The organism is Microcoleus sp. D3_18_C2 (assembly GCF_036702395.1).
Lineage (GTDB): Bacteria > Cyanobacteriota > Cyanobacteriia > Cyanobacteriales > Microcoleaceae > Microcoleus.
Genome location: NZ_JAUBTG010000015.1, coordinates 58,709 through 116,379 on the forward strand (window position 1 = coordinate 58,709; position 57,671 = coordinate 116,379).

At 45.8% G+C, this 57,671-nt stretch carries 41 protein-coding genes, 1 tRNA gene and 1 pseudogene (1 of these 43 cut by a window edge); 17 read left to right on the forward strand and 26 right to left on the reverse strand.

The window, feature by feature from the left end; translation table 11 throughout:
• Positions 1-362: 362 nt before the first annotated feature.
• Positions 363-860 (reverse strand): pentapeptide repeat-containing protein, encoded by a 498-nt coding sequence (locus tag QUA88_RS12165; RefSeq protein ID WP_333056374.1) that lies wholly within the window; start codon positions 858-860, stop codon positions 363-365.
• Between the two features lie 109 nt (positions 861-969).
• On the opposite strand from QUA88_RS12165, the gene QUA88_RS12170 reads away from it, so the two are divergent.
• Entirely contained in the window at positions 970-1,338 is a 369-nt protein-coding gene (locus QUA88_RS12170) for a phage holin family protein (RefSeq protein ID WP_333260230.1), read from the forward strand.
• A 4-nt stretch (positions 1,339-1,342) separates the two neighbouring features.
• Here QUA88_RS12170 and QUA88_RS12175 read toward each other — a convergent pair whose 3' ends face one another.
• Positions 1,343-2,284: a cobalamin biosynthesis protein gene (locus tag QUA88_RS12175; protein ID WP_333271883.1), complete on the reverse strand. Its 942-nt coding sequence runs from the start codon at positions 2,282-2,284 to the stop codon at positions 1,343-1,345.
• Positions 2,285-2,404: 120 nt separating this feature from the next.
• Here QUA88_RS12175 and QUA88_RS12180 point away from each other — a divergent pair, with 120 nt between their 5' ends.
• Positions 2,405-2,767, forward strand: coding sequence for a hypothetical protein (locus QUA88_RS12180; protein ID WP_333056380.1), 363 nt, complete (start codon positions 2,405-2,407; stop codon positions 2,765-2,767).
• 50 nt (positions 2,768-2,817) lie between these two features.
• Here the strand turns inward: QUA88_RS12180 and QUA88_RS12185 are convergent.
• Positions 2,818-3,015: pseudogene (locus QUA88_RS12185) on the reverse strand (TetR/AcrR family transcriptional regulator); the annotation flags it as partial.
• A gap of 75 nt (positions 3,016-3,090) precedes the next feature.
• Between QUA88_RS12185 and QUA88_RS12190 the strand changes: the two are divergent.
• Positions 3,091-3,453: a hypothetical protein gene (locus tag QUA88_RS12190; protein WP_333056382.1), complete on the forward strand. Its 363-nt coding sequence runs from the start codon at positions 3,091-3,093 to the stop codon at positions 3,451-3,453.
• A gap of 219 nt (positions 3,454-3,672) precedes the next feature.
• Here the strand turns inward: QUA88_RS12190 and QUA88_RS12195 are convergent, their stop codons facing one another.
• On the reverse strand, positions 3,673-4,290 hold the full coding sequence (locus QUA88_RS12195; RefSeq protein ID WP_333056383.1) for a helix-turn-helix domain-containing protein: 618 nt from the start codon (positions 4,288-4,290) through the stop codon (positions 3,673-3,675).
• Between the two features lie 311 nt (positions 4,291-4,601).
• On the opposite strand from QUA88_RS12195, the gene QUA88_RS12200 reads away from it, so the two are divergent.
• Both QUA88_RS12200 and QUA88_RS12205 read left to right on the forward strand, forming a co-directional pair.
• Complete coding sequence (locus QUA88_RS12200) at positions 4,602-6,197, forward strand: pitrilysin family protein (RefSeq protein WP_333056385.1); 1,596 nt, start codon at positions 4,602-4,604, stop codon at positions 6,195-6,197.
• A 308-nt stretch (positions 6,198-6,505) separates the two neighbouring features.
• On the forward strand, positions 6,506-7,987 hold the full coding sequence (locus QUA88_RS12205) for a pitrilysin family protein (RefSeq protein WP_333271888.1): 1,482 nt from the start codon (positions 6,506-6,508) through the stop codon (positions 7,985-7,987).
• An 80-nt stretch (positions 7,988-8,067) separates the two neighbouring features.
• Here the strand turns inward: QUA88_RS12205 and asnS are convergent, their stop codons facing one another.
• Both asnS and QUA88_RS12215 read right to left on the reverse strand, forming a co-directional pair.
• Positions 8,068-9,459: an asparagine--tRNA ligase gene (gene asnS / locus QUA88_RS12210; RefSeq protein ID WP_333207829.1), complete on the reverse strand. Its 1,392-nt coding sequence runs from the start codon at positions 9,457-9,459 to the stop codon at positions 8,068-8,070.
• A gap of 107 nt (positions 9,460-9,566) precedes the next feature.
• Positions 9,567-9,932 carry a DUF2203 domain-containing protein gene (locus QUA88_RS12215; protein ID WP_333056390.1) on the reverse strand — a complete coding sequence of 122 codons (366 nt, stop codon included), beginning with the start codon at positions 9,930-9,932 and terminating at the stop codon, positions 9,567-9,569.
• 118 nt (positions 9,933-10,050) lie between these two features.
• On the opposite strand from QUA88_RS12215, the gene QUA88_RS12220 reads away from it, so the two are divergent.
• Positions 10,051-10,326: a DUF6439 family protein gene (locus tag QUA88_RS12220; protein ID WP_333260201.1), complete on the forward strand. Its 276-nt coding sequence runs from the start codon at positions 10,051-10,053 to the stop codon at positions 10,324-10,326.
• Between the two features lie 246 nt (positions 10,327-10,572).
• Here QUA88_RS12220 and QUA88_RS12225 read toward each other — a convergent pair whose 3' ends face one another.
• The gene (locus QUA88_RS12225; protein WP_333056392.1) at positions 10,573-11,061 is read right to left on the reverse strand and encodes an anti-sigma regulatory factor; all 489 of its coding nucleotides are present in this window, start codon (positions 11,059-11,061) and stop codon (positions 10,573-10,575) included.
• A gap of 696 nt (positions 11,062-11,757) precedes the next feature.
• Here QUA88_RS12225 and QUA88_RS12230 point away from each other — a divergent pair.
• Both QUA88_RS12230 and QUA88_RS12235 read left to right on the forward strand, forming a co-directional pair.
• Positions 11,758-12,669, forward strand: coding sequence for an alpha/beta fold hydrolase (locus QUA88_RS12230; RefSeq protein ID WP_333056394.1), 912 nt, complete (start codon positions 11,758-11,760; stop codon positions 12,667-12,669).
• A 188-nt stretch (positions 12,670-12,857) separates the two neighbouring features.
• On the forward strand, positions 12,858-13,844 hold the full coding sequence (locus tag QUA88_RS12235; protein WP_333056395.1) for an aldo/keto reductase: 987 nt from the start codon (positions 12,858-12,860) through the stop codon (positions 13,842-13,844).
• 351 nt (positions 13,845-14,195) lie between these two features.
• Here the strand turns inward: QUA88_RS12235 and QUA88_RS12240 are convergent, their stop codons facing one another.
• Positions 14,196-14,336 (reverse strand): hypothetical protein, encoded by a 141-nt coding sequence (locus QUA88_RS12240; protein ID WP_333056396.1) that lies wholly within the window; start codon positions 14,334-14,336, stop codon positions 14,196-14,198.
• Positions 14,337-14,444: 108 nt separating this feature from the next.
• Positions 14,445-16,136, reverse strand: coding sequence for a transglutaminase domain-containing protein (locus QUA88_RS12245; protein WP_333056422.1), 1,692 nt, complete (start codon positions 16,134-16,136; stop codon positions 14,445-14,447).
• Between the two features lie 407 nt (positions 16,137-16,543).
• On the opposite strand from QUA88_RS12245, the gene QUA88_RS12250 reads away from it, so the two are divergent.
• The 4 genes from QUA88_RS12250 to QUA88_RS12265 all read left to right on the forward strand — a co-directional run bounded on the left by QUA88_RS12250 (position 16,544) and on the right by QUA88_RS12265 (position 26,347).
• A complete protein-coding gene (locus QUA88_RS12250; protein WP_333056397.1) occupies positions 16,544-17,410 on the forward strand; it encodes a DUF928 domain-containing protein in 867 nt (288 codons plus the stop codon).
• 244 nt (positions 17,411-17,654) lie between these two features.
• Complete coding sequence (locus QUA88_RS12255) at positions 17,655-17,777, forward strand: hypothetical protein (protein ID WP_333207822.1); 123 nt, start codon at positions 17,655-17,657, stop codon at positions 17,775-17,777.
• Positions 17,778-17,855: 78 nt separating this feature from the next.
• Positions 17,856-20,015: a ShlB/FhaC/HecB family hemolysin secretion/activation protein gene (locus QUA88_RS12260; RefSeq protein WP_333056399.1), complete on the forward strand. Its 2,160-nt coding sequence runs from the start codon at positions 17,856-17,858 to the stop codon at positions 20,013-20,015.
• A gap of 446 nt (positions 20,016-20,461) precedes the next feature.
• Entirely contained in the window at positions 20,462-26,347 is a 5,886-nt protein-coding gene (locus QUA88_RS12265) for a CHAT domain-containing protein (protein ID WP_333271894.1), read from the forward strand.
• Between the two features lie 110 nt (positions 26,348-26,457).
• Here the strand turns inward: QUA88_RS12265 and QUA88_RS12270 are convergent, their stop codons facing one another.
• Entirely contained in the window at positions 26,458-26,856 is a 399-nt protein-coding gene (locus QUA88_RS12270; RefSeq protein WP_333207818.1) for an alr0857 family protein, read from the reverse strand.
• A 160-nt stretch (positions 26,857-27,016) separates the two neighbouring features.
• Positions 27,017-27,532 carry an HNH endonuclease gene (locus QUA88_RS12275; protein WP_333056402.1) on the reverse strand — a complete coding sequence of 172 codons (516 nt, stop codon included), beginning with the start codon at positions 27,530-27,532 and terminating at the stop codon, positions 27,017-27,019.
• A gap of 572 nt (positions 27,533-28,104) precedes the next feature.
• On the opposite strand from QUA88_RS12275, the gene QUA88_RS12280 reads away from it, so the two are divergent.
• Both QUA88_RS12280 and QUA88_RS12285 read left to right on the forward strand, forming a co-directional pair.
• Positions 28,105-28,440: a ribbon-helix-helix domain-containing protein gene (locus QUA88_RS12280; RefSeq protein ID WP_039886507.1), complete on the forward strand. Its 336-nt coding sequence runs from the start codon at positions 28,105-28,107 to the stop codon at positions 28,438-28,440.
• A 381-nt stretch (positions 28,441-28,821) separates the two neighbouring features.
• Positions 28,822-30,222, forward strand: coding sequence for a D-alanyl-D-alanine carboxypeptidase (locus tag QUA88_RS12285; RefSeq protein ID WP_333056403.1), 1,401 nt, complete (start codon positions 28,822-28,824; stop codon positions 30,220-30,222).
• 282 nt (positions 30,223-30,504) lie between these two features.
• Here the strand turns inward: QUA88_RS12285 and QUA88_RS12290 are convergent, their stop codons facing one another.
• Positions 30,505-31,611 carry an N-acetylmuramoyl-L-alanine amidase-like domain-containing protein gene (locus QUA88_RS12290; RefSeq protein ID WP_333056404.1) on the reverse strand — a complete coding sequence of 369 codons (1,107 nt, stop codon included), beginning with the start codon at positions 31,609-31,611 and terminating at the stop codon, positions 30,505-30,507.
• Positions 31,612-31,790: 179 nt separating this feature from the next.
• On the opposite strand from QUA88_RS12290, the gene QUA88_RS12295 reads away from it, so the two are divergent.
• Complete coding sequence (locus tag QUA88_RS12295) at positions 31,791-33,068, forward strand: serine hydrolase (RefSeq protein WP_333056406.1); 1,278 nt, start codon at positions 31,791-31,793, stop codon at positions 33,066-33,068.
• Positions 33,069-33,657: 589 nt separating this feature from the next.
• Here QUA88_RS12295 and QUA88_RS12300 read toward each other — a convergent pair.
• Together QUA88_RS12300 and QUA88_RS12305 are read right to left on the reverse strand one after the other, a co-directional pair.
• A tRNA-Gln gene (locus tag QUA88_RS12300) sits at positions 33,658-33,729 on the reverse strand.
• A gap of 101 nt (positions 33,730-33,830) precedes the next feature.
• Positions 33,831-36,641: a GAF domain-containing protein gene (locus QUA88_RS12305; protein WP_333233690.1), complete on the reverse strand. Its 2,811-nt coding sequence runs from the start codon at positions 36,639-36,641 to the stop codon at positions 33,831-33,833.
• Between the two features lie 741 nt (positions 36,642-37,382).
• On the opposite strand from QUA88_RS12305, the gene QUA88_RS12310 reads away from it, so the two are divergent.
• Positions 37,383-37,769 (forward strand): response regulator, encoded by a 387-nt coding sequence (locus tag QUA88_RS12310; protein WP_015175702.1) that lies wholly within the window; start codon positions 37,383-37,385, stop codon positions 37,767-37,769.
• Positions 37,770-37,897: 128 nt separating this feature from the next.
• Here the strand turns inward: QUA88_RS12310 and cheB are convergent, their stop codons facing one another.
• From cheB to QUA88_RS12360, 10 genes are all read right to left on the reverse strand, one after another.
• Positions 37,898-38,983 (reverse strand): chemotaxis-specific protein-glutamate methyltransferase CheB, encoded by a 1,086-nt coding sequence (gene cheB, locus QUA88_RS12315; protein ID WP_333056423.1) that lies wholly within the window; start codon positions 38,981-38,983, stop codon positions 37,898-37,900.
• Positions 38,984-39,139: 156 nt separating this feature from the next.
• Entirely contained in the window at positions 39,140-41,635 is a 2,496-nt protein-coding gene (locus QUA88_RS12320; protein ID WP_333261448.1) for a hybrid sensor histidine kinase/response regulator, read from the reverse strand.
• Positions 41,636-41,768: 133 nt separating this feature from the next.
• Complete coding sequence (locus QUA88_RS12325) at positions 41,769-43,652, reverse strand: methyl-accepting chemotaxis protein (protein WP_333271900.1); 1,884 nt, start codon at positions 43,650-43,652, stop codon at positions 41,769-41,771.
• Positions 43,653-43,975: 323 nt separating this feature from the next.
• The gene (locus tag QUA88_RS12330) at positions 43,976-45,436 is read right to left on the reverse strand and encodes a methyl-accepting chemotaxis protein (protein WP_333207810.1); all 1,461 of its coding nucleotides are present in this window, start codon (positions 45,434-45,436) and stop codon (positions 43,976-43,978) included.
• Between the two features lie 445 nt (positions 45,437-45,881).
• Positions 45,882-47,009: a chemotaxis protein CheW gene (locus tag QUA88_RS12335; protein WP_333207809.1), complete on the reverse strand. Its 1,128-nt coding sequence runs from the start codon at positions 47,007-47,009 to the stop codon at positions 45,882-45,884.
• A 3-nt stretch (positions 47,010-47,012) separates the two neighbouring features.
• Positions 47,013-48,689, reverse strand: a complete 1,677-nt coding sequence (locus tag QUA88_RS12340; protein ID WP_333271903.1) for a CheR family methyltransferase — start codon at positions 48,687-48,689, stop codon at positions 47,013-47,015.
• A gap of 389 nt (positions 48,690-49,078) precedes the next feature.
• Positions 49,079-50,845 carry a R3H domain-containing nucleic acid-binding protein gene (locus tag QUA88_RS12345; RefSeq protein ID WP_333271906.1) on the reverse strand — a complete coding sequence of 589 codons (1,767 nt, stop codon included), beginning with the start codon at positions 50,843-50,845 and terminating at the stop codon, positions 49,079-49,081.
• A 170-nt stretch (positions 50,846-51,015) separates the two neighbouring features.
• Positions 51,016-52,167 (reverse strand): circadian clock protein LdpA, encoded by a 1,152-nt coding sequence (gene ldpA / locus QUA88_RS12350; protein ID WP_333056413.1) that lies wholly within the window; start codon positions 52,165-52,167, stop codon positions 51,016-51,018.
• Between the two features lie 423 nt (positions 52,168-52,590).
• Entirely contained in the window at positions 52,591-53,913 is a 1,323-nt protein-coding gene (locus QUA88_RS12355; RefSeq protein WP_333056414.1) for a four-carbon acid sugar kinase family protein, read from the reverse strand.
• 233 nt (positions 53,914-54,146) lie between these two features.
• Entirely contained in the window at positions 54,147-54,797 is a 651-nt protein-coding gene (locus QUA88_RS12360) for a hypothetical protein (RefSeq protein ID WP_333271909.1), read from the reverse strand.
• A gap of 96 nt (positions 54,798-54,893) precedes the next feature.
• On the opposite strand from QUA88_RS12360, the gene QUA88_RS12365 reads away from it, so the two are divergent.
• Complete coding sequence (locus QUA88_RS12365) at positions 54,894-56,063, forward strand: IscS subfamily cysteine desulfurase (RefSeq protein WP_333056416.1); 1,170 nt, start codon at positions 54,894-54,896, stop codon at positions 56,061-56,063.
• A 168-nt stretch (positions 56,064-56,231) separates the two neighbouring features.
• On the opposite strand, the gene QUA88_RS12370 is transcribed toward QUA88_RS12365, so the two are convergent.
• On the reverse strand, positions 56,232-57,236 hold the full coding sequence (locus QUA88_RS12370) for a glycosyltransferase family 2 protein (RefSeq protein ID WP_333056417.1): 1,005 nt from the start codon (positions 57,234-57,236) through the stop codon (positions 56,232-56,234).
• A gap of 59 nt (positions 57,237-57,295) precedes the next feature.
• On the reverse strand, positions 57,296-57,671 hold the 3' portion of the coding sequence (locus QUA88_RS12375; RefSeq protein WP_333233685.1) for a C40 family peptidase. Its footprint extends 362 nt past the window's final position; only the last 376 of its 738 coding nucleotides appear in the window; its start codon lies off the right edge, out of view; it ends in the stop codon at positions 57,296-57,298.

Sequence of the window (57,671 nt, forward strand, 5' to 3'; positions counted from 1 at the left end):
GGGTGGGTTCCACCAACCATAATCGCCCCAAACAAACAATCTCAAAAACCCGCCCCCACCCAACAAACAATCATCATGTACATTGGGGAATTTAATGCCAATATCAGGTTAATGTGAAGTATTCGTGGTGTAGGGGTGGGTTCCACCAACCATAATCGCCCCAAACAAACAATCTCAAAAACCCGCCCCCACCCAACAAACAATCATCATTTACATTGGGGAATTTAATGCCAATATCAGGTTAATGTGAAGTATTCGTGGTGTAGGGGCAGGTTCCACCAACCATAATCGCCCCAAACAAACAATTTCAAAAACCCGCCCCCACCCAACAAACAATCATCAGTAATTGACCGGAGATGATATCAGCGGCATCCCAAAGAATCGCGAGTAGAAATCCCAGTTTGGGAATTAATCCCGGTGGCCTTTGTGCACAATTCTTTAACTTGTGATCCGTCCATAATTGCATCAGTAAAGTCAGCGCCGGTAATATCAGCTCCCTCAAAAGTAGAACGCAGCAAAATTGTTTCTGCTAAAATTGCATCACTTAAATCGGCCTTAGTAAATTTAACTTGATCAATCATTGCATTAGTTAAATTTGCGCCGTGCAAATTCGCCTCAGTCATCACCGAAGCGCTCATAATTGCTCCCCGCAAATCGGCATTAGAAAAATTAGTCAAGTCCATATTAGCGTTAGAAAACTCAGCGGCCCGCAGCATTTGACCAGAAAAATCGCGTCTTGTCAGTTCGGCGTTGCTAAAGGACAAGGGCGGAGCGTAATATTTAGATTGAGCTTGGGCTGGCCGCGGCAGGATGAAGATAGTTAGCGCGAATAGGAATGCTGCTAGTTGCCGGAGTTTCATAATTCTGATATTCTCGCAAGGTGGGTATTTCGTAGTGTATCCCGAACTTTGGTCGATCGACTAAACAGTTACAATCTTAATAAATAGTGATGGAGATGGACAAAAAGATATGCTAAGTTTTTTCTTAACTTGGATAGTAGCAGCGGTTTCGCTGGTCATTACCGCTAACATTGTACCAGGTATGGCGGTGGTTAGCTTTCCGGCGGCGATGCTGGCTGCTGTTGTTATCGGATTGGTGAACGCAGTTGTCAAACCGATTATTACATTGCTGACGCTTCCTTTGACCATTATTACTTTAGGTTTGTTTTTATTCGTTGTCAATGCAATTTCGCTTTCCCTGGCTTCCTGGTTAGCGAGTGTGTTCAGTATCGGCTTTGTGGTTAACGGTTTTTGGCCGGCTTTGGTGGGTTCCATTGTGTTGTCATTCGTTTCTGGGTTAATCGGTCGATTTGTGAATGCCAATACTTTGGCTCAGTAATACATTATCCCAGATACTCGATCGGGCAAACTGCAACGGCTACTGTTACCGCAGAACCCGCCCTCACCCCTCCTTGTGAAAGGGGGGGATTTTTGCTGCGAAATATTTGTTTAGGGACTAAAAGCCTTTGCTGGGCGGGCAAGATGCCCACCCCACAAGCAGATTCACTGTTTGTGGAACAGGCATCTTGCCTGTTGTTGAGAATTGTGGAACAGGCATCTTGCCTGTTGTTGAGAATGGTACGGGCGGGCAAGATGCCCTCCCCACAAGCAGATTCAGTCTTTGTGGAACAGGCATCTTGCCTGTTGTTGAGAATTGTGGAACAGGCATCTTGCCTGTTCTTGAGAATGGTACAAGATATTAGTTCGATCGCACAAAGTGCCGCAGCTTCTGCTACGCTGGGCGTGCCGACTTCTTTGACTACAATATTTGAAGGATTGGGGACTTCTACGGAACTTAAAATGTCAGCCCCAAAGGTTTTTAACGGCCAATTTCGCGCTTGACAAAGCTCCAGCAAGCCGACTTCACCTGCTTTAGTATCTATTGTAGCAATACCTGCGATCGCACTTTCGGCTAAATGATAAGCACGGCATACTTGTTTAATCGCAGTTTCGATTAATTCTCGCCCTGTTCCGCCTTCACAACCTATCCCTACCCACAACACTCTCGGATGCCACTGAACCTTTGGCAAAACAGATTCCGGCGAAAATCTTCTCTGGGTGAAACTAATCCAAATTCGGGCTTTGATAGTTGATAGATTTTCCCCATCCCAATACAAAGAATGTTTTTCTGGCAGACTGTTTTGCCACAACGTAGAACCCACTTCTTGAATTACTTCGACAGTTTCCCCTCTAGCAAGAGCCGCCGCCACTCCAGTCCAGTCACCTTCGCCCCGCCTCCAACCGCTGGGAATCTCTAGCATATCTAAAGTAAATTCATCGTTCATTATTCAGTTATCTATTCTGTAGTTTCACTGCGACCGCAATCTTAAAAAAAACTTAACACTCTGTTTAGTGAAAATTTTGGTATAATTGTAGCACAAACTACAAAAAACCCAAGATTTAAGATGGTAGAACTAAATCAGTTACTGTTAGAGTTTGAAAGCAACCTCAAATGGGAAGGAGTGACAAAAGAATGGATAGACCGCCGGGAAAGTTGGGTTAGCGATGTGGCAGCATCAGTTAACCTGACATATCTAGCAGAATTGCTAGTTGAATTGGAATCTAACTTGCAGTGGGAATCGGTGGATATTCAGTGGCAACAGCGTCGAGACCGTTGGGTAGAAGAATGTCTGGCAGCATCGATTGTTCAAGAAGTATCAAGTTTATTGCTGGAACTTGAAACCAATACCAATTGGGAAGCGGTTACCGATGAATGGCAGCAGAATCGCGAGAAATGGGTACAGCAAATGCACAAGTTTAAGGAGTAGTTTCGAGGATTTAGAGCCTGTAGATATGCGTTTTCAGACTCTAACATTTCCTAATGACTAATCACTAATTCTTCATCTTTCTGCCAAACTCCATTCAGAAAAATATCAGCGAGTCCTTCAGCCATTTCCTGCATTTGCTGCCGAGAAGCATTCGGCTTCATAATCGTATTTTGACTGAAGGGCGCCACTGCAAACATTCTCAAAAATACCTGAGCCGTTTCCCAAAAAGCCTCAGCCACATCGCTCACTATAAAAAACCAAGAGTCTAAATCAATAAAATTTGTACAAAAATAGCACCAACTGCAAACAAGACAAAATTTAATATGGTAGAACTAAACCAATTACTGTTAGAGTTTCAAGCCCACCTAAACGGGGATGCAGTGACGGAAGAATGGAAAGAACGTCGCGACTGTTGGATGAGCGAGGTGTCAGCAGCAATTGACGAAAAACACCTAGCCAAATTGCTAGTTGAATTAGAATCAAATTATCAGCGAGAAGCAGTACAAAGTCTCTGGAAAATGATCCGTGAAAGTTGGGTAGAAGAATGTCATATAGCATCGACGCTGGAAGAAGTATCAAGTCTCTTGCTGGAACTTGAAAGCAATACAACTTGGGAAGTAGTGACGGATGAATGGCAGAATAATCGGGAGAAGTGGGTACAGCAAATGTACGAATTTATAGAGTAATTGGGGATTGGGGATGGGTGAGGGGTTATTGGTTATAACTGAGATATTGCACCATTCTCAATTAGCCGTAGGGGCGGGTTCGCCAACAGCCTTAAAGCTTGCAAATAGGTTCTATAAACCCGCCAGACCCCACGAAAAATCCTCTTATTGATATTGCTGCAAGATGTCGGTTATAACCAATAACCAATAAATAACCAATAACTAATAACTAATGACTAATTATTCATCTTTCTGCAAAACCCCATTCAGAAAAATATCTGCGAGTCCTTCGGCCATTTCCTGCATTTCCTGGGGCGAAGCATTCGGCTCCATAATCGTATTTTGACTGAAACCCGCGACTGCAAACATTCCCAAAAATACCTGAGCGACAATCTTCGGATTCATCTTCCGATAAACTCCTTTTTCCATCGCGGTTTCAAAAAAAGCCTCAGCCACATCGCTCATTTTTCCGATGACTTCCAACTGAATTCTGTCGCGCAAATCCGGGTGAAATTGTGCCTCCAAAAAACACACCCGCATCATGTCGCTATTCTCGCGGATATTCAGCATCCGTCGCCGCATCACCTGAGCCACTGCTTTGTAACTGCCCATCTCGCTTAATTCTGTCAGCAAATCCGTCAGCAACTCCACCCATCCTTCCGTCGCCACCTCAATCAAAATCGCTTTTTTATTATCAAAATGCCGAAAAAGCGTACCCTCGGCCACCCCCGCCGCTGCTGCTAAATCGCGAGTTGTCGTCCCGTCGTATCCGCTGCGGGCAAACAACCGCTGAGCGGCTTGTAAAATCCGCTTCTTGGTTTCTGTTTCAGAAGGAGGAGACTGATTAAAAATTCGCATGGCTTTGCAATGGGTAATTTGCTACTTGGAACTACGGGAGCTGGACTGAGGGACTAATTGATGTTAAGTTTTAAAAAGAATCTCTGGCATTGAGGGCAAACATTTTTTTGTTTGACAATCCAAAATCCAAAATCTAAAATCTAAAATCGAATGACCCTTTTTGAGATTTGCTGTATCAGCCTAACATCTGCGGCGCAACAGATCGCTTATGCCTCAAAAAATCTTTATCCTGAGAAAAGAATCTCTGGCCACCGAGCACAAACATTGTTTGTTTGACAATCCAAAATCTAAAATCTAAAATCTAAAATCGAATGACCCCGCAGTTCCAAAAACCCCGTGAAGCGAAGCTATCCCGTAGGGAATCGCCCGTGAGCCAAACTCGATTCATCGCCTCCCTGCTAGCCGCTGTACTGCTGTGGTGGGGACTTTCCCCCGAAATCGCCCTCGCCCGCCCCAACCCCGCTAGCGGCTCCCAAGCAGTCTCTGTTCAACCGTCGCTCGATCGAGTAATCAGCCAAGTCAGCGAATTTAAGCTCGACAACGGCATGAAATTCATCGTACTCGAAAGGCCCAGAGCGCCCGTAGCATCGTTTCTGATTCACGCCGATGTCGGCGGGGCAAACGAACCCGACGGCCAAACCGGAGTCGCTCACTATCTCGAACATTTAGCCTTCAAAGGCACGCCAAAAATCGGCACTACCGACTACCAAGCCGAAAAGCCGCTGCTAGAAAAACAAGACCAACTCTTCGAGCAAATGCAAGCAGCCAAGGCCAGCGGCAAAACTGAAGAAGTCGCCCAATTAAAAGCAGAATTTGACAAAGTTGAAGCCGAAGCTTCGCAATTTGTCAAGCGCAATGAACTGGGCAAAATAGTGGAACAAGCAGGCGGAGTCGGACTAAATGCCGCTACTTCCACCGACGCCACAATGTATTTTTACAGCCTTCCAGCTAATAAGTTAGAAATGTGGATGTCGCTGGAATCCGAGCGATTTCTAGAACCAGTATTTCGGGAATTTTACAAAGAAAAACAGGTAATTTTAGAAGAGCGCAGGCTACGAACCGAGAATTCTCCGATCGGACAAATGGTTGAAGCTTTTGCCAACAAAGCTTTCTCTGTTCATCCCTACCGTCGCCCCGTAATTGGCTACACTGAAGACATTAAAAACCTCACCCGCAGCGACGTGCAGAAGTTTTTCGATACTCACTATGTCCCCAGCAAGCTGACTGTGGCAGTGGTAGGAGACGTGAAAGCTTCGGAGGTGAAGCGACTCGCTCAAATTTATTTCGGCCGTTACAAGGCTTCACCAGAGCCTCCAGAATTGCAGATTGTCGAACCTCCCCAAACGCAAACTAAGGAAGTGACGCTGCAATTAAAAACTCAACCTTGGTATTTGGAAGGATACCACAAACCGGCGATGAATCATCCCGACAATGCGGTTTATGAAATGATTGGTTCTTTGCTCAGCGATGGCCGCACTTCTCGGCTCTATAAATCTTTGGTAGAACAACAGCAATTGGCGCTGGCTGCTCAAGGTTTCAGTGGTTATCCTGGGGAAAAGTATCCGAATTTGATGTTATTTTACGCTCAAACTGCTCCGGGCCGCACGGTTGATGAAGTAGCCTCCGCTTTGAGGAAGGAAATCGAGCGCCTGAAAACAGAGCCGGTTTCTGCTTTGGAATTGGAGCGCGTGAAAACTCAGGCGAGAGCCGATTTGTTGCGATCGCTCAATTCTAATATGGGCATGGCATTTTCGCTGGTGGACTATCAAGTAAACACCGGTTCGTGGCGAAATTTGTTTAAGGAATTGGATGCGATCGCGGCTGTTACTCCCGCTGACATTCAGCGTGTCGCTCAGGCAACTTTCCGCCCGGAAAATCGCACGATTGGTAAGCTTTTGCCTCTGTAAGAAGAAGGAAGAAGGAAGAAAAACTCGTTTTCAGGCTCTGCCCCTTCCTGACAACTTAAGACTAAAACCCATAATAAATGTCGCTTTTAGTCGAATCTAGATCCCCCTAAATCCCCCTTAAGAAGGGGGACTTTGAGAACACTCTTGTCCCCCCCTTAATAAGGGGGGTTAGGGGGGATCTTGCAGTTCGCGACAAACAAGAGAGACGGTAGGTTTAACGTTAAGTTGTCACGCCTTGGGCAGAGCCGGGGAACGCAGATCCAGAGGCTCTGCCTCGCTATGTCACAATAGGAAACTTAGGAGAAAGAATGAAAAGGACTAAATTGAGACTGAAAAAAGTAAAGTTATTTCTGCTATCGCTGTGCTTTTTTACAGTTTCACTGGGCACGTTTAATTTGTTACCTTCCTTTGCTGCTGCACCGAAACACTACGACGAATTAACATTTCCCCCGCTGTCCGAAATTAAACTGCCTAAATATACTCGCTTCGAGCTGAAAAATGGTATCCGGGTTTATCTTATGGAAGACCGGGAATTGCCGTTAGTCGGGGGAACGGCGCTATTTCGCACGGGCGATCGTTTTGAACCAGCCGATAAAATTGGATTGGGAGGTTTGACGGGAGAAGTGATGCGAACTGGCGGTACTAGCCGGCATACTGCTGATGAATTAAATCAGTTGCTAGAACAGCGAGCAGCTTCGGTAGAAACGGGGATTGATGTTGCTTCTGGTACGGCTAATTTTAGTGCTTTAGCTGAAGATTTGGAACCCGTGTTTGACTTATTTGCGGAAGTGATTCGGGAGCCAATGTTTGCTCAGGAAAAGTTAGATTTAGCGAAGAACCAAACTCAAGGTGCGATCGCCCGCCGCAATGACGATCCTGACGATATTACCGGCCGCGAGTTTCAAAAGTTAGTTTATGGCGATCGCAGTCCTTACGCGCGCACGGTAGAATACAAAACCCTCGCCAATATTTCCCGCGACGATGTGGTGAGTTTCTACCAGAAATATTTCCATCCCAAGAATATGATTTTGGGTATTGCTGGCGATTTTGATACAGCTAAAATGCGATCGCTCGTCGAGGAAAAATTCGGCAACTGGGAACCGAATCAAAGTGCAGAAGTGCCTGCTCTACCAACCGTATCGCCAGCAAAGGACGGCGGCATATTTTTAGTAAATCAGCCGCAATTAAGTCAAAGTTACGTGCAAATGGGACATTTGGGCGGAATGCTCAGCAGTCCAGATTACGGTGCTTTGGATGTGATGAATGGGGTTCTCAACGGTTTCGGCGGCCGTTTGTTCAATAACGTGCGATCGCGCCAAGGCTTAGCTTATTCAGTATACGCGGCTTGGAGTCCGAGATATGACTATCCGGGGGTGTTTGTCGCAGGAGGCCAAACGCGATCAGATGCCACCGTACCGTTTATCCAGGCAATTCGCGCCGAGATCGATCGTATCCGCACCGAACCAATTACCCAGGAAGAATTAGCTTTTGCTAAAGATTCCACCCTAAATTCATTCATCTTCAAATTTGAAAATCCCAGTCAAACTTTGTCGCGATTAATCCGCTACGAATACTACGGTTATCCCGAAGATTTCATTTTTCGCTACCGCCGCAGCATCGAAGCAGCAACAATTGCCGACGTGCAGCGCGTAGCTCAGACTTATTTGAAACCGGAGAATCTGGTAACATTAGTAGTGGGAAATACGGCGGCAATTGAACCGCCGTTATCGAGTTTGGGAACTTCGGTCAAAGTGCAATCTGTTGATATCACAATTCCCTCGGCGACTTAATTTATTTGTGATTAGGAGTCGCCGATCTGGGTAAGGACACGGCAATGCCGTGTCCCTCCTCTTTGCCACACAATCCTACACTAAAAATCAATACTCAAAGGCGATCTCGGAAACGGAATCACATCCCGAATATTCCCCATTCCAGTCATAAACTGCACTAACCGTTCAAATCCCAAACCAAACCCAGCGTGAGGTACAGTGCCGTAGCGGCGCAAATCCAAATACCACCACAATTCCTCCTTATTCATACCCTGGGCTTCCATGCGCCGCTCCAACACATCCAGCCTTTCTTCCCGCTGCGAACCGCCGATAATTTCCCCAATATTAGGAGCCAAAACATCCATTGCTCGCACCGTTTTCTCGTCCTCATTTAAACGCATATAAAATGCTTTAATCCCGACGGGATAATCGCTGACAATGGTCGGCTTTTTAAACAAATCCTCAGCCAAATAACGCTCGTGTTCCGACTGCAAATCCAAGCCCCAACTTACCGGAAAATCAAACTTTTTGTCGGCTTTTTCCAAAAGTGCGATCGCCTCAGTATAAGTAATCCGCTCGAACTGATTATTAATGATATTTTCAGCAGTAGCCAAAACCGTTTTGTCAATGCGCTCATTGAAAAACTCCATATCTTCCGGGCAATGATCCAAAACGTATTTAAAAATATACTTTAAAAACGCCTCAGCCAAATCCATATCTCCCTGCAAATCGCAGAAAGCCATCTCCGGTTCAATCATCCAAAACTCAGCTAAATGTCGCGAAGTATTAGAATTTTCCGCTCGAAAAGTAGGGCCAAAAGTGTAAACATTGCCAAAAGCCATCGCCATAACTTCCGCTTCCAACTGGCCGCTAACTGTTAAATAGGCGCGCTTTCCAAAAAAGTCTTTAGCATAATCAACCTCTTGCGAATCAGTGCGCGGCACATTCTTTAAATCAAAGTTAGTAACGGCGAACATTTCCCCCGCACCTTCGCAGTCGCTAGCAGCAATAATCGGAGTATGAACCCACAAAAAACCGCGTTCTTGAAAAAATTGGTGTACGGCCGCCGAACAAGCATTGCGGACTCGAAAGACAGCACCGTGAGTGTTTGTGCGCGGCCGCAAATGCGCGATTGTCCGCAAAAATTCAAAGGAATGGCGCTTTTTTTGCAGGGGATAAGTTTGCGGGTCTGCATCACCGTAAACTTGTACTTGTGAAGCTTTCAACTCAATTCGCTGTCCTTTTGCGGGAGACGCTACCAGCACACCCGACACTTCTAGAGATGCACCTGTATTCAGTTGTTTCAGTACATTTTCAAAATCTGGCAAATCGGAATTTATGACTACTTGCAAGTTAGCCATCGCCGAACCATCGTTGACTTCGACAAAGGCAAAATCTTTCAATTCGCGCTTAGTGCGAACCCAGCCTTGAACAGTTACCGTTTCGTCGGGTTCACCAGCGCGCAAAATTGCTGCAATCCGTTGATTTGTCATATCCACTCCCGTTTATTTAATATTTTGCACCATAATTCTCTCTTTTCTCTTCCTCTGCGCCCTCTGCGCCCTCTGCGGTAAAAAAAAATCAAAAATCATAACATAATTCAACCGACATAGGATTTCAAAATCCAACCGATCAAAATGCCAAGCCCCCCAAACCGAACTGCTTGCCAAAAAGGTTGTTTTATGCTTCCCCACGAAAACAGGCTGCTTTCTAAATTCAACTCGATAGTTTCCAATTCTTGCTCAATTTCCCGCAATTCTTTTTTGAGTTGCGGCAATGGATTTGGGCGCTTGGACTGGCGGATTTCTTCGCGCCGATGACCGAGTTCGACTTGGCGCTGTCGATCGACCTGAATTTGAGTGTACCGTTCTTTGACTGCTGCGAGCGATCGCTCAACGGCTGCGATCGCTTGAACAAACTCACTTTCTTGCTCTTCGGGATTTAACTCTGACGGCTGTTGAGGCATTTCGATCTGCAAATCTGACAATAATAATAAAAAAAACCGATTTCCAATTAAGTTGTTATTATATGCAGTATATTTTTAAAATTCTGAAACGGCAGCCAAATCCGTATAATTGCCAATTATGCTTGAAACTACACAAACAACCCAAACTGTCAACCTCAACGAGCTGAGCACGGTAGAACTAGCCCAAGCTCTAGCCGCGCGCCTCGCCATCCACGAAAAAGATTGGCACCGCCTCAAAGCCAACCGTTCCGCGCGGGCCGGAGAGCAAGCTGCGGCCGCTTTGGTCTTTTTGCTCAAAAAACAGCCCGAAGAAGCTCTCCCGCGCTTACAACAAGCTGCAGGATGGCTGGATCGATCGATATCTGCTCCTCCCTGTCCCACCCACGGCAAATGATTTTGAGTTTTGATTCTGGAGTTTTGGCTTGAGTAGTTGCTCAAAACTTAGACAATCGCGCCGCTCTATCGAGCAGCGCGATTGTGAGTTCAAAAGATTTATACTTTTTTAACTCAAAACTCACATTTTGCATTACGATCAGCTATCAATAGCCATAGCGTTCAAATTCTCACTGCAAACTTCAGTCCGGGAACGAAAAAATTTCCAGGTATAGCTGAGGTGAAAACTGCTGCTTTCATAGCGGTGCTAGCGCAACCCCGGCAGCCGATACCGACTGGGAAGTTCTTTGCACAGCCGTAACTCGGTACCTTGAGAATTCCACTCTACCCGATCGAATATTTGGTAAAGAATAAACAACCCCCTACCACATTCCTGTTCCACATGGGGTAGTGCAGAGTTATCTGCAACCTCCTCTGCGAGGAGATTGTCGCAATCATCGGTATAAAGGTTGCAACTGCAAGGGGCCTTAAAGCCAGAACCTTCATCCGATATCACCCACCAATATTGGTTTTGGACGATCGAAAAACGGACTCCAACAGTTTTACCTGGATCTAATTTGTTTCCATGCTTAGCAGCATTTACCAAAGCTTCTTGAAGCCCCAACCGCAATTGGGCTTGCCAGATTTCTGGCACCTCTGCTAGGAGCAGATCCAAAATAGGACAAAGGTATAGAGTAGAAGCGAAGCTAATAGTAATCCAATTGCGTCCGACGGGACGAGGTGAAATAGCAATCACTCAGAAAACTCCCTAACTTTCAGGTGGATAAAGTTCACACCCTGCATAGTTGGCTCCCTAGTATTCAAAATGCTAATTAATTGAGCGGCGCAGCTCTACTTATATCTTAGAGTATCCAAGCAATTAAGAACAGCAAACCACGTCACAAAATATTCAGCGATTCTGAGAAACTTCTGCAGAGAACCATCAGTAATTTTACTTATAAGTTCTCCCAGCAGCGAAATTTTGAGCTCAGCTTTTGCCAGCTAGCAACCAAACCACTAGCTGCATCCTCGAAGCCGTCAACACCTCTTGAACAAACGATCCCCACCTAGAAAAGCTCTCCAATAACTCTAAAAAAGTCGATCCCTTAACCCTCGCCAATCAGGTTCGACCCTCGCAGCCCCTAGGCAAGCGCCATCGCCCAGAACTTGATTTTGCCGCCAAACAGCAAAATCATCATACCTAGGTATGTTGCAGCCAAAACCCAATTTATTATCCAAAATGCGATCGGGTCAAATATCTCCCATTGCTGCGCCCCTCACAAAATCAATATTTGTTACAAAACTTATTAATTATGAGTGCGTGAGATCCCGATATCTCAACTCGCCCAAATTGACCAATCCTTTGCTGGCGCAACTCCGGCTCCTTGGTAAAACTATATAAATCTGAATGTCGCGATACAATAGTTAAAGTAAATAATTATTTCTTTACATTATGCAAGCAAACCCAGCCATAACCACAGCCCCCATAGCTGGAACTTACTGGCAGTGGCGAGGGCATTCAGTATACTACGTTCGATCCAGCGATCGGCATCCAGAACGCCCTCCCCTGCTGTTAATTCACGGTTTTGGAGCATCCACAGACCACTGGCGCAAAAATATAAGCGGCCTGAGCAAAGACTTTGAAGTGTGGGCGATCGACCTTTTGGGATTCGGGCGATCGGCAAAACCCGAATTACAGTACAGCGGCGACCTCTGGCGCGACCAACTCCACGACTTTATCACCAACATCATCGGCCGGCCCGCCGTACTAGCAGGCAACTCCCTCGGAGGCTACGCCGCCTTGTGTGTAGCAGCAGGGCGCCCCGAATCAGCAGCCGGACTCATATTAATCAACAGCGCCGGCCCCTTCAGCGAACCGCAGCCCGCACCCGAAGCCCCGCCCTTGCAAAAAGCCATATCTGCAGTAGCTAAAACCTTATTTCAGCAAGATTGGGCAAGTTTTCTGCTGTTCCAGTACGTGCGCCAGCGATCGACAATTCGGAAAACCCTAGAAAAAGTTTATCTCGACCAAAGCGCCGTCACAGACCAATTAGTAGAAGAAATATACCTTCCCTCCTGCGATCCCGGTGCCCCCAAAGTATTCGCCTCCGTATTCCGAACACCCCAAGGCGAAAAAATTGACGTATTGCTGAGTCAATTAACCAGCCCGTTGCTAATGCTGTGGGGAGAAGGCGATCCGTGGATGAATTCCACAGAAAGAAGCGCCAAATTTCGCAAACACTATCCGCAGTTAACAGAACACTTTATCAAAGCCGGTCACTGTCCCCACGACGAAGTACCAGAACAGATAAACGAACTGATTCGCGCATGGATAATTGACAAGGGCATGGGGCATGGGGCATAGGGCATAGGGCATGGGGCATGGGGCATAGGGCATGGGTTACTGGTTATTGGTTATTAGAACGAATAACTAACAAGAAACATAGGACAAATAACCAATGACTAATGACTAATGACTAATGACTAATGACTAATGACTTCATTTAACTTTCAGGTTAAATTATACTTACATATTCTGAGGAGACGGAAACAATGACCCGCAAAAAGACTCGCCGCCATTTTATATTGAGCAGTATAGCTGTTGCCAGCGGCATTGCAGGTGCTAAGGCGATCGAACAGCAGGATCGGGAAATCATAGCCGCACCCAATAACCAGGCGGCCGCCACAGTAAAAATGCCAGAACGACTTTTAGGCAACACCGGCGTGAAAGTGCCGATTTTCGGTTTGGGGGGGGCCGGACAAACACCGCTGTCGCAGCCGGGAAGAGAAGCAGAAGCAGCGGCGCAAATTGAACGGGCGATCGAACTAGGCATTCGCTATTTTGACACGGCGGCCGACTACGGGCCCAGCGAAGAAAACTTAGGCAAAGTTTTGCCACCATATCGAGATCGCCTATTCCTAGCCTCAAAAACCGCCGCCAGAGACAGAGACGGTGCGTGGAGAGACTTAGAGCAATCGCTCAAAAGATTGAAAACCGATAGACTAGACTTGTGGCAACTCCACCACGTCTCATTCCAAACAGAATTAGACCAAATTTTCAGTACCAAAGGAGCAATAAAAGCGATCGAAGAAGCCAAACAGCAAAAAATAATTCGTTTTTCCGGCATCACCGGACACCACGAACCAGCCATCATTGCTGCAGGCTTGGAACGCTATCCTTTTGACACAACATTAATCTGCCTCAACGCCGCCGAAAAACATCACCCGCGCTCCTTTGTTACCAGCGCTTTACCAGTGGCCAAATCCAAAAACATCGGCGTCATAGCCATGAAAATACCAGCTTACGGCAAATTATTTCAGAACGGTGTTTTAGATGGAATGCACCAAGCAATGGGCTACACGCTTTCACTTCCCGGCGTGCACTGCTGCGTCATCGCCGCCGAGTCAGTAAAGCAATTAGAAGAAAACTTAAAAGTCGCCCAAGCATTCAAACCCCTGAACCCAACAGAAATGGCAGCACTTGAAAAACGCACCGCCGCCGCTTGGCAAGAAAATACATTTTTCCGACAGTGGACTTAAAATACCAACTCCAAAATTCCCTTTTTCATCTGTCTTTATTGTGGTGTGTTTATTGTGGCGCGGGCGGGACGCCCGCGATCTCAAATCCACGCTTCATCGGAATTATTCATCTCTCTTATCTCCCTCTGTGTTCTCTGCGTTCTCTGTGGTTAAATCCTTCCGATCCAACCGGAAACGATAGGAATCATAGTTTTGTATGAAAACTCAAGTCCTCACTACGAACCTACAACGTTTATGTTACCAAACTTGATATCATCTGCGGTGAAAATACCTCAAATCACAAAACAAGGCGAGCCAACACGCTCGCCTTGTTTATTATCATAAAAAATGCACTTTGTCAACAGCAAAGAGCTACTTTTTTTTCCGTTTAGCCTTATCTAACCGCCTGCGATCGCGCCACTCAACCGCTGTCAAATAAGCCACCCCACCAGTCACTGTCAGCAGTAGTACAAAGGCCACTAAAACGAGAAAATTAGCAATCGAAAATTCCACAACCCCTCTTCCTCTGATTTTACATTTTCTACTTTCGATTTTAGATGAAAAATGTTAACAATTAACAGTTGAATTTAGACGGCTAACTGTTAACTGTTAACACTCCCTTCAAACTGCTGGCAACTCTGACAAAATGGTAAACCTAACATGATTAATTGCCAGACTTCCCACGGAAACCTCCTCCTTATTTAAAGGAAGACCGCCGCTAGTGAGACTTTGAAACCGAATTCCCTTGCCAATTTCTACGTGATACCAAGCCAAACCCATAAAAAATCGCAACGGATAAGGGCCTCTATCTTGAATATCATCAGGATTAGATTCCATCGGCACCCAGCCAAAACCCGGAATGTAAAACTCCAGCCAAACGTGATTGAAATCCGGTTCCAGCGACACACCTTTTCTGTCACCAAAAGCGGGGCACTTGTAGCGGCCGATCGTGCGGCAAGCAATCCCGTTTAACCTAGCCAAAGCTAACAAAAGTCCCACGTATTCGCCGCAGGAACCGATACCACGGCGCAGCACAATATCGGGAGTGTCAATGTGAGGCCTAATTCCGTAAGAAAGTTGATCGTAAACAAAATTACGAATGCTCAGCAATTGCCTGAGAATGTTAGTTTCCGAGCCAATGGCAGCCACAGCAGCCGATCGCACAATTTCCGTATCCATCGCCAAATTGTCATTATCCACCAAATACTTAGCTGCAAACTCCGGCGACAGCTTCGGAATCTTTTCCACATCCCTCGGTGACAACTGATACTTAATCGATCGAACTTCTAACAAAGCCTTCCAGCCAAAAATTCGGCGTTCCCCAGGGTGCAGCCGATCGAACTTAAACACCGCCACCCGTTCCCCTTCCTGAATTTCCTCAGTAAAAGGCATTCCAATCGGCGTAATTTTCCTAACCTTTTGCCGGTGAGTTTGCGAAGGCAAAGCAATCCGCCACTCCAAATTTTCGATGTCTACCTCATCGAGAGGAGACAGTTCCTCCACATAAGACATTTCCATCAAAAAACCGTTTGACAAAGCGTAGCGATCGGCTTCATTGTAGTGAAAAGACAAAGGCTGAATAAAAGTGCGATCGCGCTTCGTCAACTGAAAAGGATCTTCCGAATTCGGGTCATCCCGGATGTAAAGTTCATCCCCGGCATAAGCCACGTACAGAACCTCCTCCCCCGTTTCGGAATCCTTGTGAAAAGCCAAACCCGAAGGCGACTCAAAGGGAGTCAAAACACTAAATTTAATCTCCCCAGTTCCCCGTTCCAAACAGTAAACAGTTTGCTCAGTCTTGTCGCAAACCCAAATTTCCTCATCCCGGACTGTGATATTTTCTACCCCAATACCGGGGGCGTAAAACCGAGTAATTTCCCGACCAGTTTTCAGGTCAAAAACCAGAATATAGCCCAATCTCTGGCAAGTCACATAAAGCGTAGATTTCCACACAGCAATCCCGTCAGCAGGATAAGAAAGCGAAACAAAATGTTCCGGTTTGAGTTCAGCGATCGCCCCGTCCAGAATTGCGCCCCGACAGCAACAAATATCCTCATCCCGCGCAAACCAGAGAGTATCTTCCGAAATAGCCAGCCCCGTTGCGCCGGCAAACTTAGCCGTTTGATAAGGATTCAAAACAGTAGTGTTGTCACTTTCTCGATCGATCTCCAATAGCAGCCCTTCGGCGCGATCGACAGCGAACAACCTATTTCCTAAAAAAGCAATGCCGTGCAGTGCCAAGACTCCGATGGGTCTGACCATCCGCAGCCCCGAAGGCTGTTTGTCCGAGAGAACAGGTGAATCGAGATTCATGCTAAATTTCTTGCCGGTATTGTACACAAAAACTGATTTGTAACTTGTAGCCGATCGCTTGAGGTTCACCAGCAAAATTGCCGAGTTTCCTGATATCCAGGACTGACGCATCAACCAGGTGTTTTTACCAAAAGACGCGTTGTAGCCTCTTGCTAGAGTTAAAACACCCCGAATATTAGGGTTTAACAAGCTCAACCCAACCTGCTGCTGTGAATGGAAGTAAGTATAACTACTAAGCTACCACTGACAAACGCGACAGAGAATTCTATGTTGAACAGAGCGACCCAAATAATCGTATCTGCCTGAAGATATAAATTAAGTACAACAGATTACTATATCGGTCAAAACCTTGGATAGAATAAAACCGTGCGATAAAGTTCCTAGGTTCATCAGAAGGCAGGTTCGTCATGGCTTTGAAGTCTGCTCTAAATATCAGTGCTCTTTCCTTAATTCTGTCTTTAAAGGCACTGGCCGCCGGTAGTTTTTTAATACCAGCAGAGGCTCTCAACAGCCCCGCAAACATTGTCCAGCGCGCATCACCACCGCAGCTACCCCTCAACTGGCAAACAGTTCAACCCGCCCAAGCAAGCGGAAGTAGACCCAACAGCGAGCAATTGGGATCCGCCTGGAATAGCTTTCAACCGCCACAGGACGGAGTACCCGGAAGGCGGGAAGGGGGAGGAACCCGTGGCTTAGAATGCCCCACGGCCACCACTGCCTTAACTGCCTTGATTCCCCAATCAACTATGGGGCAAACCATATCAGCAAAGCCAACATTTTTCTACTACCTTCCCGTAGCCCTAGACAAAACAGTTCAGTTTGAGTTAGCAGACGAAAGGGACAAAACACTATACAAAAAAAGTTTTCGCATGGTAACTAGCCGTGCAGGTGTAGTTAGCGTCAGCCTCGACTCCGACGACAACTCGCCAACCTTGGAAGTTGGCAAAAACTATCAATGGTACTTTACTATCAAATGCAACCCAAAAAATACAAAAGATGATGTTCTCGTTTCCGGGTGGATCAACCGCACCGCAGTCGCCCCAACCGTGAAAACAGAGTTGGATCGATCGTCCGATCTCACCAAGCTCAGCATCTTCGCCCAACAAAATCTCTGGTACGAGTACCTGGCAACTCTAGCTCAATTGCGTATCCAGTCTCCCAGCGATGCCAGTTTAGCGATCAAATGGTCAGCAGTTTTGAATTCAGTCGAACTCGGCAAAATAGCCCAAGAACCCTTAGTCGCAAGTGAGTTAACACCTATCACAAGAAAATAATTCGATACCAGCTTCACGCAAAGAATGCAGCGGTAGGCCCGTACCCCAAACCCTGATACCCATAAGTCAGTCGATTTGAGATTTGAGATTTGAGATTTTAGATTTACTTGCTGCATTGAATCTGGGAGCAGGAACAGGAGTCTAAAATTTTAGGATCTACACTGATGAACATTCGGGGCACGGTATCCGTTTTTGGGCGAGTCATTGCCAAATCTAAAATCTAAAATCTAAAATCTAAAATAGTATGAGGGGTGCAGCAAGTACGAAAAGCTCGGTTTCGATCGCGGTATTTGGCAGCGCCCCAAATGATTTTTGCCTGTTGCGGGTTGTTTGGTCGATCGTCCTAAATAAATTAAAATTTTTGTAACGATCGGCAGTTCGGACTTTTGGCATCTGGAAAGGCGGGCGGTGGAAATTTTGATGGTCAAATTTCGCCTAATACTAAATGATAAACTGGCATAGTCAAGCAGCCGACAAACTTATTTTAGAGAAATTATTAATTATGCGCCCGAATGCAAATATTGCACTATTTCGGTTGGGGATTTCACTTCTAACAGCGCTCCCGATGGCTTGCTTTTACGCCAATAAAGCTATATCCCAAACAAACGATATTTCTCAGTTGCCGATCGCCGCTGACAACTCAGCAGATACGGGCAATCAAGTATTAGCACTGCAAAAACTAGAAATCAAGCAGGATGAAACAGCAACAAACTTAAATCAGCTTCCCGATGCGATCGAGACCAACCCTGAACCAGAAAGACCATCGAACCGGGCACAGAACAGCCAAGAAGCCTGTTCCACAAGCAGTTTGATTGATTGTGGTACGGGCTTCTTGCCCGAAGCAACAAATCTGGTTGACAACGATCGCCAATGTCAGAACCCGCTAGATTGTAATTTTTTAGCCCAGAACCCGCAGACGCCACCGGGAAACCTCCCGCCCGACTTAAACCGCGATCTAGTACCAAATCCGCTGTTACCGTCGCCGCCGACTCAGCCAGATCCCAATCGCGATCGATTTCTGCAACCGGCCCCGCAGCCTTCCCCAGAACCTCCCCAAGTACCGCCCACAGTAGCGCCGCCGTCTCCGTCGCCAGTTCCCCCAACGCTGCCGAATACACCAATTGATGTGCAGAAAATTCAAGTAGTTGGCAGCACAATTTTAAGCCAAGACGAAATTAATGCCTTAGTCAACCCCTTAGAAGGCCGTTCTACCACCCTAGAACAGCTCAAACAAATCGCCGACAAAATTACCGAAATTTACCTCAATCGTGGCTACATCACTTCGAGAGCAGTCTTGCCGCCCCAAACTATCACCGCAGGGGTAGTCCAAATTCAAGTGATTGAAGGCAAGCTAGCCCGAATTGAGGTAGAAGGAACTAAAAGATTGAATCCAAGTTACATCCGCAGCCGGATTCGACTCGGTGCCGGAAGGCCTTTAAGCACAGCTTTATTAGAAGACCAACTCCGGCTGCTGCGAGTCGATCCTTTATTTGACAATGTAGAAGCCAGTCTGCGGGCCGGGGATAATGAAGCCGAGAGCATTCTGATCGTCCGAGTCTCGGAAGCTAATCCATTTCAACCTACTTTCAGCATTGACAATTACTCGCCTCCCAGTGTCGGTTCCGAAAGATTGGGAGTTAGTTTGCGGCACCGCAATATAACAGGAAATGGCGACGAACTGGCAGCAGCTTATTATCGATCGCTCGGCGATTCAGACGTGTTTGATTTTAGCTATCGCGTGCCGCTAAATGCGATGAACGGCACTTTGCAATTGAGGGCGGCACCGAATCGCAACAGTATCGTACAAGCACCTTTTAACCGTTTTGACATTTCGGGAAAATCGCATTTATTTGAAGTTAGTTACCGCCAGCCGCTGCGGAGAACGCCGATCGAAGAATTTGCCTTATCTGCTGGTTTTACTTATCAGACAGGCAGAACTTTTCTCGAAGGCGAACCGTTTCCTTTTGGCACCGGCCCGGACTCCAATGGTGTCAGCACTACGAGTGCAATTAAGCTGGGACAGGACTACATTCGGCGCGACCCGCAGGGTGCTTGGGCCGTGCGATCGCAATTTACAATCGGCACTAGCTTGTTTGATGCTACTCAAAACGAAGGTTCCGATCCCGACGGACAATTTTTGAGTTGGCTGGGTCAAGTGCAGCGAGTACAGCGATTGAATGACAAACATTTATTAATTTTGCAGGCAGACTTACAGTTGTCAGCTAATAGTTTGTTGCCTTCCCAGCAATTTGTAATTGGCGGCGGACAATCTTTGCGCGGCTATCGCCAAAACGTCCGTTCTGGTGATAACGGCTTCAGAGTTTCCATCGAAGATCGGATTACTTTACAACGCGATGCTTCGGGAAATCCCAAACTTCAATTGGCTCCTTTTTTGGATGCGGGTACCGTATGGAACGTTGCGAACAATCCTAATACATTAACCAATCAGACATTTTTAGCAGGTCTGGGTTTGGGGGTAATCTGGGAACCAATACAGCGGGTGAACCTGCGAGTAGATTACGCTTTTCCTTTGGTGAGAATTAGCGATAAAGGCGACAATCTGCAAGATAACGGCATTTACTTCAATATAATTTATACACCCTAAAGGGACTTACTGATATCTGGCATCATTGTCAGCAACAGGCAAGATGCCTGTTCCACAAAATATAAATTTTCTTGTGGAACAGGCATCTTGCCTGTTCATAAAACCCACATTCCGCAGATGTGGGTCAAAAGATAATAACATCGACGAGCCAACGCCCCGCCGCCGATTCAAGTTACATCCCTTAAAGTCTTTTCCTCACCGTTGACGCAGCCAATGACAGACAAAGATTATAAAAAATGATAGAGTTTCTCTTTAACATAAATATTTTTTTTTGACAACTAACGCCCAGCCAATCTTAATTTTAATCACCTCGGTAAAAAATGAGCCAACGCTAAGCAGATTTGCCTATCCAAAAAGAAACTATAGCTTTTGGCTTTTACGGATTCGCTAGAGAAAGGTTTAGTTGACCCCCCTCTCCCAATTCTTAACTCTCCCAAAAAACAATTATGCTGCCAGATAAATACCGAAAAGTGCATCGCTGTCTCCCTCTGGTGATAGGAGTTGTATTCGCTACCACCTACAGCATCCCCATCAGCGGCCAACCCAGAACTACCAGAGTGTCTCAGTCATCAACAACAGAAAACCTTAACCCATCAGGAATAAAACAACCAGTACAAGCATTTGCTGGACAACTCGCCGTGTTTTTAGGACATGAGGCGGATCTCACCAGTGCTGTCTTTAGCCCCGATGGCAGTAAAATTTTGACGGCGAGTGAGGATGAAACTGCCCGTCTATGGGATCTTAATGGCAATCATTTAACGGTATTTCGAGGTCATGACAAAGAAGTCAGACGTGCTATCTTTAGCCCCGATAGCCAGCACATTCTGACCATTACTGAGTATGAAGCCATCCGCCTGTGGGATCTCAAAGGCAATCTCCTCAAAGAGTTCCGAGGGGTTGAGAATGGCGATAAAGTCATAAATGCCGTATTTAGTCCAAATAGCCGGCAAATTCTCACCATTAGTCGGTTTTCCGAGCGAGCCGGTTTTAGGGATAAATTTCATTTGTGGGATATCAACGGCAATCTCCTCGCTGAGTTCCAAGGTCATCAAAAGATAACAAGTGGCGGATTAGTCTCCTCAAAAGCTGTATTTAGCCCGGATGGTCGCCAAATCCTTTCTGTCGATTCCCATGGAATTGTTTACTTGTGGGATATCAACGGAAATCTTCTCAAAGAGTTTCAAGGGCATAAGGATAGTGTCATTAATGCAAAATTTAGTCCCGATGGTAGCCAAATCCTCACGGCTAGTGCAGATAAAACTGCCCGTCTGTGGGATACCCAAGGTAATGGGTTAGCCGTGTTTCAGGGGCATAAAGAGTCGGTTTACAGTGCAGAATTTAGTCCCGATGGTCGGCAAATCCTCACCGCTAGTAGCGATACAGCCAGGGTTTGGGATACTAAAGCCAATCTTTTAGCAGAATTCCAGGGACATAAAGTTTATCGCTGGGGTGTACAAGGATTTAGCCCCGATGGCCGGCATATTCTAACCAGTAGTCGAGATGGAACTGCTCAAATTTGGGATACCAAAGGCAATCTCAAAGCAAAGTTGCGGGGACATGAGAGTGCAGTGAGTGCAGTATTTAGTCCAGACGGTAAGCAAATCCTCACCTTCGGGTGGGATCGCGTGCCTCGTTTGTGGGACGTTTCAGCCTCAATTGCTGCTGAATCTGAGCAAATAGTGGCTAGGGAAACCCTTCTAGAAAGTGTGTCTGAAAATAATGCTCAACTGGCAATATTTCGGGGACATGAAAGTTTGGTTAGCAGTGCTGTCTTTAGTCCCGATGGCCGGCAAATTCTCACCGCCAGTCGAGATGAAACGGCACGATTATGGGATCTTAAAGGCAATCTCCTGGCAGAGTTTAAAGGACATGAAGAAGGCGTCTATCGAGCCATATTTAGCCCAGATGGCCGGCAAATCCTCACCACCAATGGTGAGAATATCCGTTTGTGGGACATCACAGGCAATCCCCTCTCTGAATTTCGGGGGGACAGTCACATCAGCGAGAAGATTCGTGTGTGGAATCCTCAAGATGTTCCCTTCTCGGAATTGCAAGGGGGCAGTCACATCAATGCAGTATTTAGCCCGGATGGTAGCAAAATCCTCCCCACCGATTGTCAGTGCTATCCGGTTAGCTTGTGGGATAGCCAAGGTAATCTCCTCACTGAGTTGCGGGTACCCAGGAAAGTTGAGGACATAGAAGAACGGCAGTGGATGGTTAACAGTGCAACATTTAGTCCCGATAGTAGCCAAATTCTCACCGCCAGTGAGGATAAAATTGCCCGATTGTGGGATACCAAAGGTAATCTCTTAGCCGAATTCCCACTCGGACATGAGAAGGCCGTCAAAAGTGTCGTTTTTAGCCCCGATGGTCGTCAATTTTTGACAGCAAGTGATGATGAAACTGCCCGTTTGTGGGATCTTAAAGGTAATCTCCTTGCCGAGTTCCGAGGGCATAAGGAAAGACTCGAAAGTGCTGTATTTAGTCCTGATGGAAGTCAAATTCTGACTGAGAGTTTACATGATACTGCTCGTCTGTGGGATCTCAAAGGCAATCTCTTAGCAGAGTTTCGGGCAGATGAAACACATCTTGGAAGTGCAATTTTTAGCCCCGATGGTCGGCAAATTCTCACGACTAGCAGTGAGACTTTCGGCCCTGGAATCGCCCGTCTGTGGGATACCAAAGGTAATCTCTTAGCAGAGTTCCGGGGACATGAAGGTGTCATTCACAGTGCAGTCTTTAGCCCAGATGGTCGGCAAATTCTCACTGCTGGTAATGAAGGCACTGCCCGGTTGTGGGATGTGTCAGTGGCAATTACTGCCCAAGCCGAGCAAATGGCTGCCCTACAAATTTTTCAGGAAAGCTTGTCCAAAAATAACGCTCAACTGGCAGAGTTACAGGAGAACAACGAAGTCCAGCGTGCCGTATTTAGCCCTGATGGTCGCCATATTCTTACCACGACCGAGAAAATGGTTCACCTGTGGGATACCAAAGGCAATCTTCTAACCGAGTTTCAAGTCCCTCAAGAAAGACTCTCCAGACCTGTATTTAGCCCCGATAGCGGACATATCCTTGCAGTGGGTGATGAAACTGCCTACTTGTGGGATATCAAAGGTAATATCCTGGCAAAATTCCAAGGACACAAGGGTTCTGTTACAAGGGCAGTATTTAGCCCAGATGGGAATCAAATTCTCACTGCTAGTATAGATAGTACCGCCCGTCTGTGGGATACCAAAGGAAATCTCCTGACTGAGTTTCGGGGGCATGAGTATCAAGTCAACACCCTAGTCTTTAGTCCAGATGGAACTCAAATCCTGACCAGCAGTTCGGATAAAACCGCCCGTCTGTGGGATACCCAAGGTAATCTCCTAGCAGAGTTTCGGGGGCATGAGTGGGTTGATAATGCCATCTTTACCCCCGATGGCCGGCAAATCCTTACCCTCGGCAATGATTCCCACGGGTATGCTCGTCTGTGGGATACCCAAGGCAATCTCCTAGCAGAGTTTCGGGGGCAGAAGGATGTAGAGAAAGGCTCTAGTTCTAGCAGCAGCGTCGTATTTAGCCCGGATGGTCGGCAAATTTTAATCACCAGTGGGGATAGACTCTCCCGGCTATGGGATATCAAAGGCAATCTGTTAGCCATATTCCGAGATCATGACAGTTCTGTCAACACCGCCGTATTTAGTCCTGATGGTCGCCAAATTCTCACCGCTAGTGAGGATAAAACCGCCCGCCTGTGGGATAACCAAGGCAATTTGTTAGCAATCTTCCGGGGACATGAGGATAGTGTCGAAAGTGCCGTATTTAGCCCAGATGGTCGCCAAATTCTGACGGCGAGTCGGGATAGAACCGCCCGTGTCTGGGATATTGCCACAGGAATCAAAGTTTCTGCGGCTGAAGTCGCATTTTTCAGAGGAAATCAACTGTCTAGCCAAGAAACCGCCGAATCTAGACAACTCGCACTTCAAAAGTTAGAAGAAGCCCTCGCACTCTATCGTGCAGAGCGAAACTACGCCCAAGCTGCACAGACTCTCTTATCCATTGGTAAGATTTACGTCAATTTCGGACAATTTCAATCTGCCTTAGACTCGTACAATCAAGCGTTGCCATTATCAAAACAAGCAGGTGCTAAAACAGAACAAGCAGCCCTACTCAACAGTCTCGGTCAACTTTACACTGATTTAGCTGACCCGAAAACAGCCCTGGATTACTATAACCAAGCGTTGCCCTTATTTTATCAATTAAATGACCAAGCGACAGTCGCCAACACCCTCAACAACATTGGTAATATTCACGCTGCTACAGGAAACTGGAAAAATGCCCTAGACTCCTACAACAAAGCCCTAGTCATCTCTCGACCCGCAGGTAATTTAGCAGTAGAAGCTACTGCCTTAGCTGGCATTGGTAGCACCTACATCGCTTCAAAAGAATGGTCAACTGCCCTGAATGCGTACAACCAAGCCCTGAGCATCTCCCGACACTTAAACGACAAAGTAAAAGAAACCACAGTCCTCAATCAACTGGGGAAAATACAAGCTGCTTTGGGGCAAAGTTCTACCGCCATTGAAAACTATAACCAAGCTTTATCTCTATCCCAACAACTCGGTTACAAAACAGAAGAAGCGCACATCATCTACAATCAAGCCATCTTAAACCGCCAACAAAATAACCTCACAGTTGCCCAAACCGAAATCGAAACCGCAATTAATATTATTGAAAACCTCCGCACTCAAATCGGTAGCCAAGAACTGCGGCAGTCTTACTTTGCCCGCAACCAAGATTATTACCAGTTTTACATCGATTTGTTGATGCAACTGCACCTGAAAAATCCCGATAAAGGTTACGACGCACAAGCCTTTCATGCTAGCGAACGTGCCCGTGCCCGCAGTCTGCTTGAACTCCTTAGCGAAGCGAGCGCAAATATTCGCCAAGGTGTTGACTCGCAACTGCTAGCCCAAGAACAAAATTTGCAACAACAACTTAGTGATTTTCAGACTCGCAAATACCAAATTGTCATCGCTAAATCTACCCAAGAAGCTGTGAATGAAATTCAACAAAAAATCGATACGATTCTCAAGGAACTTGCTCAAATAGAAGCTCAAATTCGCGCCAGCAGTCCTCGTTACGCTGCCCTCAAATATCCCGAACCTCTCAAATTGTCACAAATTCAACAACAGGTACTCGATGAAAATACGCTACTTTTAGAATATTCTCTGGGTGAGGAGCGCAGTTATTTGTGGGCGGTGACAAAAACTTCTTTCACCAGTTACGAACTCCCTTCTCGCACCGAGATTGAAGCCACGGCTAAGAATTTTCGCGATACTTTAACCAAAGCCACCACGAGAACCTCTCCTCAAATGGTTGCCGAATCTGCTGCACTTCTGAGCCAAACGATCCTCGCTCCGGTTGCTTCTGAGTTGGGCAACAAGCGCTTGCTAATTGTTGCGGATGGAGCCTTGCAATACATTCCTTTTGGCGCCCTTACTCTGGAAAAATCTGAAGCGCCGCTAATAGTTAAGCATGAAATTGTTAATCTGCCTTCTGCTTCAACTTTAGCAATTCTGCGGCGGGATATGGCGACTCGTGAACCGGCTCCAAAGGCGATCGCCTTGTTTGCAGATCCAGTTTTTAGCACTGACGATGAACGGCTCAAAGGCACGAGTACATCCTCTGTAGCGAAGAATCAAACTGTTGAAAATCTGCCAGTGGAAGCGCAACAATTACAGAGATCAGCCTCTGAGGCTAACATTTATTGGACTCGCCTACCTTTCTCGCGAACTGAAGCTGAGCAAATCTTGGCTTTGGTACCGGATGATTTGGAAAAACAAGCGTTTGACTTTATGGCTAATCGTACCACGGCAACCGATCCTGATTTATCTCAATATCGCATTGTTCATTTCGCTACGCACGGATTTGCTAATAGCAAACATCCAGAATTATCGGGATTGGTGCTTTCTTTGGTTGATGAGAAAGGTACGTTACAAAATGGCTACTTGCGACTGAATGATATTTTTAATCTCAATTTACCGGCTGAATTGGTGGTGCTGAGTGCGTGTCAGACGGGTTTGGGAAAAGATGTTAAAGGAGAAGGGTTGGTGGGTTTGACGAGAGGGTTTATGTATGCGGGTGCGCCGCGTGTGGTGGTTTCTCTGTGGAGTGTTGAGGATCAAGTAACTTCTGAGTTGATGACACGATTTTACAAAAAAATGCTCCAAGATAAGTTGGCGCCTGCTGCGGCATTGCGATCGGCGCAAATCGAAGTGCTACAGCTTCCAGAATGGCAATCTCCTTATTATTGGGCTGCTTTTGGGCTGCAAGGAGAATGGAATTGAGTGCGCTTCTGGCGGGAGAGGGGGAGAAAGTGGGGGAGTGCGATATGAAGAAAATATTTCCTTCTTGCTTCTTCCCTATTCCTTCTTCCCTCTTCCTTCCACATCCGATATTAATCGCCGACTTCCCCGACAACCTCCGCAGCAGCCTGAGTTTCCAGCCAGAGTTTGAGCAGCAAGAGCTCTGCCCGATCGCCCAACACAGTCGCAAACACGCCCTGGGCCCCCTCAGACGCATCAGAAATCCACGTACCGCGCAGAGTCACTTCTACAAAGTCAGCATCAGCAACACAAAGCTCGATCGCATCATTGTCGTTTCGGCGCGCCTCAGATTCCAACAGAGACAGCGCCGGCAAATTCGCGGGCAGCAAAAATGCCGCAGTGCTCGGTTCGACGCTGATGCTTTGACCAACTCGCATAGCCAGCACAACTCGCAGCGCCACTAACTGTTCGGGAGATTGAGCCAAACGCTCGAGGTTAAAGCCCGTTTCAGTGTAAGTCAACTTCAGCATATTGACAGCCCTAAATTTGGAATTGAAAGTTAAAAATTGGTAATTGAAAATTGGCGATCGGGAATTTGGAATTGGGATTTAGGGCAGATTTTAGATGAGCATTACGCATCAATTTAAAATCTAAAATCTAAAATCTAAAATCTAAAATTCTTCCCATGCCCTATTCCCCTATTTGATATTCGTGCCAAAACAGTTCGGCAAAAGCAACAGTGGGGTGTATGGGGGCTTTCGGCTTAGTTCGCAGAGACATTCCAGCTTCTACGGGAGTTCGATCGCCCTTACGAGAGTTGCACCGTTCGCAAGCCGTCACCACATTGTCCCAAGTATGCGGGCCGCCCTTCGATCGAGGCATCACGTGATCCAGCGTCAAATGCCGATTGCTACCGCAGTATTGGCAAGAATGAGCATCGCGGCGCAGAACTTCCCGGCGATTGACCGGGGGCACTTTCCACAGGCGTTCCCTGTTACCAAAAGTCAAGCGGATTTGTTCGGGTACGTGGATGCTGGTGCTGGGCGATCGTACCAGCCAGCCGTTGCCAATGCTAAAATCAAGAGGTTCAGCCTTGCCTGTTACCAACAGTACGATCGCCCGTTTGATGTTGACACGGCTCATCGGTAGGTAATTCTGAGAAAATACCACCACAGATTGCCTCAATACATCAGTTACTACGGTCACGGCTTGCTCCTCCTCATTTGGATTTTGGATTTTAGATTTTAGATTTTAGATTTTGAATCTTGCTTGCTTCGTCAGCATTGGCTACATCTGGTTTTTTCCCAGTTCCCCAAGCCGATCGAATTTCTCAAATATCCAATCAAAATGCCCCCGCTTCTCTTACGAGAGAAGCGGGGGCCAGAAAAACTGCTTTCATGCAAATTTTCATCCTGTCTTGGTACAGTAGTTTAGCTGTACCTCCCGCTTCGCCTCTCTCGATATGGCTGTGCCACTTGCAGACCGTCCCGGTCTACCTCGTTGTCATTAATTTCTGCAATTTGTCCTAATCCACTATAACCAGGTTTTATTAGGCCCAAGCCCGCCCACGAAGTCGCTGCAACAGTCGCAAAACCATTGCTAAAGACGTGCCGTGACGACTCTGAGCGACCCGTGGGGCGATCGCACTTCAGTTGATAGGTGGAGTAGGTGGGGAGAAATTTCAAAGTCGGCAGAAGGTGGTTAAGAGGCTTTCAATCTAGCTGTAAACATACTACACTGATATTACACATATGTCCACCCGTCACGGAGAAAAAATTATGCATACCCTACCTAGAACCTCAACCACCGAAATGGAAGTCACCAGCATTCGACTCGAAAGAGAGCTCAAGGAGAGACTTAAAGAGCTCGCGGGCAATCAAGGCTATCAAGCTTTAATTCGAGATTTGCTCTGGAATTACGTGCAGCAGAAGTCTGGAGAGTATCGGCAGATGTTTTCTCGATCGGATATTCGAGCTAGCATTAATGCCACAGCACAGCAGGAGGAACGCTGCGCGCTTACAGGAGAGTTGATCCGACCGGGCGGCCCGATGTTATTAGGCCTGACGATGCACGGCGAAATGGTGCCGCTGAGTATAGGGAGTATGGCCGGATAAACCAGTTTACCCTTAAATTTGTGAGAGCGATCGGCCTGGGGTGAAGGCCCCAGGCGCTGAAGATCAGACTATTTTAGATTTTAGATTTTAGATTTTAGATTTCAATACTTCAAACAGTTTTTGATTACCAACCGTAGAATAAGGGTTTCCCGGCTCCAAGGCAATCGAGATACCAACGAAAAATCGAGGGTTTCAGACTACGAACTAAAAACAGTCCGGACTATTGGTATAAAATTCCGCAGTCTTTAAACAATCTCTATTTAACCAACCGCGAAGACGCGAAGTGCGCGAAGAAAGATGGAGAAGGAAGAAGATAGGCAATTTTAGCGGTTCGGGAGTTTGGTAATGCAGATCCGGAGGCTCGCCCCACGCGCGAGAAGAATGCTAAACTTTCCATCGGGCGTGCCGAACAGACGATCGTACATTATGATGAAAAAAATTAAAGTAATGCTGAAAAACCGCTACTTGACTGCTGCGAGTTCGATCGCCCTTCTCACAATTATTGCCGGATGCGCCGCTACTGAATCAGCTCAACTTGCATCTCCCTCTCCTGTAGCTGAATCCTCCCCGCCGCCGGTTAAACCAAGTCAGCCTCAGCAGCCATTAATAGTCTCTGCTACCAATCCCGAAACCCCCACAAATACCAAAATCCAGCAATATCTCAACGAGTTGGCCGCCCAAGGTTTTGCCAAAGAAAACCAAGGCGTCTGGATGCAATCTGGCAATACTTTGCTAGCCAATCATCAAGGTACCGTTCCTCTGTCAGCCGCTTCTATTACCAAAGTAGCAACATCTCTCGTAGCGCTGCAACAATTCGGGCCGGAACATCAATTTATTACCTTAATTGGTACAACTGGAAAAATTGAAAACGGCGTATTAAAAGGCGATTTAATTATACAGGGAAACGCCGATCCGTTGTTTGTCTGGGAAGAGGCGATCGCCCTTGGTAACGCCTTAAGTCAAAAAGGGATCAAGCGAGTCAGTGGCAATTTGATAATTGTCGATAAGTTTTACATGAACTTTGAACTTGATCCCCTCAAATCGGGAGAATTGCTCAAACAAGGATTGAACAGTCAAATCTGGCCCAGCGAAGCCGCCGCCCAGTATCAAACCCTGCCTCCAAATACGCCGAAACCCCAAATAGCAATTGAGGGTTCTGTAAAAGTTTTGTCAGCATCTCCCAATGACGTGCAGCCTTTAGTCAAACATTATTCTTTGCCCCTCGCTGAACTGATCAAAAAAATGAATCAGTACAGCAACAATCTCATGGCAGATATGCTAGCTGATACTGTCGGTGGCGCTAAAACAGTCGCGCAAAAAGCAGCAGCAGCAACCGGAGTTCCTCCCGCAGAAATTCAACTCGTCAACGGTTCGGGATTGAGCGAAGAAAATCTCATTTCTCCCCGGGCTGCTTGCGCGTTGTTTATAGCTTTAGAACGCTATCTTGAACCTTACAGCATGACAATTGCTGATGTCTTAACTGTAGTTGGGAAAGATGAAGGAATACTATCAGAACGGCCGCTACCCCAATTAGCAGTGGTCAAGTCGGGCACGTTGGATAATGTTAGCGCTTTGGGCGGAGCTTTGCCAACTCAAAAACAAGAAACTGTGTGGTTTGTGATTATGAATGGAGGGGCAAATGTCGAGACATTTCGCACTCAGCAAGAGGTTTTGCTGAAAAGCTTTTTGAATGAGTGGGGAAGTGTTCAAGTTTCGCCGCCGGAATTAACGCCAAATCCTGCTAGAAAGAGTAAGGTATCTCGCAGCGAAATTGTCAATTGATTTGAGGCTGACGATGGGGGCCCAGAAACCGGGTTTTTTTACAAAAAGACGGGTTGCCATCCGCAAATTCGGCAAAAAACCCGGTTTCTCTACTTGGTAGGGTGCGTCATATCGTTTCCGGTTGCATCGGAATGATTTAACCGCAGAGGGCGCAGAGAACGCAGAGGGAGAGAATACAGAGATGAATACAGGACGATGCTACCGGATTTGATATCAGTACAGAAATTGTGAATTGGCAGCTAAAATAATGCAAGCTGATGCAACCTAGGAGTACAAACTAATTTAATTAGGTGTTTTCGCCCTAGCGACTACTATGCCGATCGCACTTTCGACTCTGCTAATATATCTCTGTAAGTCGTAAGCAACTGTTACCTCCCCAGCCGGCGAAGCGTGAATTAAACCCATATTGCCGTCCGCATTGCGGTAGACTAAACCTGTGTGGGTGACATCCAATCCTTTAACATCGGTGGCTACCGCTACAATATCCCCTGGTTTTAACTGAGAATAAACACTTTTTATGCGATTTGTGGGGATGTAATTAACAGTAGTTTTGGCTAAGTCGGCTTCTTGGCTGACTATGCACTGATAAGTTGCTTCGTCTTTGAGCATTTGCGGGTAACTGCTGCGGTGCTGACTCATGAAATTTAGTGTTTTATTCATGGGCACTCCGCCTAATTCGGCGGTGATATTTTCCACAGTTTGCCGTTTTTGATTGTCGTTAATCCAGTCGGAAAAATAGTGCAATCTGCTGCAATAACCGTTCATTTTACCGTTTAAATACCGCTGTTCTTCTATGCGATTTACAAAGTTTTGATAGTCGTAATCTTGTACTGCTACGCCCCTGGCGATCGCCAAAACGGTTTCTACAAATAAAACGCAATCAAATTTATTCAAAGTTACGATCAACTTTTCTTCGCCGGATTTGTCCAGCAAGCCAGCGGCGTAGGGCTTCCCTAGGAAGTTATCGGCGATCGCCTGGACGATTTCTCCCATCGAGCGATCGTGCAAATTTTGTTGTTTTGCATACTGTACAACCTTTTCAAAACGTGCTATGTCTTCAGGCTGTGCAACGGTTTCTCTCTCGGTATTATTGGAGTCCGATCGTCTCGCCAGCAGTTTCAGCAATTCGGAATAGGAAATTTCCGCTAAATTGTTGAAGTCCCACAACATACTCGGAAAACTGGAAACAGTTGGCTTGTTTGTTAATTCCAGATTTTCGCTTTCTCCCGTCAAGGAAAACGCTAGATCCGCGCCCTGTCCTGCTGTCTGTCGATCGACAACATATCCCGTAGTAGATTGAGACTGAAATGCCCAAACATCAGGTATCAAAGAATTATTCACGCCGACGATCGCAAATCCCAAAACAGCCAGACTCCAAAAATTTTTCATGTTTTTCCAAGGATTTTGCTTCAACTCAGTGCTATCCTGAAAATTTTACAATTACTAGAATTCTCAATCAGCCTAGTAGACCGATAAAATTGGCAACAGCGGACTAGATCGATACACTTGTCATTTAGATGCCGCCCTATTATAAACTGATCGTGCGAGTTTGATAGCACAAAACTGTAATGCAAGTAGAACGCCGACGCCGCCCCCGCCCAATTTCCCCCCGACGCCCAATAGAGCCCCTAGGCGCAATCGGGCCACGACGCCAAAGCAGCCAGCCTCCTGTCAAATCCCGTCGTCGAGTCAGGACGAAATTTTCTCGCTTAAAATACCGTAACATCCTGTGTTTAATTGCCGGGGCGATCGCGATCGGTTGGATTGTCACAATACCGTTCAGAATTCGCCGCGCCCCAGAACCACCAGTCATCTTGGCTCAACAGGCCGTCTCGCCTCAAGAAACACTCTCGCCTCCGACAATTGAACCATCGGAAAATTTAGCCGATCGTCAAAGCGAGCCTACCTTTAGCTACAACATAAAAACACCTCCCAATCCAGTTTACTCTCAAGAATTGCAAGGGATTGTTGATGAAGCTGTGAAGATTGCAACCACCAAAGGAATGCCCGCAGAACGGCTATCAATTACCTTATTTGATGTCAGCAATTCCCAAAGTCACACCTTTGCCGGATATCAAAATCAAACTCTCCGATTTCCCGCTAGCGTTGCCAAGTTATTTTGGATGGCCGCCTTTTACTCAGCCATAGAAAAAGGCATCATTACGCAAAGAGAATCTGCATTTAAAAACGACCTCGAACAAATGATTCGCGTCTCCAACAACGATGCTGCTAGCAGAATTTTAGACAAAATCACAGATACAAAATCCGGCGGCAGGCTCGCAGGAGAAGAGTTGCAAACCTGGCTGAAAAAGCGCACTCAAATTAACACATTTTTCCAGTCCGCCGGCTACAATGATCTTCGTATAAGCACCAAAAATTATCCCATATACTATTTAAGACAAGAAGGGCCAATCGGTCGCGACTTGCAATTGCGGGGCGATGCTTCTGTGCCGATTCGCAATCAAGTAACTACCGACCAAGCGGCAAGATTAATATATGAAATCTATACGAGGCAAGCCGTTTCCAGCGTCGCCAGTCGCAAAATGGCTTACTTGCTGACTAGAGACTTAGACCCCAAGGCATGGAAAAATGACCCTAGCAATTCGATAAAAGGATTTCTTGGCGAATCTTTACCAACTAATATTTATTTTGGTTCCAAAGTAGGCTATACTTCCAAATCCCGCAGCGAAGCGGCCTTTGTCAGAACTTTAGACGATCGCGCGATTTATATCTTAGTTGTTTTCGCAGACGATCCGGCTTATTCCAAGGACGAAACAGCATTTCCGGCAATTTCCCGATACGTTTTCGATCGGCTAAATGCTCGTGGCCCCAGCACTTTGCAGTGATATGGAGTAGGGCCTGTTGACTGTTGAGTGTTGACTGTTAGTCGAAAAACTGAATGATGGTTGATCTCAAATCCGGTAGCATCGGAATTATTCATCTCTCTGTTCTCTTCCTCTGTATTCTCGGCGTCAACAGCGGTTTAATCATTGCAATGCAACCGGATTTGATATGAGTGTTGAATGTTAACTCGATTTTATAGCAACCGCCAAGACGGTTAGGACGTTGTTAATGGGTGAAACGATTGATTTTATTCCTTCTTCCTTCTTCCTTCTGCTATACAATTCCGGCGCAGTCAGAAGTGATCTTACGCACAAACAACGGTTTCTGCGAAAAATGGAAACTGGCGACCAAAAAAACCAATTTCTTGACCACCAATCTAGGATTTTAGGTAAAACCCGCAGGAATAAACCCGGTTTCTGATATCCTATGATATTATTTCCGCTCGATTACCCCTAATACGGTAGGGGCGGGTTCACGAAAAATATCTGCCAACAATTGACAATCTCAAAAACCCGCCCTTTTAATCGCTCGTCGCCCTTGGTCAGAATAGAAACAATGAGTTCAACAATTGATTGACCGGACACAATTTAACTGGGGCGAAAGGATTCGAACCTCTGAATGGCGGGACCAAAACCCGCTGCCTTACCACTTGGCGACGCCCCAACGTCTTAACCTTCACTATCTTAACATTCAAACACAGGAATCTGTCAAGCATTTTGACAAGAAAATTTTAAAAATCTTTTTGAGACCGATCGCCCGCAGGTTTATTCTTTGATCGCAGGGGGGCGAGCTACCGGGATTTCAATCCTGAAATCCGCTCCCTGTCCAGGTTCGGAGATACACTTCAAACTTCCTCCGTGTTTTTCCACCACTATCTGGTAGCTGATAGACAAGCCGAGCCCCGTACCCTTGCCTACAGGTTTAGTGGTAAAGAAAGGGTCAAACAAGTGGCATTTAGCTTTTTCGGGCAATCCGGGCCCGCTGTCTTGAATCCGAATCACCACAACTTGACCCCTCGACTTTCCTGACTCATCAGCCTCCGAGTCTGGGTTCACCACCGCCGTCGAGATTTTGATCGTCTTGGGTGGAGGCTGATTTTCCAAAGAGTCGATCGCATTCGCCAAAATATTCATAAATACTTGGTTGAGTTGTCCGGGATAGCACTCTACCTTCGGCAAGTCGCCGTAGTCTTTAATTACCTCAATTCCCGGCACTAGCCCGTTTGACTTCAAGCGACTCTGCAAAATCAGCAGCGTGCTGTCAATCCCTTGGTGAATGTCCACCGGCTTCATCTCTGCTTCGTCGTGCCGTGCGAAGTTCCGCAGAGACAGGACAATTTGGCGGATGCGTTCAGTTCCCATCTCTATTGAAGACAGAATTTTCAGCAAATCCGGCACTATGAACTCAACATCGATTTCTTCGTTTTTGTCGAGAATTTCGGGGCAAGGCTCGGGGTAATGCTTTTGATACAAGTGCAGCAAATCCAGCAGATTTTTCATGTACTGCTTGCAATAAGTCAAGTTTCCGTAAATAAAATTAACCGGATTGTTAATTTCGTGGGCGACGCCGGCGACCATTTGACCGAGAGAGGACATTTTTTCGTTTTGGATGAGCTGAGCTTCTTTCTGCTGCAACTGCTGCAATGTTTCCGTCAGTTGGCGGGCTTGAGTTTGGGCGGCTAAGGCGGCAGCGCGGGTTTGGGCGTAGAGTTCGGCTTGGTCGATCGCGATCGCCAGTTGATCCACCACCGCTTGCAGCAATTCCACTTCGCTCGTCGCCCAGGAACGGTGGCTGCTGTAATGGTTGCAAACTACAGCACCCATTTGACCGGAGCGAGTCTTGAGCGGCAGCAGCAGGTTAGAAACAATCCCGATACTTCTCAAAAAAGCTCGCGTGGCCGGTTCGATGCACAGTGCTGTGGCAGCGTCGCCGATCCGGAGGGTTTGGCGGTGGCTAATTTTCTCGGCCAGCAGCGTTACTTGTTCGATCGGGTATTCTGTGAGCCGCTCTTTGAGTTCGGGATTTGCCGCCTCGTGGGTAATTGCAAAGCTGGGCTGACCGTCTCGCGAGATGGAGTACCACAAAAAGTAGCACTGGTCAACCTGCAACAAGCTGCGAATTTCGTTCACAGCCGTATCTAAAATTTTGTCGAGGTCTAGGGAATTCCGCATCTGGCTGGCGAGGCCGAAGAGCAGGCCTTCCCGGCGGCTCAACAATTCTTCTCGGGCTGCGTGGCGATCGATCGCCACGGCGATGGCGTTAGCAATGCAACCCAGAACTTCTAGCGCTCCCTCGCTTGCCAAAGCGCTACTGCACAGAGCCATCACTCCCACCAGCCGCTCTTCGACAATCAACGGATAGGTAATGGTACACAGAGACGGGTTCGACATTAGACACACAGGAGCCGTTTGGAGTTTTCCCACTTCTGTTGGCACCCAATCTTCTATTTCTTTTGCCCAATCTTGGCTCCTAAGTCCTGAATTGGCCTGCAATTCTAACCGCTCTGTCTGCTGGTTGAAAGTCCAGATGCTCGCCCCTGTGGCGTCGAGGTACTCTACCATTGCCTCGGTGCAGCGATTGAGGATGACCGATATTTTCCCGCCTTGTCCGAGGGCTGCACCGACTTTAGCTTGCAGGGTTCCCAAGCGAGCTCGCTCTTGTAGGGACGCTGCCGTCAGTTGGCGATCGGATGTGTCGCCCGGGCCGGCAACGATTTCTCGGATTTGTTGGGTATCGTCCGCGCGCCCGATGCCCGCTGAAGCTTCCCACACATATTGAGATGTGCCTGTTTCCCCCAGCGTCGGGAGGTTTTTTGTGCCGTATATTGTCCTGCTACTCTGTGGCGTAGGTACCGCAGACAAGCTCGATCGGTTCGAGCCAGAAACTAACTCCGAGATTTGCGGGCTGTCCGAGGTGATATCTTCTACCTCTGGCAACTGTTTCTGGGCTTTGACTAATTGCCAGCGCAGCTCCACCAAACTCGCAACTTGCCGACTTAAAGCTTGCATAGCTTCTATCGTTTCTTTTGTCAAGTCTCGCGGCACCGAGTCCATGACGGATAGCACTCCCAGCACCTGCCCCTCAGAGCTGACAACTGGGATTCCGGCGTAAAATTTCACGAAGGGGTAGAAAACGATCAGCGGATGATCGCCAAATCTCACATCTGTGGAAGCGTCTCTAACAATGGCGGCAGGCAGTTCTTTAAAGGAATTTATAGGAAGTTCGATCGCAAATTCGGAAGCAACGGGCGGTTGTTGCAGGGAAATTGCCCGGTCAAATTCCGACTTTGAGTTTGAACTCTGGGCGAAATCTTCGGGAGTTGGGTCTAGGGCGCGAGCGCAAAAATTCAGGTAACGGTGGGTCAAAGTTCGATCGATACCTAACTGCGACTTCAACCAGTGGCGATTACCGTCAATCAAGCTCAAGAAAGCAATAGGAGTTCGGCTCATCTGAGCTGCCAAACCGACCAAACTGTCCAAGCAAGCCTCTGGATCAGATCCCAGAAGCTGATACAAATCAATGTTATGGAGCTTGAACACTTTTTTTTTACCAAGAGGCAAGGGTGCTTTCATCATGTGTAACTGCCCGTCTAGTTGCTGGCAACCGCCCTTCTCAATACTTCCCTTGAAAAACAAGCTATGAATTCTGTGCTGGGAGACTCGGGGCGCAAGTTCGGCGCAGGTTGCTTGCGCCGAATTCAGACTAACCTCTTGACTGATCTGAAAACTTTTGAGTTATCGGAGTTAGAGCACCCCATATCTAAGACTATATAAATTATACTTCCAGTTGACTATGCTTTTGAATACCTCGGACTCTCTCAATCTAAGACCCTCTGTTGGGAGGAAGCAGCTTTCCAAAATATATGACTATTGCTTACCTAGAATTTTTTTATCAGTTTAATTGTATTTTAACAGACTTCTCTAATCGTGGGTAGCTGGCTTGCTGGTAGATTTAAATCAGGGGTTTGTGCCACAATACCAGTGTCCTTTACCGAGCTGTGCCTTAGCCGAGTGTTCAACTACAGTTAGGAGATGAATTACAAAAAATTGGTAAGATGTTAAACTTTGTAACAATAGTTGTTCAAACTCGACCTTTTAGGGTTTTTGACCCCGGATGCACATTTTGCAACTGTTGTAATTGCCGATCGACCAATCTCCCAATCCCTTTTTTCGAGTTTGAGGTAAAAAAACAGGGGTAAAGTTTCAACTAACGCTCCAACGGAGTTGACAATTATTGGCTAGAGGCAACTCTCAAAAAATAACTGAACGAAGTATGTTTTGTATTTTCAAGAACTATAAATAAACAGGGAGAAGAATATGTCTGCAAGTAGCAGTCAAGTACCAACTATTTTGGCAGTTGATGATAGCGTCGTGATGCAAGGACTTGTTAAACAGGCCTTAAGCAAAGAGTTTCGAGTTCTCGTAACCGACAATGCAGTGGATGCTTTGTCAACGATTTATCACGAACAAATTTCGGTTTTGTTGCTGGATGTTTCGATGCCCGGTATTGACGGATTGGAACTCTGCCGCACGGTGCGGAGCTTGCCTCAGTTTCAGAATTTGCCGATCGTAATGCTGACAGCGCGAGATGGAGCCTTTGATAAGGTACAGGGGCGTTTGGCGGGAGCAACAGAGTATTTAACTAAGCCGTTTGATGCTGATAAGTTGCGCGAGGTAATTGGTAAGTTTATCAAAATCAAATAATCGGACTTAGGACAAAAAATCAGTTTTGAGTAATTAATGAAGTAAAAAGTTGCGATCGCGCTCTCTGATCCTCGACTTCTTTAACAAGTCGAGGGGCGGGGCATTCTGCACTATTTGCGAGGTAAGTCCTAAATGTTTAATTTTGCCAGGAGTAAGGGAGCGATCGCACTGACAGGTAGAACATATTTGGCGGCACCGAGGGCGATCGCCTCCTTGGGCATTCCGAAGACAATGCAGCTAGCCTCGTCTTGGGCGATTGTCAACCCCCCTTGTCTAGCGATCTCCAACATTCCGTCAGCACCATCTCTACCCATTCCTGTCAGCAAAACCCCCGCTGCTGCCCGACTATAAAAATTAGCTACCGACTTAAATGTCACCGTTACAGAAGGGCAGTGTCCCGCAGCATGAGCAGCTTCTGAATAAATAAATCGCCCTTGAGAATCCAATTCTAAATGACGTTTTTCTGGAGGAAAATACACAGTCCCTGCTTGTGGCAATTCCCCAAAAGCAGCTATCTTAACAGGCAGTTTCGATTCATAACCCAGCCAATCAACTAATCCTTGCAAAAAACCTTCACTGATGTGTTGGACACAAATTATAGGCACGGGAAAACTAGCTGGAAGTTTAGAAATAATCGCGTACAGTGCTTGTGGTCCGCCTGTAGAAGCCCCTATCGCCAATATTTTAATAGTTGGAGATTTAACATTTTCGTTAGAAAATTTGTAATTAGGAACTGGTGCTTGGTTGAGTTTTACAATTTGATTTTGATCTTCAGTAGGTATCTTTTTTGGATGCCGTGTAAATACTTTAACTCCTGAGAGAATTTTCACCTTAGCTATTAATTGATTAGCTAGGCGATCGTAATCAGATACCAACCCGCCCATCGGTTTCGGAAAAACATCCAATGCACCAGCCTTTAACACTTGAAATACATTCTGAGTATCATTCGCTTGCACTGAAGCACTAATTACTAAAATTGGTAGCGGATATTTCTTCATTACTTCTTCGGTAAATTCTAACCCGTTCATTGGTGCCATGTTCAAATCCGTACAGATTACTTGGGGCTGAAGTTTGGGAATTAATTCTAGTCCTTCTAATCCGTTGCAAGCAGTTCCTACAACTTGGATGTCTGGCGAGGACTCAAAAATTCGTTTGAGAACGATGGTAACTACTGGAGAATCTTCAACTAACAATAGTTTAATGGGCAACAACATCAGTTTGCTCGGAAATGGGGAATGGGGAATGGGAAATGATAAATTCGGCATCCATGCACGGGGAATTTTTCACTAGACACAGGGCATTGGGCTTTGCTAATTGGTAGTAAATAACAAATAGCTAATAACAAATAGCTAACAACAAATAGCTAATGACTAAACTAACCTTTTTAGTGTCTCTACCAACACATCTTGATTGAAAGTACCTTTAGGAATATAAGCATTGGCCCCCGCATCAGCACCTCTTTTTTTATCTTCATCCGATGCCAAAGATGTCACTAAAATTATCGGCAACTCACTGTATTCTTTTTGCTCGCGAATCTTAATAGTCAGGGCCAAACCGTCTAAATTTGGCATTTGTATGTCAGAAATCACAGCATCAAAATCGCGAGTTTTCAATTTATGGAAAGCATCCAATCCGTCTACCGCAGTCACAACTTCGTAACCTGCAGCTTCCAGTATGCGCTTTTCTTGAGTGCGCGTGGCGATCGAATCTTCTGCTAATAGTATAACTTGTTTTCTGCTGGCAGTCTCAAGTTGCGATCGCGCACTCCCAACCCCACGAGACGAAACTTGCTGGCGTACAGATTTTATCAAATCGTGGGGATTGAGTACCATACAAACTTCCCCAGTACCGAGAATTGTGGCACCAGAAACATTTCGCACCCGTTTGAGCAATTGACTTTGAGGTTTCATCACCACATCCTGTTCGTCTATCAAAGCATCTACAAATAATCCCAATCTTTCCTCCCCAACTTTTAAAACAATACAAGGCATTTTTGAAGAACTTGAATTTCGGAAGTAGTTTTTATTCTCCTTCAGATTTTCTCTCCCGGTTTCCTGTCTCAAATACCGATTTTTTTGCCACAGTTTTTTATTATTTAATTCTAGTAAATCTGTCAGATGAGCAACTGACAAAGGCTGACCCTTTGAAAGTATAGTTTCCTTACCTTCTATAGCAAATATCTCAGACTGAGACACCTGTTGTGCCGTGTCTACAAACTCGACTGGCAGAGCATAAGGAATGTCTTCAACTATGACAATTAATACATTTGCTGTAGCTAAAGACGTGCTGATTTGCAGCCTCAAAGTGCATCCTTTTCCTGGTAAAGACTCTACTTGAATACTACCTTTTAGGGCTTCAACATTAGTGCGAACTACATCCAATCCGACCCCGCGCCCCGATACTTCGGTAACAAATTTTTTGGTCGAAAAACCCGGAGTAAAAATTAAAGATTGTACTTGATTTTCGGTCATTTCTGCCAGTTGTTCAAGCGTACAAATATTACGTTTTAGCGCCGTTTGTTTAATGCTCTCTAAATTTAGTCCCCGACCATCATCAGCAACTTCAATAATAATATTGCTAGCCATATTATAGCCTTTAATTCGGAGAGTAGCCACGGGAGGTTTACCTAGTTTTTTCCGCTCCTCAACAGTTTCAATGCCGTGGTCGATCGCATTTCTAATCATGTGCATTAAAGGGTCTTTCATTTCCTCTAAAATGCGTTTATCGGCTGTAGTTTCCCCTCCTTCAATCACTAAGGCAACTTCTTTACCTTCCCGTTTTGCTAAATCTCGAACAGTTCGAGGAAATAAATTAAAAATAGTAGACAAAGGCAACAGTCTCAGAGTGCGAATTCCTGATTCTAATGCCTCAGCGATTAATTCGAGTCTGGCAGTATCTTCATAAACTCGATTTCTCAAGCAGTTTACTAAAGTTCCAAGACGTTCTAAACGTTCTTCTGTACGTTGATAGTAATCCTGCAATTGGCTAAATTTGCCGTTGATTTTAATACCGTTTTCATCTATTTGCATCCGATCGACAGTCAAGCTAGTTACAAAATATTCTCGGCTCCACTCTTCCCACAAAGTTGTAATTTTTTCGATCTCTGCAACTCGGTGTCCTAGTCGAGTTTTTGTGACAGTAAGTTCCCCTGCTTGAGTCATTAAATCGTCTAAATTTTGAGTCGCAACGCGAATGGTTTCAATGCGGTAAGATGAGGTAGAGGATGCAGTAACTGCCGACTGCGACGCCGACGCAGGGGCGGAATCAGAAGGTGCAGGCAAGTTTTGAGCTTGCAGTGGAAATTCTGGCTGGGATTGTAGGGGTAAAAAAGAGGAATTCTTCTCTAAGTTAACGACTTCTGAATTTTCAACGTTGGTTTCTGGTTGTTGGGTAGGAGGCTCAGTAAATTGCGGTTCTACCAACGGTTGTTCTGGTACTTGTGAAGATGAGGAATCTACTATTGAGGCGGCCGCCTGTGGCTGTAACTGACTAGAAGCACCCATCATGCTAGCGAGGATGTAAAAAGTATTAATGCCGGAATCTTCGCCGGTAACTGCTTCGTTAACGAGTTGGCGGATGGCGTCTAAACCTTGCGAAAGTCGATCGCTAATATCGGAATTGAGTTGAGTTTCTCCCCGCTTGACAGAACCCAAAATATGCTCCATTTGATGAGCTAAAGATGCTACATTTTTTACGCCTAGCATCCCAGCATCACCTTTAAGAGAATGGGTTTCGCGCAACAATTGTTCTAACTTAGCTAAGTCGCTTGGATGTTGTTCTAAGTACAGCAATCCGTCGTCTAGTTTTTGTAAGTGTTCTTGACTAGCAACTTTAAATACATCTCGAAGTTCTTGATCTTCAATCATCATATATGTTTTTTAGTAATAAGTAATTGAGCATTGCTCATGGGTAATGGGTAATGATAATTATGTTGAATACTCAGTCGATTGCTAATGACTAATGACTAATGACTAATGACTAATGACTAATGACTAATGACTACACTACTTCTTTAAGATTAAATGCAGCTTCTGTCAGTTGTTGAGTACCGATTTTAACTTGAGTAATGCCGCTTACTGTTTGAGACGCTGATTCCTTCATAGAACTCATCGCATCACCTACTTGCTGAATTGCGATCGCCTGCTGTTTCACATTAAATGAAATTTGCTGATTGCTAGCAAACACCAGATTGCAAGCTTCCCTCACACCCATAAAAGCTTCTGCCGTATCTTGTGCTGTTTTTACCCCTTCTGCAACCGTTTTGCGACTATCTTCAGTTGCTTTCACCGTGGAGTCGATCGCACCCTTAATTTCTGGAATAATACCATTAATTTTTTGTGCTGCTTGTTGGCTTTCATCTGCTAACTTACGAATTTCGCTTGCTACCACCGCAAAACCTTTACCGTACTCGCCGGCTCTGACTGCTTCAACAGCAGCGTTGAGAGCCAGCATATTAGTTTGGCTGGCTAAATCGCTAACCAAACTTGCGAGAGTCGATATATTGCCAATCTGACTCGTGCTGTCGTCTAGTCGATGATTTTGCTTAGAAATTGCCACCACAGCTTCTCTAAGATTCAGCATTTGATTGAGAGTTTGATCTACCTTTGTAGTACCTTCTTCTGCTAGATTTAAAGCTTGGCGAGCAGCAACGGCAACAGACTCAGCTTGCTCGGCTGTTTGCTGAGAAGAGCGGCCTAAATTTTCGAGAGTTATAGTTGTTTGGTTAACCGAAACAAATTGCCTATCTGCTATTTGTTCTTGCCTGTTCATATTAGATTCTATTTGCATTGAAAATGACGAAATTTGGTAAATCAGCCCCCGAATGAGAGCAACAATTTGTTGCAGAAAAAACCATCCAAATCCCAGCACCACAGCCAGGGAAACAATAGCTATCGTCGCTGCTATTTTTTGAAGAGAATCGATGGAATAAAATAACAATTTTTTGGGTGAAGTATCCACAATTACTAAAAACTTATTGGTATTTTGTTTGCTGGGGAAGACTGTATTATAGCTAATCACTAGCTCCCGATTTTCAATATTTCCCTGACCACCTGAGAGTATTTTAGCAACAAGGTCTCCTGAATAATCATTTTTGACATTTTCCTTAGTTTTGAGTTCAAGTCCCCAGGCTTTTTTAGGATTGGGATGAGCCAGATAATACCCATCTTGGTTTAAGATAAAAGATTTGTCTGATAGTTCAGGATTGAACTTTTTAACCATATCGAGCAGAGTGTTACCCAGGGCATTAGTAATGATAAAGCCTTGTCTTTCTCCTTTAGTATCAAAAATTGGAGTTGCGTAGCGAATTGTTGGCTTGTAAGGAATTTCTATTTTCCCCATTTCCTGATTCAGATTTAAGGAAGACACATAGACTTCTCCTTGTTTTAGCTTCATAGTTGCCGAAAAGTAATCTGTGTCTGCTTTATTTTGTAGTTGAGAATCTGGAATAACTTGGAGATTTGTGCCGTCATAATCTACGCGGACTATCTCCTTACCGCTGTTATCTATGTAACGCAATTGCACATAATATGGCTTAGCTTCCATCATGGATAAGAATGTGAGCTGCATTCGATAAACCCAATCTTTATAAGTTGAATTAGTTTGTTTGTCTACTCCATTTCCTGCCCTGGCTCTAATCATTCCCTGAACAGGGGGAGTTTTGCGGAGAAACAAAATATCTGCTCTCAGATTTTCAAACTTGTTAATCATTTGATTGGCGGTAGAATTAACACTGTCACTAAGGGTTATCAATGCTAACTTTTGCAGTGCTTCTGTTGAAGAATAAATTCCATACCAACCAACAATAGATACGGGAATTAAGGTACTTAAAATTAGAAGTAGCAACAGTCGGTGCTGCATTTTTTGGAAAAATTTGTTAATCATTGGTTACTGGGAATCGGTTACTGGTAACTTGTACGATCGCATAGTCTAAGTATAGGGAATTGGAAAACTGTAGGATCGGGTAGCCGAAGTATTGGGAATTGGGAAGTGGTAGTAAAGAAAAAATAACAACCCCCTAATAATAACTCACAACTCACTACACTGCTGATTTGATATTAGGTTTTTATTTGCATTTGCCCATAAACAAGTTATTACTCCGGTTAATATCGCTGGAATGGTAGGGAAATCGATCGCCCAAGCAATTGCTTTCATTCTTAAGGATATATTTGGCATTTTTGGGGAACTACTCATAATTCATTGCTCTCCTACAAAACTGCTTTCAAATCTAAGGCTGCTTCATTCAATTTTTGAGTACCGACTTTAGTTTGACTGATACCGCAAGCGGTTTGGGCTGCGGCTTGATTGAGAGAGTTCATAGCTTGCACTACCTGTTCGATCGCGATCGATTGCTGTTTGGCATTCAGCGAGATTTGCTGAGAGCTCAAAACCACATTGTTAATGGCATTGGCAACTCCTGCAAATGCAGCCGCGGTTTCTGAGGCAATATTCACGCCCGATTCCACTGTTTTAGTTCCTTCATCTGTCACCATTACTGTTGAGTTAATTGCCTTTTGAATATCAGCAACTAATAGATTAATTTGTGCTCCTGACTTTTTACTGCGATCGGCAAGTTTGCGAATTTCTGACGCCACCACGCCAAACCCCTTGCCGTGCTCTCCCGCCCGCACTGCTTCAACAGCAGCGTTGAGTGCTAACATATTAGTTTGATTCGCCAAATCGCTAACTACAGTTGAGATATTACCAATGTGATCTGTTTGTTCGCTCAACTCTATAATTTGTCCTTGAATATCCTGAACTTTAGTTTTCAGAGTTGCCATTGCTTCTAAAGTTTGTTCTACAGCTTTTGTGCCACCTCCAGCTAAATTCAAAGCTTGCATTGCTTGAACCACGGCTGTTTCTATCTGCTGTGATGTCGCCCTGGAAGATGCTCCCAATTCGTCCATTGTAGTAGTAGTTTGATTTACGGAAGCTGCTTGCTGACTTGCCATGCGTTCCTGTTCTTCTACGGTGGCTGCAATCTCAGTGGAAGAAGCGGCGATCGAGCTAATTGCGCGATCGATAGTTTGAGCAATTCCTGACGAAATCAGCCAAGCTATAACCGCACCTAACACCAATAAAAACACGGAACCAAATACCAAGGCCGAGATTAAAAAAACTAAAGATTGCTTCGTTTTTTCAGTAGCTTGCTTAATCGCTTTTACTTCTATGTCGCGAAATTGCTTATTTATTTCCACAAATTCATCCACAAATTGTGTCTGTTTTCCGGTATTAAAGAGAGCCAAGGCAGCAGTTCTATTATTTTTTTGTAATAAAGCAACTATTTCGCTAGAACCGTCATAATATTCGTTGCAGAGTTCTAGCATCTTCTCTAAACGCATCCTCTGTTCAGGATTTTCCATCTTCAACTCCGCACTATTTCCCGACTCACGAGCTAATTCTCCACCAGTCTTAAAATCATTTAAAAACTGCGGATTTTTATTAATTAAATACCCGCGCATCCCCCTTACCATTTGTTCAGCACCTGCGGACATATCATTTGTATGTCTGAGCACATTTTCGATCCTTTCTACTTCTGCAAAATTATTCAACACCTGATTAGTAGTTGTATAAACTAGCAGGGGAAAACCCAAGTATATAGTGGCAGGGGCTACATAAGCCAGCAACATTCTATTTCTAATATTTAATTTTATTAACTTAGCAAACATATTTTTCTCCTTAATTTAAGCACGTGAATATACGAATTAGATTGCTTCGTCAAATCTGGCTTGAAAAGCAGATTTGGTATAACTGAATACGCTTTGGTTAAAACTATTTATTCCTCAGAGATTCCTTGCAGCATCCCCCGCATCGTTGCGAGGACTTTGAGTAAGTTCTTGTCCACCCCCTACTCCCCCTTTGTAGGGGCGGTGCGACCCCTACTCCCCGTGCCCGCCCTTGGCGCCGGGAGATCGAGCTTAACTCAACCGTATTGTGGTATAACTAACTTCTTTAGTGGTGGACGCATTTCAAGATAATTCTCTCATGCTAAGTCCCGCTTGTTACCAGTTCTGATCTCTGCGTTGGATCGGGATTGCGAAGGAAATGAAGTATCAAGCCAGGTGCTTCACTGAACTCATGATAGAGATGCTTTGCGTAAGTCCTGTTCTGGATTCAAACCTCTTCATCAACAACTACTCCTCCTTTTGTCAGCAGTTTTTGCAAGTTCAGAATAGCCATCATTTTTTCCCCGTAAATAGCTGTCCCCCGTAGATATTCGCGGTTGGCAGAATGCAGGGCTGCCGGAACAGCCGCAATTTCCGACACATTTAAGTATATAATATCTAATATTTCGTCAACAACTATACCAGCGACCAAATCTGTCACTTCAACAACGATCGCCTTAGAGAGATAATTTGCAGTCTCCGACATATTTAAAGACATATTTAAAACACTGCGAATATCAATTAAAGTCACAATTTCTCCCCGTAAATTTATATTGCCCACTATGCGATCGGGAGTGCAAGGAACCGGAGTTACTTGGTTGATATCAGTAAATTCCCGAACTAAATCTAAATGAATACCAAAGTATTCGCCATTCAAAACAAACACCGCCAGGTACATATTAGTGGCTGCATCATTTTCTCCCTCGTTTCGCCGCCTCAAATGATTAGCGCGCGATTGAAAAATTGCTTTTTCTTCGGGGGTAGCCTGCGGGCAAAAAACGTGACGGTTGCTCAAAATTTGAGGATTTTTTCCTAACAATTTTGCACTTATTAGCCCGTGTAAATTTTCCGTCTCTGCCTCACCTGCTGCTTCACTACCTGCATGGCTTGGAGAAACAGGCCAGCTTTCCTCTGACTTTTCGGGAGAATATCGAATTAATTGATCGAGATTGAGCAGCATGATAATATCGGCTTCGCTGCGGGCTAGTCCAGCTACAAAATAATGAGAGGCTTCTAAATTCTCTCGCCCATAAGATAGCTGCGGAGTGATGGCCTCTTCTGAGAGTTCCTTAACTTCGCGAACTTGATTGACAATTATACCGATTTTCGATTCTTGCCACTCTATGACGATCGTACTATCTGTCACAGCATACCCTTGCCAAACGTATCCAAAACGGAGATTCAGATCCATCACGGGCAGAATTTCGCCCCGAAGGTCGATCGCCCCAACAATATCTTGAGGTGCTTCTGCAATTGCTGTCAACTCCGGCAGAAAGAAAATTTCCCGAACGTAGCAGGCTTCTATACCGCAGAGAAAACCGTTCTGTTCAAAGATAAGATACGGTTTAGTTTCCATATTTTAGTGTACAGTTTCTTTACTGTATAATTTTAACAATTTTTTTTTAACATTCATCAGCACTTGACTAGCTGTCATTTTTCCCTGGGAATCTATGGGAGTGTTTGGCGGTAGTGCTTTCAGGATTTCACAAGAGGAATTGTACATTTTAATAGCTCTTTTTATTTGACCTTCTTTATGGTATATATTCCCTAGTTCTATATAAGCTGAAACAAAAGATGGACACATATAAATAGTCCTTTTTAATAAATTTTTTGCTGTTTCCAACTGCCCCTGTTCTTCAGCAATTTGAGCTTGTAAATAATCAGTATATACTGATCCAGGATCTACTTTCCTAGCTCGATTACAGTATTCTATAGCCTGAGAATAATTGCCGGAATTTGCCTGAACTTGAGCAATTAAAAAATAAGCATCAAAATTAGGGCCCTGCAACTCTATTGCCTCTTGTGCCTTGTTGATTGCCTCAGCATAATCTTGATTTTTAAATAACTTTTTAGCCTCTAAGATTAGCATTTGATGCGTTTGATTTTGAGTATTTTCTGCTATTATTTTTTCTGTAACTGACACGGCATTGTTCGGCAAGCCGTCCTCCAGATAGCGATAGGGCAGCATATTTCCCAGCGGATTACTTATTTTTAATACCGGAGGCATCTCTATCTCTGGAAAATTGCTGTTAGTAGTAAAACGAGGTGGCATAGTTTCCCCTGTTAGCAACTCACCACTATCATCGCCCATAATATCTGCTTTCGGGAATTCCCGAAATGCCGAGTTGGCTTCTCCTACAGTCGCAACCATAGACTCTATTTGACAGCCTTCCTCCGGTACTGCATTCCGACGCTGATACACCACCGACTCCGGGAAAATCTTGGCTTCAAACTCGTTCATAATTTGACCGTAAACTTCAGCGTGACCGGTCATTAAATATCCTCCAGGTCTCAGGGTATTGGAAAATTTTTTCAGTACCAGTGAAATATACTTATGTTCAAAATACACAAAAACGTTTCTACATAAAATTAAGTCTATGTTATAAAGATTTTGGTAAATATTAGGAAAGTCATCTGTGATTAAATTTACACAACTAAAGTTGACACTTTCGCGCAATTCTAGATTAATTTCCCAATCATTTTGCCTCTGATGAAAATACTGCTTTTGTATCTGCGGGTCAACCAAGCGAAACGACCAATGACTGTAAACTCCCTGGGGCGCTTTTTTGATTACTTTTTCATTGATATCTGTACCTAGAATTAATATTTTCCATTGCTCCCAATCGGGAATCAATTCTTTTAAAACAATAGCTAAAGAATAAGGTTCTTCACCGGTGGAGCAGCCCGCACTCCATATTCGCAGTGTCGGCTGCATTCCCAAGGTCTTGTGCAAGTTTCTTTTCTGCTCTATCAATTCAGGAAAAATTACTCTTTTCAACAGAGCGAACTGTCCTTTATCTCGCATAAAATAACTTTCAGTTGTTGTTAATAGCAATACTAATTTCGCCCATTCATTTTTACTTTCAAAAGTTTTGGCGGTTAAAAGTTTATAATACTTTTCTGGGTCTGCAATTTTTTTTTCTCTCATCCTACTCATGATTTTATGAGACAAACCAGCTCGATCTTGAGACCTAATTCGCACACCCATCTCAGTAGTAATTAAGTTGATAAATAGCTGAATTATGGAATCATTCATGTCCACTGAGGTAGATTAATTTAATAATTTGGGTAGTGGCAACTTTTACTGAGCTGCTGCTGAGTTTGGGCTGAGCATAGCTGCCAGCCTGCGGCTCGTCGGTTCGCAAAGCCGCAGGGAGCCGAAGGGAAGTGCGTAGCTGAACTATTGGGAATTGGGTAACTTGTAAGCTCGTGTAGTAGAAGTATTGGTAATTGGAAATTGGGGAATTTGGAATTAGAAATCTGGAATTTAGCCGATCGCCTGAACAAGAACAGTGTCACACCATATCATATCAGAAACTTGCCAGCTACTTAAAGGAAAAAGGCAAAAGGTCAAAGACAGAACCCAGGAAAAAATTATCCCTTCTGCCTTCCACCTTCTGCCTTCAAAGGCACTAATCTCCCACTTTAAGCTGGATATATCCGCAGGCGGCGATTAGGTTCTTCCCCAAAACTGTGGGATTTCAGGTGATAGTGTTCCACAAGTTCGTGCTGCATTTTGCGGACGTTGGGAGAACGGGGCAGGAGTTCCACCGGCTGTCCCTTGGGAATGACAATTTGCTCGACTGCTAAGCGCGTTTCTTCGAGAGCTTCGAGCTCGTCAGAAGAACCGCTGCGGGCGAATAAGGCGAGGTCTGCCACTTCCGGGGTACCTGGGTCATCCATGTCCAACAGGCGCCGCAAAGCTCTCGCTACGTGGGGAATAGTGGCGGCCTTAATTGTGTGCAGGGGAACTTGGCGAGTTTTGGCCAAGTGCCTCAATTTCGACTGGTTCCGAACGTTCGATCGCAAAGCCAAAACCACGTCAGCACTCTCAATATCCTTCGTCAGCAGCACCGGCAGGTTCAGCGTCGAAATCACCTGTTCGAGCTGGTGACGAGGTATGCCGTAAGGATAAACGTGGAGGGGCAAATCTTCGCCGTTAGGGCCGACATTCTGGGAAAAACGTCCGGGCTTAGGTACCGGCTCGACGGACAGGGATTCTTCGAGCAGTTGCTCGAAATACCGAGTCTCAGAAACCGGCGCGCTTTTAGGAGCCAAGTTCTCGCCTGGAGCGGGCATCGGCACCATTTTGCCAGCACTCCGCCAGCCAGAGAGCGGTGTGACGGGCCGGATTGCTGATACCGCAGCCGTGCTGCTGGAAGCGGCCATCCCCGGAAACCGCGCGGGGGGAGCGGCTGACTCGCGCTCGATAATTACTTCTCCTGTCTCGCTGACGCTTCTGATTTGCTGGCTCGGTTCGCGTCCCCGCAGCAGAGTGTCGATCGAATCTGCAACTCGCTCGTGGATTACCCAGCGCTGGCGTTCCAGCATTTCGATGGCAATTTCAAAAGTTGGCGGTGCTTTGCGCTCCAAAACCGTCTTTTGAGAACCGCGCCGTCTTGCTTCGTCATCTCCCAGCGTCACCGCTTGGATGCCCCCAATTAAATCTGCCAGAGTCGGGTTTTTCATCAAGTTTTCGATCCGGTTCCCGTGGGCGGTACCTACCAACTGCACGCCCCTTTCGGCGATCGTCCGAGCCGCCAAAGCTTCGAGCTCCGTGCCGATTTCGTCAATCACGATCACTTGCGGCATATGGTTTTCCACTGCTTCGATCATGACTTGGTGCTGGAGTTCGGGGCGGGAAACTTGCATTCTGCGAGCTCTGCCGATCGCCGGGTGCGGGATATCTCCATCTCCGGCAATTTCGTTGGAGGTGTCGATGATTACCACCCGTTTTTCCAAGTCATCGGCGAGCACGCGGGCAATTTCCCGCAGGGCCGTGGTTTTGCCGACTCCGGGGCGGCCGAGCATCAAAATTGACTGACCGGTTTCCACCAAATCGCGGATAATGCCGATCGTCCCGAACACAGCGCGGCCCACCCTCAAAGTCAAGCCGATAATCTCGCCGCTGCGGTTGCGAAGGGCGCTAATTCGGTGCAGGGTTTGCTCGATACCGGCTCGATTGTCGCCGCCGAAGTGGCCGACTCGCTCGATGCAATAGTTGAGGTCTGCTTTGGTAATCGGAGTTTGGGAAAGAGGTTCGGCCAAGGATGGAAAACGAGCTTCTGGTTGGCGGCCCAAATCCATGACAATCTCAATGAGATTGTTGCGCTGCGGGTGCTGCTCTAAGGGCTGCCGGATCTCATCTGGCACGATGTCTAATAATTTGTTGAGGTCGTCTGTAATCTGCATTCGCCTCGATGTGTTCGGTGACGTTTTCAACTTTTTAGTCAGTTGTCAGTTAACAGTTGTCAGTTGCCAGTTGCCAGTTGTTATGTGTCAGTTGCCAGTTGTTGTTGAAATTAACTACTAACTACTAACCACTAACTAATGACTAATGGCTAATGACTACTGACTACTGACTAAAATTCTTTGAGCGGGGAAACTAGAGAACTAGCTAAACTCACGGCCTCTGAGAGAAGTTCTGGGACGGCTTCGAGCTGAGGTAGCCGAGATGTTTGAACTCCGGCTCCTGGCTGCGCGACTGCCACCGGAACGGCATAAGCTCGATCGGTCTGCATTGTTTCTAACTGTTCTAAAATTGGCGATAGCAAAACCCTGGCATAGCTGCCGTAAGCTACACCTGCAATGTATGGGACAGGGGGAACTGACAAATTTTTCCCGGCATCCTTCATCAGTCCCTCGGCTCTCAGCTTGCTGACAGTGTGAGCATTAGTGCCGCCTGCAAGTTGCACGTATCCCGGCAACTGGGCAGCCAAAACTTTTTGACCGAGTTTGACTGCTGCTCTAGTAGTTCCTGTTCCGATATCTCCGCTCATTGGCCTACCGTCCGTTTGCCAAATTAGGGGACAAGGAAGGGGGGAAATTATTTGATAGAGTGTCCGCAAATAATCAATCAAACCGTCTCCATCGGGGCAACTAATTGCTATTACCTTGAGTTGAGCGACCCAGGGAGCTATGCTCGACCAAAGTCGCGCAAAATCTGCCTCTCTGCCTACTTGCGTGTGGATTTCTAGGGCGTCCGCACCGGATTGCAAGATTAAAGGTGCGATCGCGGCGGAAGCAGACACGTAAGAACGAGTATAAATCAGTTGGCTCGGACAAATCGGCAGACAGCGACCGCAGCCATAGCATTGCTGGTCTATCACCCCGGAAAAACCACTGCCAGCACTCTGAAAAACTATTGCTTCGGCTGGACATATTTTTTCGCACGGCCGCCAGCAGTCCGCCGGACAATCGGCTGGGTTGAATTCGGCTTTGCGAAAATGCGGGTCTTCCCCATCGTTTAAACTCACCATCAGCAACGGCAACCCTTTGCCGCCAAACCTGCGGTTTTGAGTTCTTGCCTGTAATTCGCTGGCCACTTGTAGGGCTTCTTTCGCTGCGGCGACGGCGGCGGGATCTGCCGCGACATCGATACAGTCAGCGCCTGCTAAGGTGTAAGCCAAGGTGAGATTCCGTACAGCAGGCAGGTGTTGAAAGCTCGCCCCACAGATCAGCTTGAACCAATGGCCATCTTTTAATGAGTTTAGGGGATGATAATGTTCTGTCACCCTTATATGCTAATCCTTTGAGCTGAAAATTACTATGTGGAAATTTCTACTTAATTTGAAAATTTAGGCGGTTACAAGCTGGAAACGCTACTGATAGCAGTAGCTCTGGTGCTGTTGGCCCTATATGTAGAGTTCTGAGGTAAGTATTTTTGAGAAATCTAATTTTTTTGATAGTGCCTAACGATGAGGCGATTTTCCACTTTGGCGATCGGCTGTAATTACGCACAGACTCTCTACTATATCATACTAGGGTCGATTTGGCAAAAAAGTAGGCGAGAGATTTTTTTTGAAGTGGTCGTGCAGTGGCAGTTGCCATAAAGTTCGATCGAGCATTGAAACCCAGCGACGAAACGCAGATGAACATTCTACTCCCTAACTTGAAGCTACATTCATCTGCGTTAATCAGCGATTCAACGAGCTCTACTACTTGCTCAGCCGCTTGTAAACCGTAGCCAAAGCATGGCTATCCCCCACATTTCCCGGAAACAAAACAACTGGTAAATTGGGAAACAGAGGATGATTAGCCTCGGTTTTCACCACCGAACAACCTGCGATAATTTGACCGATTTGCCTGACACTTTTCAGCGACAAACCTGTACTCAAAACATCATTAGAAGTAATGCCGCCCTTGCTAATCAAAAACCCGATATCGGCAGGCAGTCCCCGCACGATATCCATCAATAAAGCAGAAACCGCCTCTCCAAATTTTAACCGGACTTCGGTATTTTCAAATTCGAGTTCCTTGCGGCTGGTATAAATTACAGGCGTTTTGCCATCGGCATGAGAAGTGCGGGCTTTTTCGAGAATTTCATCGAGCAGTTGGGTGCGATACTCTGGTGAATCTTCTAACAAGTGAGATACATCTATTTCAATGCTAACTATATTGGGTTCTTTTAACAAGCGCTCCAATTGTTCAGTAGTTTTCTTAACGTGGGAACCAACTATGACTGCACCGGGTTTGCCATCCCTCACGTATTTTGCCATTTCGTCGGCTGCTACTGGCTGCGGGCCGAGGTCAGCTAAGGATGTTAAAATACTTGCTGCACTGCGGAATAAAAACTTTTTGCCTTGACTGACTGCATGGAGAATGTGTTTGGCAAATGTGTCTAAATCGCCTTGGCTTTGGCCGTCAACAACTGCACATTGGTTGTCTGTCATGTCCATCAGTCGATCTAAACTTCCGTAGCGAATGTCTCCGAGTAAAATGCGATCGACTGCATCAGCGGGGATGCGACCTTTGGTTTTTTCTTCTACATAGTCTGGCAGGTAACTGTGACTGTACCCGAAGACTGAATCTTTGGCAAATTCGGTTTCGTGTACTGGTGTCGGGACGCTGTTAACTATTAGGTAGTGTACGCTGTGGCGGGTAATTCTGCCTCCTTCAAAAAAGGCGGGAATTAGAAAATGGGCGTCGAAGGGGCCGAGTTCTTCGGCGATCGCGTCGGTTTCGATGGGATAGTGACCGCGCAGGGTAGAATCGGAACGGCTAACTATTAGGAAGTCTTCGATTTTTTCGCTGGCGATCGCCTTTTTTAAATTTTGGCACACTTCGCGGGTGACGGAGGCTGCTTTTTCGGGAGTTAGCGATCGAGTATTTGTCAGTATGAAGAAAATCGGGCACTTGTCCCGCAGCCCCAAACGCAGGGTGTCTTCGTCCCAACGTGTCAGCAGCAAGCAACTGTGCACGGTTTGAGAACCTGTCGGATCGTCGTCGAGAACTATAATCTTGGGTTTGGCAGAAGACATACTGACCTGGTTGTTAACGTCACCTTTCCAAGATATCCTTACCTGTTACGTAACAGGAAAAAATTTACAATAATTATGATATTTTTTTAACTATTCTCCTCATTCATAATTTTAAAAATGTCTTTGAGTTCGAGTGGAACAGGCATCCTGCCTGTTGCGGTTCAGTAAGCTGTATATTGCTAATGGGTAAGAGGCGCCCTCCGCCGTGTACGCTACTAACTTCTGCCATTTTTTTAATTAGCAGCCTTTCGATCTTGCAACTTTTTCATTTCTGCTTGAACCCCCACGGCTATCTGCAAAGCTTCGTTTAGCAATCGCCCTTGTTCTGTGGCTCGATCGCTAATTTGCAGGGAATTCAAACTTTTCAAATTATTGGTAAACAATTCGGAGTTAGTAGCGACAAATTTTTTGTTTTCCCTGAGAATTCTTTCGGTTTTCAAAGCTCGAACTAAATCCTCTCTGATTAGCTGCAAGGCTGCAATAACTTTTGCTCGATCGCCGATTTTGACTGCCGCATTGCCGGCATCTTCTATCCTATCGTTAATTTCTATCGCTTCGATTATACCATTATAGCGATCGACATCATCAAAAAGATTAATTAAATGTTGGTTTTGCCGACTGCACCAAATTTTCCAGGCATCCTCCAAGATTAAACCAACTATCGCAGCGAAGTGAAGGACGAACCACCACACATACGCCCTAGGAAATATCGCAACCAGCAGCCAACAACTGATTAGAACCAAAACTATTAAACCGGCTGTTTTCAAAGCTTCGCGGGCAAACTTAGTCGCTGTCGGCGGGCGGTATACGCGATCGGGCCCCGCGCCGGTGAGGTGCTTGAGTTCACCAACAGTAATTTCTAATCCCTGAATGTCAGCTCGCATAAATCTTCACAAATATTTCTTAATTATAAAGTTTTGTAGTAGAACAAGGGGCTCGTCTACAATAAACCTAACACTTTTTTCAACCAAAACTGCACTATGTCCGCACGTCCTATATACCTCGACAACCACGCCACAACCCCCGTAGACCAACGGGTACTTGAGGCGATGCTGCCGTATTTTACCGAACAGTTCGGCAACGCAGCCAGCATCAGCCACGTCTACGGCTGGGAAGCAGAAGCAGCGGTTAAACAGTCACGACAAATTTTAGCAGAAGCGATCAATGCTTCCCCCGAAGAAATTGTTTTTACCAGCGGTGCAACCGAAGCAAATAACTTAGCGATCAAAGGTATCGCCGAAGCTTATTTCAGCAAAGGAAAGCACATTATCACAGTAAAAACCGAACATAATGCTATTCTCGACCCCTGTACCTATTTGCAAAAATTGGGGTTTGACATTACTGTTTTACCAGTGAAAAGCGACGGGCTGATTGATATAGGCGATTTGATCAAAGCGATTCGGGCAGAGACAATTTTGGTTTCAGTGATGACGGCAAATAATGAGATTGGCGTCATTCAGCCGATCGCAGAAATTGCTGCAATTTGTCGGGGAAATGACATTCTTTTTCACACAGATGCGGCACAGGCGATCGGCAAAATTCCCCTGGATGTAGAGGAGATGAATATCGATCTAATGTCCTTGACAGCCCACAAAATCTACGGGCCAAAAGGCATCGGTGCTCTCTACGTGCGTCGCAACAAACCGAGAGTGCAGCTAGCGCCGCAAATGCACGGAGGAGGTCATGAACGGGGAATGCGATCGGGAACTCTCTACCCACCGCAAATAGTTGGGTTTGCCAAAGCAGTAGAATTGGCAATTGCGGAAATGCCATCGGAAACAGAACGAGTGGTTAATTTGCGGCAGCGTTTGTGGGAAAATTTGAGTGAATTAGGCGATGTTGTTCTCAACGGTCACGCTACGAAGAGATTGCCGGGGAATCTCAATATTAGTGTAGGTGGCGTTGACGGTCAAGCGTTGATGTTGGGTTTGCAATCGGCGGCTGCGGTTTCTTCGGGCTCTGCTTGCACTTCGGCGAAAATATCGCCATCTCATGTTTTAGCAGCGATCGGGCGATCGGACAAATTAGCTTATGCTTCAATTCGGTTTGGTATTGGCCGGTTCAATACCGAAGCAGAAATAGATGCAGTTTCCCAACACGCGATCGCAACTATTCAATCTCTCCGACAAGCTCAAAAAGTGATGAGTTAGAAAGTATTGGTGTCAACTTAAGCCTAAAACCCACTATCTCTCTCATTTTTATCAAAGTCTCGATCCCCCTAAATTCCCCTTAATAAGTGCGACTATGAAGATACTCTTGTCCCCCCCTTTATTAAGGGGGGCTAGGGGGGATCGGAAAGATGAAAAAAAGTCATTTAGTTACTTAGAACCAAATACCTCGCGCACCCGATAAATCGGTTTTCCCTGCGACTCGTGATAAGTCCGCATCATCACTTCCGCCAGCAAACCAAAACAAAATAACTGCACGCCAGTTAACAGCAAAACCACAGCCAAAATCAGCAAAGGACGATTGCCAATACTTTGACCGAGGCCAAATTTCACGAAAGTCAAATATATTCCTAAAACCGTTCCCAACGTCATAGAACCCAATCCCAAAAGTCCAAAAACGTGCATTGGTCGAGTCAGGAACTTTTTCATAAAAGAAATAGTTAACAAATCCATCAACACCCGAAAAGTTCGCCAAATTCCGTACTTACTTTGACCGAAACGGCGGGCGTGGTGTCGCACCGGCAGTTCTGCAATTCTCGCCCCTTCAATAAACGCCAACGCTGGCAAAAAGCGGTGCAATTCCCCGTAGAGATTCAAGTCTGCTACCAACTCGGATTTATAAGCTTTCAAAGAACAGCCGTAGTCGTGCAAAGTTACGCCTGTAACGCGACCAATTAACCAGTTAGCAATTTTAGAAGGAATCAACCGGCTAATAGTATTGTCTTGCCTATTTTTGCGCCAGCCACTGACTAAATCGTAGCCTTCATCTAACTTTTCCAACAATAGCGGAATATCAGCCGGGTCATTTTGCAAATCGCCGTCTAGGGTAACAATAGCACGACCGCGAGCGCGATCGAAACCTGCCGACATGGCAGCAGTTTGCCCGTAATTGCGGCGCAAAATTACAGCACAAAGGTCATCGCGAGTGCTGGCTAACTGCTGGAGAAGTGCACCCGAACCGTCCTTAGAACCGTCATCTACACAAATAATTTGATAGCTGAGTCCAGATGGTTGGATAGAAGAGGCGATCGCCTCAATCAAATGAGGCAAACTTTCCACCTCATTATACACCGGCACCACCACTGAAACGTCGAGAACAACCTCCGCGCCAGCCTGCTGTGCAGCCAATTTTTCCAAAAATAATGCAGCGTCCATTTTTTTATTCGATAATATTAACAGTCAACCGTCAACCGTCAACAGTCAACCGTCAACAACTAACTAGGTTGATAACTTGCCACAACTTTACCATATCCCCGCAATTGCTGGTAATAAGCTTGACTGACTCGATCGCCATCCTCCGACAAAACATCGATACCGATACCATTGCGACCTTGTGCTTGTCCCGAACTGTGAATGTAGCGATTATCTCCGAGATATAATCCTACATGAGTTGCTTTTTCTGGCGTACCAAAAAATACTAAATCCCCCGGTTCTAAAGCACTGATACTAATCGGTTTAGTAAAAGCTTCCTGCTGATAAGCATCCCTCGGCAACCAGATGCCCGCAGCCACAAAAGCAGCTTGCATCAAGCCGGAACAATCATAATTTGGCCCGACTGTACCGCCCCAAAGATAATAATTGGATTGGTGC

Coding starts and splice junctions, on each gene's coding strand:
- QUA88_RS12165 (WP_333056374.1), bottom strand. CDS start 860: ATGAAACTCCGGCAACTAGCAGCATTCCTATTCGCGCTAACTATCTTC.
- QUA88_RS12170 (WP_333260230.1), top strand. CDS start 970: ATGCTAAGTTTTTTCTTAACTTGGATAGTAGCAGCGGTTTCGCTGGTC.
- QUA88_RS12175 (WP_333271883.1), bottom strand. CDS start 2,284: ATGAACGATGAATTTACTTTAGATATGCTAGAGATTCCCAGCGGTTGG.
- QUA88_RS12180 (WP_333056380.1), top strand. CDS start 2,405: ATGGTAGAACTAAATCAGTTACTGTTAGAGTTTGAAAGCAACCTCAAA.
- QUA88_RS12190 (WP_333056382.1), top strand. CDS start 3,091: ATGGTAGAACTAAACCAATTACTGTTAGAGTTTCAAGCCCACCTAAAC.
- QUA88_RS12195 (WP_333056383.1), bottom strand. CDS start 4,290: ATGCGAATTTTTAATCAGTCTCCTCCTTCTGAAACAGAAACCAAGAAG.
- QUA88_RS12200 (WP_333056385.1), top strand. CDS start 4,602: ATGACCCCGCAGTTCCAAAAACCCCGTGAAGCGAAGCTATCCCGTAGG.
- QUA88_RS12205 (WP_333271888.1), top strand. CDS start 6,506: ATGAAAAGGACTAAATTGAGACTGAAAAAAGTAAAGTTATTTCTGCTA.
- asnS (WP_333207829.1), bottom strand. CDS start 9,459: ATGACAAATCAACGGATTGCAGCAATTTTGCGCGCTGGTGAACCCGAC.
- QUA88_RS12215 (WP_333056390.1), bottom strand. CDS start 9,932: ATGCCTCAACAGCCGTCAGAGTTAAATCCCGAAGAGCAAGAAAGTGAG.
- QUA88_RS12220 (WP_333260201.1), top strand. CDS start 10,051: ATGCTTGAAACTACACAAACAACCCAAACTGTCAACCTCAACGAGCTG.
- QUA88_RS12230 (WP_333056394.1), top strand. CDS start 11,758: ATGCAAGCAAACCCAGCCATAACCACAGCCCCCATAGCTGGAACTTAC.
- QUA88_RS12235 (WP_333056395.1), top strand. CDS start 12,858: ATGACCCGCAAAAAGACTCGCCGCCATTTTATATTGAGCAGTATAGCT.
- QUA88_RS12245 (WP_333056422.1), bottom strand. CDS start 16,136: ATGAATCTCGATTCACCTGTTCTCTCGGACAAACAGCCTTCGGGGCTG.
- QUA88_RS12250 (WP_333056397.1), top strand. CDS start 16,544: ATGGCTTTGAAGTCTGCTCTAAATATCAGTGCTCTTTCCTTAATTCTG.
- QUA88_RS12255 (WP_333207822.1), top strand. CDS start 17,655: ATGAGGGGTGCAGCAAGTACGAAAAGCTCGGTTTCGATCGCGGTATTT.
- QUA88_RS12260 (WP_333056399.1), top strand. CDS start 17,856: ATGATAAACTGGCATAGTCAAGCAGCCGACAAACTTATTTTAGAGAAA.
- QUA88_RS12265 (WP_333271894.1), top strand. CDS start 20,462: ATGCTGCCAGATAAATACCGAAAAGTGCATCGCTGTCTCCCTCTGGTG.
- QUA88_RS12270 (WP_333207818.1), bottom strand. CDS start 26,856: ATGCTGAAGTTGACTTACACTGAAACGGGCTTTAACCTCGAGCGTTTG.
- QUA88_RS12280 (WP_039886507.1), top strand. CDS start 28,105: ATGCATACCCTACCTAGAACCTCAACCACCGAAATGGAAGTCACCAGC.
- QUA88_RS12285 (WP_333056403.1), top strand. CDS start 28,822: ATGCTAAACTTTCCATCGGGCGTGCCGAACAGACGATCGTACATTATG.
- QUA88_RS12290 (WP_333056404.1), bottom strand. CDS start 31,611: ATGAAAAATTTTTGGAGTCTGGCTGTTTTGGGATTTGCGATCGTCGGC.
- QUA88_RS12295 (WP_333056406.1), top strand. CDS start 31,791: ATGCAAGTAGAACGCCGACGCCGCCCCCGCCCAATTTCCCCCCGACGC.
- QUA88_RS12305 (WP_333233690.1), bottom strand. CDS start 36,641: ATGATGAAAGCACCCTTGCCTCTTGGTAAAAAAAAAGTGTTCAAGCTC.
- QUA88_RS12310 (WP_015175702.1), top strand. CDS start 37,383: ATGTCTGCAAGTAGCAGTCAAGTACCAACTATTTTGGCAGTTGATGAT.
- cheB (WP_333056423.1), bottom strand. CDS start 38,983: ATGTTGTTGCCCATTAAACTATTGTTAGTTGAAGATTCTCCAGTAGTT.
- QUA88_RS12320 (WP_333261448.1), bottom strand. CDS start 41,635: ATGATTGAAGATCAAGAACTTCGAGATGTATTTAAAGTTGCTAGTCAA.
- QUA88_RS12325 (WP_333271900.1), bottom strand. CDS start 43,652: ATGATTAACAAATTTTTCCAAAAAATGCAGCACCGACTGTTGCTACTT.
- QUA88_RS12330 (WP_333207810.1), bottom strand. CDS start 45,436: ATGTTTGCTAAGTTAATAAAATTAAATATTAGAAATAGAATGTTGCTG.
- QUA88_RS12335 (WP_333207809.1), bottom strand. CDS start 47,009: ATGGAAACTAAACCGTATCTTATCTTTGAACAGAACGGTTTTCTCTGC.
- QUA88_RS12340 (WP_333271903.1), bottom strand. CDS start 48,689: ATGAATGATTCCATAATTCAGCTATTTATCAACTTAATTACTACTGAG.
- QUA88_RS12345 (WP_333271906.1), bottom strand. CDS start 50,845: ATGCAGATTACAGACGACCTCAACAAATTATTAGACATCGTGCCAGAT.
- QUA88_RS12355 (WP_333056414.1), bottom strand. CDS start 53,913: ATGTCTTCTGCCAAACCCAAGATTATAGTTCTCGACGACGATCCGACA.
- QUA88_RS12360 (WP_333271909.1), bottom strand. CDS start 54,797: ATGCGAGCTGACATTCAGGGATTAGAAATTACTGTTGGTGAACTCAAG.
- QUA88_RS12365 (WP_333056416.1), top strand. CDS start 54,894: ATGTCCGCACGTCCTATATACCTCGACAACCACGCCACAACCCCCGTA.
- QUA88_RS12370 (WP_333056417.1), bottom strand. CDS start 57,236: ATGGACGCTGCATTATTTTTGGAAAAATTGGCTGCACAGCAGGCTGGC.